General features: G+C 64.7%; 43 protein-coding genes and 4 pseudogenes. 16 read left to right on the plus strand and 31 right to left on the minus strand.

Features of this window, described 5'->3' with window-relative positions; translation table 11 throughout:
• Positions 1 to 124 precede the first annotated feature (124 nt).
• A pseudogene (locus G9373_RS29905) lies at positions 125 to 920 on the minus strand (acetyl-CoA C-acyltransferase); the annotation flags it as partial.
• A 508-nt stretch (positions 921 to 1,428) separates the two neighbouring features.
• Between G9373_RS29905 and G9373_RS29910 the strand changes: the two are divergent.
• The 5 genes and pseudogenes from G9373_RS29910 to G9373_RS29930 all read left to right on the plus strand — a co-directional run bounded on the left by G9373_RS29910 (position 1,429) and on the right by G9373_RS29930 (position 6,605).
• Positions 1,429 to 1,809 (plus strand): CPBP family intramembrane glutamic endopeptidase, encoded by a 381-nt coding sequence (locus G9373_RS29910; RefSeq protein WP_133984102.1) that lies wholly within the window; start codon positions 1,429 to 1,431, stop codon positions 1,807 to 1,809.
• Positions 1,810 to 2,086: 277 nt separating this feature from the next.
• Positions 2,087 to 2,428, plus strand: a complete 342-nt coding sequence (locus G9373_RS29915) for a YciI family protein (RefSeq protein WP_120661007.1) — start codon at positions 2,087 to 2,089, stop codon at positions 2,426 to 2,428.
• Positions 2,429 to 2,900: 472 nt separating this feature from the next.
• A pseudogene (locus G9373_RS46825) lies at positions 2,901 to 3,109 on the plus strand (MmgE/PrpD family protein); the annotation flags it as partial.
• 57 nt (positions 3,110 to 3,166) lie between these two features.
• The gene (locus tag G9373_RS29925; protein ID WP_007299396.1) at positions 3,167 to 4,039 is read left to right on the plus strand and encodes an LLM class F420-dependent oxidoreductase; all 873 of its coding nucleotides are present in this window, start codon (positions 3,167 to 3,169) and stop codon (positions 4,037 to 4,039) included.
• Positions 4,040 to 4,364: 325 nt separating this feature from the next.
• Positions 4,365 to 6,605: an NADP-dependent isocitrate dehydrogenase gene (locus G9373_RS29930; protein WP_120661008.1), complete on the plus strand. Its 2,241-nt coding sequence runs from the start codon at positions 4,365 to 4,367 to the stop codon at positions 6,603 to 6,605.
• A gap of 80 nt (positions 6,606 to 6,685) precedes the next feature.
• Here the strand turns inward: G9373_RS29930 and G9373_RS29935 are convergent, their stop codons facing one another.
• Positions 6,686 to 7,318: a hypothetical protein gene (locus tag G9373_RS29935; RefSeq protein ID WP_120661472.1), complete on the minus strand. Its 633-nt coding sequence runs from the start codon at positions 7,316 to 7,318 to the stop codon at positions 6,686 to 6,688.
• 382 nt (positions 7,319 to 7,700) lie between these two features.
• On the opposite strand from G9373_RS29935, the gene G9373_RS29940 reads away from it, so the two are divergent.
• Both G9373_RS29940 and dapA read left to right on the plus strand, forming a co-directional pair.
• Positions 7,701 to 7,853 (plus strand): hypothetical protein, encoded by a 153-nt coding sequence (locus G9373_RS29940; protein WP_164709591.1) that lies wholly within the window; start codon positions 7,701 to 7,703, stop codon positions 7,851 to 7,853.
• Between the two features lie 54 nt (positions 7,854 to 7,907).
• On the plus strand, positions 7,908 to 8,813 hold the full coding sequence (gene dapA / locus G9373_RS29945; RefSeq protein WP_167118308.1) for a 4-hydroxy-tetrahydrodipicolinate synthase: 906 nt from the start codon (positions 7,908 to 7,910) through the stop codon (positions 8,811 to 8,813).
• A gap of 90 nt (positions 8,814 to 8,903) precedes the next feature.
• On the opposite strand, the gene G9373_RS29950 is transcribed toward dapA, so the two are convergent.
• From G9373_RS29950 to G9373_RS29975, 4 genes are all read right to left on the minus strand, one after another.
• On the minus strand, positions 8,904 to 9,539 hold the full coding sequence (locus G9373_RS29950; RefSeq protein WP_120661010.1) for a GyrI-like domain-containing protein: 636 nt from the start codon (positions 9,537 to 9,539) through the stop codon (positions 8,904 to 8,906).
• A 167-nt stretch (positions 9,540 to 9,706) separates the two neighbouring features.
• A complete protein-coding gene (locus tag G9373_RS29960; protein WP_167118311.1) occupies positions 9,707 to 10,114 on the minus strand; it encodes a YciI family protein in 408 nt (135 codons plus the stop codon).
• Between the two features lie 180 nt (positions 10,115 to 10,294).
• Positions 10,295 to 10,999 carry a hypothetical protein gene (locus G9373_RS29965; protein ID WP_043790449.1) on the minus strand — a complete coding sequence of 235 codons (705 nt, stop codon included), beginning with the start codon at positions 10,997 to 10,999 and terminating at the stop codon, positions 10,295 to 10,297.
• A 649-nt stretch (positions 11,000 to 11,648) separates the two neighbouring features.
• Entirely contained in the window at positions 11,649 to 12,044 is a 396-nt protein-coding gene (locus tag G9373_RS29975; RefSeq protein ID WP_167118314.1) for a hypothetical protein, read from the minus strand.
• 379 nt (positions 12,045 to 12,423) lie between these two features.
• Between G9373_RS29975 and G9373_RS29980 the strand changes: the two genes are divergently transcribed.
• Entirely contained in the window at positions 12,424 to 12,726 is a 303-nt protein-coding gene (locus G9373_RS29980; RefSeq protein ID WP_005263763.1) for a hypothetical protein, read from the plus strand.
• 289 nt (positions 12,727 to 13,015) lie between these two features.
• Here G9373_RS29980 and G9373_RS29985 read toward each other — a convergent pair whose 3' ends face one another.
• The 4 genes and pseudogenes from G9373_RS29985 to G9373_RS48285 form a co-directional block, all read right to left on the minus strand.
• Positions 13,016 to 13,477, minus strand: a complete 462-nt coding sequence (locus tag G9373_RS29985) for a CinA family protein (protein ID WP_037206929.1) — start codon at positions 13,475 to 13,477, stop codon at positions 13,016 to 13,018.
• Positions 13,478 to 14,106: 629 nt separating this feature from the next.
• Positions 14,107 to 14,433 (minus strand): hypothetical protein, encoded by a 327-nt coding sequence (locus G9373_RS29990; protein ID WP_005568123.1) that lies wholly within the window; start codon positions 14,431 to 14,433, stop codon positions 14,107 to 14,109.
• 113 nt (positions 14,434 to 14,546) lie between these two features.
• Positions 14,547 to 14,993 carry an Hsp20/alpha crystallin family protein gene (locus G9373_RS29995; RefSeq protein WP_005568125.1) on the minus strand — a complete coding sequence of 149 codons (447 nt, stop codon included), beginning with the start codon at positions 14,991 to 14,993 and terminating at the stop codon, positions 14,547 to 14,549.
• 519 nt (positions 14,994 to 15,512) lie between these two features.
• Positions 15,513 to 15,839, minus strand: a pseudogene (locus G9373_RS48285) (GAF domain-containing protein); the annotation flags it as partial.
• 621 nt (positions 15,840 to 16,460) lie between these two features.
• Between G9373_RS48285 and G9373_RS30000 the strand changes: the two are divergent.
• The 3 genes from G9373_RS30000 (at position 16,461) to G9373_RS30010 (ending at position 18,667) form a co-directional block, all read left to right on the plus strand.
• Positions 16,461 to 16,994: an STAS domain-containing protein gene (locus G9373_RS30000; RefSeq protein WP_167118317.1), complete on the plus strand. Its 534-nt coding sequence runs from the start codon at positions 16,461 to 16,463 to the stop codon at positions 16,992 to 16,994.
• 37 nt (positions 16,995 to 17,031) lie between these two features.
• A complete protein-coding gene (locus G9373_RS30005; protein WP_240960820.1) occupies positions 17,032 to 17,208 on the plus strand; it encodes a hypothetical protein in 177 nt (58 codons plus the stop codon).
• Between the two features lie 451 nt (positions 17,209 to 17,659).
• The gene (locus tag G9373_RS30010) at positions 17,660 to 18,667 is read left to right on the plus strand and encodes an FUSC family protein (protein ID WP_167118320.1); all 1,008 of its coding nucleotides are present in this window, start codon (positions 17,660 to 17,662) and stop codon (positions 18,665 to 18,667) included.
• A gap of 91 nt (positions 18,668 to 18,758) precedes the next feature.
• Here the strand turns inward: G9373_RS30010 and G9373_RS30015 are convergent.
• The 12 genes and pseudogenes from G9373_RS30015 to G9373_RS30070 form a co-directional block, all read right to left on the minus strand.
• Positions 18,759 to 19,329 (minus strand): annotated as a pseudogene (locus G9373_RS30015) (transposase); the annotation flags it as partial.
• 243 nt (positions 19,330 to 19,572) lie between these two features.
• Positions 19,573 to 20,856, minus strand: coding sequence for a substrate-binding protein (locus G9373_RS30020; protein WP_346842866.1), 1,284 nt, complete (start codon positions 20,854 to 20,856; stop codon positions 19,573 to 19,575).
• Between the two features lie 159 nt (positions 20,857 to 21,015).
• Positions 21,016 to 21,501 (minus strand): winged helix-turn-helix domain-containing protein, encoded by a 486-nt coding sequence (locus G9373_RS30025; RefSeq protein ID WP_259465738.1) that lies wholly within the window; start codon positions 21,499 to 21,501, stop codon positions 21,016 to 21,018.
• A 21-nt stretch (positions 21,502 to 21,522) separates the two neighbouring features.
• A complete protein-coding gene (locus G9373_RS30030) occupies positions 21,523 to 22,620 on the minus strand; it encodes a phenylacetaldoxime dehydratase family protein (protein WP_167118322.1) in 1,098 nt (365 codons plus the stop codon).
• Between the two features lie 230 nt (positions 22,621 to 22,850).
• The gene (locus G9373_RS30035; RefSeq protein ID WP_133984089.1) at positions 22,851 to 23,639 is read right to left on the minus strand and encodes an ABC transporter ATP-binding protein; all 789 of its coding nucleotides are present in this window, start codon (positions 23,637 to 23,639) and stop codon (positions 22,851 to 22,853) included.
• On the minus strand, positions 23,636 to 24,670 hold the full coding sequence (locus G9373_RS30040; RefSeq protein WP_133984087.1) for an iron chelate uptake ABC transporter family permease subunit: 1,035 nt from the start codon (positions 24,668 to 24,670) through the stop codon (positions 23,636 to 23,638). Before G9373_RS30040 ends, G9373_RS30035 begins: the two co-directional genes overlap by 4 nt.
• A 2-nt stretch (positions 24,671 to 24,672) precedes the next feature.
• Positions 24,673 to 25,722, minus strand: a complete 1,050-nt coding sequence (locus G9373_RS30045) for an ABC transporter substrate-binding protein (RefSeq protein WP_120661017.1) — start codon at positions 25,720 to 25,722, stop codon at positions 24,673 to 24,675.
• Positions 25,723 to 26,356: 634 nt separating this feature from the next.
• Positions 26,357 to 26,770, minus strand: a complete 414-nt coding sequence (locus G9373_RS30050) for a nitrile hydratase accessory protein (protein WP_120661018.1) — start codon at positions 26,768 to 26,770, stop codon at positions 26,357 to 26,359.
• A complete protein-coding gene (gene nthA / locus G9373_RS30055; RefSeq protein WP_120661019.1) occupies positions 26,767 to 27,378 on the minus strand; it encodes a nitrile hydratase subunit alpha in 612 nt (203 codons plus the stop codon). Before nthA ends, G9373_RS30050 begins: the two co-directional genes overlap by 4 nt.
• 2 nt (positions 27,379 to 27,380) lie before the next feature.
• A complete protein-coding gene (gene nthB / locus G9373_RS30060; RefSeq protein WP_120661020.1) occupies positions 27,381 to 28,079 on the minus strand; it encodes a nitrile hydratase subunit beta in 699 nt (232 codons plus the stop codon).
• Positions 28,076 to 29,629 (minus strand): amidase, encoded by a 1,554-nt coding sequence (locus G9373_RS30065; RefSeq protein ID WP_120661021.1) that lies wholly within the window; start codon positions 29,627 to 29,629, stop codon positions 28,076 to 28,078. The genes nthB and G9373_RS30065 overlap by 4 nt, the downstream gene beginning before the upstream one ends.
• A 19-nt stretch (positions 29,630 to 29,648) precedes the next feature.
• The gene (locus tag G9373_RS30070; protein WP_120661022.1) at positions 29,649 to 30,104 is read right to left on the minus strand and encodes a phenylacetaldoxime dehydratase family protein; all 456 of its coding nucleotides are present in this window, start codon (positions 30,102 to 30,104) and stop codon (positions 29,649 to 29,651) included.
• Positions 30,105 to 30,901: 797 nt separating this feature from the next.
• Here G9373_RS30070 and G9373_RS30080 point away from each other — a divergent pair.
• Together G9373_RS30080 and G9373_RS30085 are read left to right on the plus strand one after the other, a co-directional pair.
• Positions 30,902 to 31,816, plus strand: coding sequence for a helix-turn-helix domain-containing protein (locus G9373_RS30080; RefSeq protein WP_259465739.1), 915 nt, complete (start codon positions 30,902 to 30,904; stop codon positions 31,814 to 31,816).
• A gap of 438 nt (positions 31,817 to 32,254) precedes the next feature.
• Positions 32,255 to 33,349: a HoxN/HupN/NixA family nickel/cobalt transporter gene (locus G9373_RS30085; protein ID WP_120661024.1), complete on the plus strand. Its 1,095-nt coding sequence runs from the start codon at positions 32,255 to 32,257 to the stop codon at positions 33,347 to 33,349.
• Between the two features lie 283 nt (positions 33,350 to 33,632).
• Here G9373_RS30085 and G9373_RS48290 read toward each other — a convergent pair whose 3' ends face one another.
• From G9373_RS48290 to G9373_RS46840, 7 genes are all read right to left on the minus strand, one after another.
• Complete coding sequence (locus G9373_RS48290; RefSeq protein ID WP_183102258.1) at positions 33,633 to 33,959, minus strand: hypothetical protein; 327 nt, start codon at positions 33,957 to 33,959, stop codon at positions 33,633 to 33,635.
• A gap of 98 nt (positions 33,960 to 34,057) precedes the next feature.
• Positions 34,058 to 34,603 carry a hypothetical protein gene (locus G9373_RS48295; protein WP_147437019.1) on the minus strand — a complete coding sequence of 182 codons (546 nt, stop codon included), beginning with the start codon at positions 34,601 to 34,603 and terminating at the stop codon, positions 34,058 to 34,060.
• A gap of 149 nt (positions 34,604 to 34,752) precedes the next feature.
• Positions 34,753 to 34,959 carry a hypothetical protein gene (locus tag G9373_RS48300; protein ID WP_167118305.1) on the minus strand — a complete coding sequence of 69 codons (207 nt, stop codon included), beginning with the start codon at positions 34,957 to 34,959 and terminating at the stop codon, positions 34,753 to 34,755.
• Positions 34,960 to 35,126: 167 nt separating this feature from the next.
• Positions 35,127 to 35,486 carry an OB-fold domain-containing protein gene (locus G9373_RS30105; protein WP_120661026.1) on the minus strand — a complete coding sequence of 120 codons (360 nt, stop codon included), beginning with the start codon at positions 35,484 to 35,486 and terminating at the stop codon, positions 35,127 to 35,129.
• Between the two features lie 928 nt (positions 35,487 to 36,414).
• On the minus strand, positions 36,415 to 38,064 hold the full coding sequence (locus G9373_RS30110) for an AMP-binding protein (RefSeq protein WP_120661027.1): 1,650 nt from the start codon (positions 38,062 to 38,064) through the stop codon (positions 36,415 to 36,417).
• 909 nt (positions 38,065 to 38,973) lie between these two features.
• Positions 38,974 to 40,467, minus strand: a complete 1,494-nt coding sequence (locus G9373_RS30115; protein WP_167118325.1) for an aldehyde dehydrogenase family protein — start codon at positions 40,465 to 40,467, stop codon at positions 38,974 to 38,976.
• 166 nt (positions 40,468 to 40,633) lie between these two features.
• Complete coding sequence (locus G9373_RS46840; protein ID WP_259465740.1) at positions 40,634 to 41,953, minus strand: helix-turn-helix domain-containing protein; 1,320 nt, start codon at positions 41,951 to 41,953, stop codon at positions 40,634 to 40,636.
• Positions 41,954 to 42,507: 554 nt separating this feature from the next.
• On the opposite strand from G9373_RS46840, the gene G9373_RS30125 reads away from it, so the two are divergent.
• Positions 42,508 to 43,599 (plus strand): helix-turn-helix domain-containing protein, encoded by a 1,092-nt coding sequence (locus tag G9373_RS30125; RefSeq protein WP_240960814.1) that lies wholly within the window; start codon positions 42,508 to 42,510, stop codon positions 43,597 to 43,599.
• Here the strand turns inward: G9373_RS30125 and G9373_RS30130 are convergent.
• Positions 43,557 to 44,810, minus strand: a complete 1,254-nt coding sequence (locus G9373_RS30130) for an acyl-CoA dehydrogenase family protein (protein WP_133984067.1) — start codon at positions 44,808 to 44,810, stop codon at positions 43,557 to 43,559. The two genes, G9373_RS30125 and G9373_RS30130, sit on opposite strands and share 43 nt — an antisense overlap.
• Before the next feature lie 533 nt (positions 44,811 to 45,343).
• A complete protein-coding gene (locus G9373_RS45955) occupies positions 45,344 to 45,613 on the minus strand; it encodes an MFS transporter (RefSeq protein ID WP_206032772.1) in 270 nt (89 codons plus the stop codon).
• Positions 45,614 to 46,155: 542 nt separating this feature from the next.
• Here G9373_RS45955 and G9373_RS30135 point away from each other — a divergent pair.
• Both G9373_RS30135 and G9373_RS30140 read left to right on the plus strand, forming a co-directional pair.
• Positions 46,156 to 47,697 (plus strand): alpha/beta hydrolase, encoded by a 1,542-nt coding sequence (locus G9373_RS30135; RefSeq protein WP_206032773.1) that lies wholly within the window; start codon positions 46,156 to 46,158, stop codon positions 47,695 to 47,697.
• Positions 47,697 to 49,088 carry a beta-lactamase family protein gene (locus G9373_RS30140; protein ID WP_240960815.1) on the plus strand — a complete coding sequence of 464 codons (1,392 nt, stop codon included), beginning with the start codon at positions 47,697 to 47,699 and terminating at the stop codon, positions 49,086 to 49,088. The genes G9373_RS30135 and G9373_RS30140 overlap by 1 nt, the downstream gene beginning before the upstream one ends.
• Positions 49,089 to 49,119: the final 31 nt, after the last annotated feature.

Here is a 49,119-nt window from a genome sequence, read left to right on the forward strand (position 1 = left end):
CACCTCACCGACAAACGCATCCAACTGTTCCCCGACCCGGTCGAGAGCGGCTGTATCCATGCCCGCATGCTCTCGAGAAGGCCACGAAAACTCGAGCCGACACGCCGAGCTAACAAAGTACTACTAGTGAGATGCCGGAGCCGTTGACGTTGACGTTGGATTGGTCCTCGTGTCCCAGCCCTTGGAGGACAGCGAGGACCTGGACGGCGAAGGCCTCATTGATCTCGATGAGGTCGATATCGTCGAGCTCAGCCCATGCTTGCGGAACAATTTTTGGACGGCGGGGACCGGGCCGATGCCCATCTCCGCCGGGTCGCAACCACAGTCGCCCACCCATGTAGGAAGCCGAGCGGCTCGAGCCCGAGTCTGTCGAGTTGGTCTTCGGCGACGACGAGGCATGCGGCGGCGGCGTCGTTCTGCTGACAGGCGTTGCCAGCGGTGACGGTGCCATCGGGTATGACGGTGCGGAGCCGCGCGAGCTTTTCGGGAGTGGTGTCACCGCGGATGCCCTCGTCGTGGTCGAAGACGATCGTTTCGCCTTTTCGTTGCGGAACTTTGACGGGGACAACCTCGTTGTCGAACCGACCCTCGGCCCAGGCGGCCGCGGCCCGATGTTGGCTCTGCACCGCGAAAGCGTCGGCGGCCTCGCGGGAGATGGCGTACTTGGCCGCCAGGTTTTCGGCGGTCTCGATCATCCCGGAGATGTAACCGAACCTCTCGACGGGCTGCGCCCGTTCGCGACCACGGTCGAGCCGATCGTGGAGTTTGACCTAGCCTTGCCTTGAGCCCCAGCGCATGTCGGTCGTGTAGAACTCCACATTGCTCATACTCTCGACGCCACCGGCCATGACGACATCGGCTGCCCCGCTCTGAATCATCATCGCGGCGGTGGCGATCGACTGCAGTCCACCTCCGCACCGCTATCTGGGCGCGCTGCCCGGCGTGGACCTGACCCGGTGCTGCGGCGGGTCGTTGGGGTTGAACTCGCCGGTGCCCCGAGGATGCGCGGCGAAGCCGGATACGGTCGGAGTAACTCAGGGGCAGGGCTTATGGGGCAGTGGCAGTTGGTCAGCACGCGCGGCCGGAGGTATCTCGGCGACGAACCGTCCGCCGGTTCGCGCTGGCCGGCCTGCTGTTGCTGGGTGTGGTCCTTTTCGCGTGGAACGCGCCCACCCACGTGGGGTGGGCGCTCGGCGGCCTGGCAGGGTGCCCGCTCCTCTACGGGGTCCTCGCGGTGGGAGTCCTGCGGCCGACCGCGACGTCGACGGTGCGCTCGGAGCTAGGGATCTCACTGAATGGTTGGGACTGGGGCGTCCTCGCCCGAACTCGCGCCGGCGGAAACTCATCAAGATCGCGGTCTGGTGTCTGCTCATTCCGGGGGTACTTGCGTTCTTTCAGTTCGCATTCATCAACAGGTGGGTCGGGGAGGTGTTTCCGGTCACCGATCCCGGGATCCGAGCGGCGCGCGTGGGCCGGGCGGATCTGGTTCTGTCGAGCGGGGTGTACGGGATTTTCGTCTACGCCTTCATCCGCGCTGGCATGCTCGAAGAACTTGCAGCGCGGCTGCTGCCGTTGATCGTGCAACGCTGGCGGCCCGGCGCCCACTTCCTCGTTGCGGCCATCGCCGTCGCCTCCACGGCGTGGTTCTCCTGGGGCCACGTCGAATACGGCACCGCGAACGTCCTTACGGCACTGGTCGGTGGTGTCGTCTACATGGGCCTGGCCCTTTCCACCCGCTCGTTGTGGCCGGCGATCATGGCGCACGGCATCTATGACCTGTTCGTCTTCTGGGTGAGGATTCGGATGTGACGGCCGGGGCCCTGGTCTGCGAGGGCCACCACTCCCGGACGGGTTGTGCCATGCTGCGGGCACAGTGTCGAAGTCGTGAGGGGTGACATGACTGTTCATACGTTGGTGCGTTCCACAGGCAGGCGTGGTTGGACGGTGCGGTGCGATGTGTGTGGTGAGCGCGGTCGTGGAGACGGCGTGTTCCGCCCGTCGGGGTGGGCGGGCGAGTCTTGTGCGCGCCGGCCCGTGTCGGCGAGGATGGGTCCGATCCCTGACGTGCGAAGAAGGAGTCGGCGCGATGACGAAGTACCTGATCTCGTTCCCGAGTGGTGCCATGGATTTTCCCGACGAGGATCTGCAGGCAGCGTCGGATGCGTCGCATGCGGTGGTGGAGGAGGCGAAGGACGCCGGCGTCTGGGTATTCGGCGGTGGAATCGACGAGAGCGTTCCGCCTGTCCTGGTCGATGGGGATGGCACGGTGACGGAGGGCACGTACCCGCAGACGAAGCAGCTCGAAGGCGGCTACACGATATTGGAGTTGCCCTCCCGCGAGTCGGCACTGGAATGGGCTGCGAAGATCGCGGTTGCCTGCCGGTGTGCGCAGGAGGTGCGCACGTTTCATTACGATCCCGCCAGCTGACGGGGTTCGACCTCCCAGCAATCGCATTCGGCTTCGGCTAGATCCCCTTCCCGCCCCACCATCCACCGGGGCAAGACCCGCACCGCCGCCACGTGCACCGCGACCGGCTCGCTCGGGGCGTTCAATCCGTTCACGTCGACTTCCGGGGCCAGGTCCATCACTCGCCGTGAGCCGTGTAGCGCTCCTATTGCTCGTGGCCGAACTCGATCGGCCGGCTGTGGATTCCTGCGGGGGTGAGCGATCTGGTCGTCACGCTCGGGGAGCGTCGCGGCCACATCCGGTTCCTCTCGACGGGTCTCCCTTGTCCGCGAGCACCCGATGCGGGCGCGTTCTCGGGCGTCGTCGTCCGGATCGAAGTCGACCGCAAGCGCAAACATGCTGAACTCTCGGCGGAACGCTCATCGAATTCGCCTGCAGGTGAGCGCCATTCGGGGGGATGCTACCGAGCAGGAGATCCTCGACCTCGACTTTCCTCGCCGTCGCGCGGCACCCAGGACGCGTCGGCCGGGATCTGATTCACGGGCCGGCCGCTGGATGGGAGATCCAGATTGCCCTCATTCGTGCAACTGGCTGCGCGAGTACAGGATCGACCACGTCGCACACCTCGGACCGTCCGCAGTCACTGGAATCGCAACCCTACTCGGACTCGACACCGAGACCATCGATCAGGCTGTCGGGAGGCCAAGGTGGTACTGACGATCCCTGGGTGGTCGTCGGCGACAAGCCTAACGTGGAGCTATGGAACTTGGACTGCACATCGCCGACTTCACCTTTCCGGACGGCCCGTCGACCCTCGCGCACGACTTGTCTCGCATTGCCGTCACCGCCGAGGACGTGGGTTTCGCCAAGATCAGCGTCATGGATCATCTCTGGCAGATCGAACCGGTTGGACCGATCGACACCGAGATGCTCGAGGCCTACACCACTCTCGGTTATCTCGCTGCCGTCACGAAGAAGGTGGACTTGCTGGCCTGGGTCACCGCGACTGTCTACCGCGAGCCGGGCCTTCTTGCCAAGGCCGTGACCACGCTCGACGTCCTGTCCAAGGGTCGTGCCTACCTGGGAATCGGCGCCGCCTGGAACGAGGACGAGAGTGTGGGACTCGGGCTCCACTTCCCGCCCACGGCCGAACGCTTCGAACGGTTGGAGGAAACACTGCAGATCTGCCTGCAGATGTGGAGCGAGAACGACGGACCGTTCGAGGGGACGCACTACCAGCTCGGCCGCACGATGAACGTGCCGCAGTCGCTCCGGCGCCCACACCCGCCAATTCTGATCGGCGGTGGGGGTGAGAAGAAGACGCTTCGGCTGGTCGCGCAGTACGCGCAGGCCTGCAACCTGTTCGGCGGACCCGAGGTCGAGCACAAGCTGGAGGTGTTGAAGAGCCACTGCGACGCTCTCGGAACCGACTACGACGCCATCGAGAAGACCGTGATGTTCCCACTCGACCCGGGTGCGGGTGGACAGAACGTGGACAGCCTTCTGGGTCAACTCGAGGACTTGTCGAAGCTGGGAGTCACTCACGTTCACGGATGGGTACCACAAGTCGCGTCGATCACGCCCCTCGAGATCTTGGGCGAGCGCGTGGTTCCGGTGATCGCGGACTGGTGATCTCTCCGACGCACGGATCGCCTGATCGGTCGCCCGCGGTAGCGCCCGCCAGGCCTCGGTGGAGTGCATGGTGGCGAAGCTTCGGCGAGGCCGATGGTGGACGGAAACTGGACGGCGAGGGGCGCAGCCTGGTCCCGGTGAACGCGACCGATGCGCACGTGAACCGCGGAGTGTTCGCATGGTGAACCAAAGTGGTCGAAGTGAATCAAAATCGGGCGCTTGAATATGCTCTGATGATGTCGCACCTAACCTGGACTCGACGCGAGACCGATAGCCTCACGAGGAGCCTATCGACCTCGGAACGAACTGACGCGGGAGAACAATCATGAGCGCCGATAAGCATCCAACCATCATCTACACGCTGACCGACGAGGCGCCGTTACTCGCCACCTACGCGTTCCTGCCGATCGTGCGCACCTTCGCCGGTGCCGCGGGCATCGAGGTCGAGTCCAGCGACATTTCGGTACCGGCGCGGATCCTGGCCGAGTTCCCCGACCGCCTCACCGAAGAGCAGCGCGTCCCGGACAACTTGGCCGAGCTGGGTCGGCTGACGCAACTGCCCGAGACCAACATCATCAAGCTGCCGAACATCAGCGCGTCTGTGCCGCAGCTCCTGGCCGCCATCAAGGAACTGCAGGGCAAGGGCTACCGGATTCCGGACTTTCCGGAAGCCCCCAAGACCGACGAGGAACGCGATATCCGGCAGCGCTACGGCAGGATCCTCGGCAGTGCGGTCAACCCGGTCCTGCGTGAGGGCAACTCCGACCGTCGCGCACCCCGGGCGGTGAAGGAGTACGTCCGCAAGCACCCGCACAGCATGGGTGAGTGGTCGATGGCCTCGCGCAGTCACGTCGCGCACATGCGGCACGGCGACTTCTACCACGGCGAGAAGTCGATGACACTGGACCGGCAGCGCACGGTCCGGATGGAGTTGGTGACCGACGGCGGCGAGACGATCGTCCTCAAGGAGGGGCTGACCCTGGGCGAGGGCGACATCATGGACAGCATGTTCATGAGCAAGAAGGCCTTGCTCGACTTCTACGAGGAGCAGATGGAGGATGCGCGCAAGACGGGCGTGATGTTCTCCCTCCACGTCAAGGCGACGATGATGAAGGTCTCGCACCCCATCGTCTTCGGCCACGCGGTGAAGACCTTCTACAAGGACGCCTTCGCCAAGCACCAGAAGCTGTTCGACGAACTGGGCGTCAACGTCAACAACGGCCTCGTCGACCTCTACGACAAGATCGAGACGCTGCCGAGCACGCAGCGCGAGGAGATCATTCAGGACCTGCACGACTGCCATGAGCACCGTCCCGAGTTGGCCATGGTCGACTCCGCCCGCGGCATCTCGAACTTCCATTCGCCCAGCGACGTCATAGTGGACGCCTCGATGCCCGCGATGATCCGCTCTGGCGGCATGATGTACGGCGCCGACGGGCGACTCAAGGACGCCAAGGCGGTGATGCCGGAATCCACTTTCGCGCGCATCTACCAGGAGATCATCAACTTCTGTAAGACCAACGGCGCGTTCGACCCGACGACCATGGGCACTGTCCCCAACGTCGGGCTCATGGCGCAGAAGGCCGAGGAGTACGGCTCGCACGACAAGACCTTCGAGATTCCGGAGGACGGCGACGCCAACTTCGTGGATGTCGAGACCGGTGAGGTGCTGCTCACCCAGCACGTCGAGGCTGGTGACATCTGGCGCATGTGCACCGTCAAGGACGCGCCGATCCGCGACTGGGTCAAGCTCGCGGTCACCCGGGCACGCAACTCCGGCATGCCGGTGCTGTTCTGGCTGGACCCGTACCGCCCGCACGAGAACGAGCTGATCAAGAAGGTCGAGCTGTACCTGCAGGATCATGACACCGAGGGCCTCGACATCCAGATCATGTCGCAGGTGCGCTCGATGCGTTACACGCTGGAGCGGCTGATCCGCGGCATGGACACCATCGCCGCGACCGGCAACATCCTGCGTGACTACCTCACCGACCTGTTCCCGATCCTGGAACTCGGCACCAGCGCCAAGATGCTGTCGATCGTGCCGCTGATGGCCGGCGGTGGCATGTACGAGACGGGCGCCGGTGGGTCGGCGCCCAAGCACGTCAAGCAGCTGGTGGAGGAGAATCACCTGCGATGGGATTCGCTCGGTGAGTTCCTGGCATTGGCCGTCAGCCTGGAAGATCTCGGCATCAAGACCGGCAACGAGCACGCCAAGATCCTGGCCAAGACGCTCGACGCGGCGACCGGCAAGCTGCTGGACGAGAACAAGAACCCGTCGCGCAAGACCGGCGAGCTCGACAACCGGGGCAGCCAGTTCTACCTCGCGTTGTACTGGGCACAGGAACTCGCCGCGCAGACCGAGGACAAGGAATTGGCGGAACGTTTCGCCACCCTTGCCGAGACGTTGACCGAAAACGAGGAGACCATCGTGCGGGAGCTCATCGAGGTTCAGGGCTCACCGGTCGACATCGGCGGCTACTACCAGCCGGACAGCGAGAAGGCCGACGCCGTGATGAGGCCGAGCAAGACTTTGAACACCACGCTGGCGGCCGCGCAACAGTGAGCCCGAACCACTGAACTGCCGGTTCGTGAACTGTGCACGGGTCGAACACTGGTGCGGGGAAGGGTCCTGGCCCTTGTGGGTCAGGGCCGCCCCTCCAGCGCCCCTGTGACCGCCAGGTCGTCGAGCAGCCCCAAAAATGCACGGGCACAGGGGAGGTCGGCAGTGGCCCCCGCCACGGTGGGCCAGTCGACCTGCTCGCGCAAAGCGCGGGCGACCGGCAGCATCGGCACGAAATCACACCGATGGGAACCGAGACGACGGAGTTTGTCGATCATCAGATCGGTTCCGCTGAGGACAGGCGCCCAGATCTGCCCGATCCGCATCGTCTCGGCCCGTGCGAGGAGTCCCTCCCCGGTCCCAGTGGTACCGGCCGGATACAGCAGGGTGACCCGGAGATCACCGCCGACGACCTGCCGTGACCCGAGGCGGGAGGAAGCGATGGACCGCATCCCACCCGCAGCCAACGCGGTCCGTGCCTCGGTCAGGTGTTCGTCCGAGGCGATGATGGTCACCTGGTGCTCGGCTGGCGGTCCGCCGCGGGCGTAGACGGCGCAGTCCCCGCCGACCGCGAACGGCACGTCAGCGGCCGAGAGGATGTTCACTGCCCGACCCAGCGTCCGCATCAGCTGGGCTTCGCGGGCCGCGACTATTCGAACGGTGGGGTAATCCTCCGTCCGCGGAGAGCAATGGCGCGGCAGGTGCTCGGTGGTCATGACCGGTGGGTACCCGGCGTGTGCGGACCTCAACCGTGCGATGGGCGATCTCGCTTCACGGAGTGCGGCCACAGGCGGTTGATCGAGGGACCTTCGTCAGGGGCGCCGAGTACGGGTCTGCCAGCGTGTCTTCGCCCGTGGCGACTCTTGCAGCAGAAACCGACCGATGGGCATTGTTTTGGCGGTCTCATCGAAATGGTGGACTCCGGTGTAGTCGACTGACCGCCGTCGGTCTGCGCAGCCGCGATAGACGTGCTGGCGGCGTCAATGTCTCATTGGCTCTGTACAATTCGGAGATACCCGATGGTGCTGGAATCGGGACGGCCCGCGGGAGGCAGGAATGGGGTCACACAGCGCGGGTTTTCCTGGAGACTGATGAGTTATGACCGATCAGCTGCATGCCGACCTCACAGAACGTCTCGGCCGGGCGGTCGCCCGTGCCGCCATGGATGGTGATCCCCTGTTCGGTACCGTCGAGATCACCATCGCCGAGCTTGCTGAGCTGCTCGAAAGCCGAACCCCTCCCGGCGAGTGACCGGGGGATGTCTGGTCAGGGTTGTCGCCGGTTCGTCGCGCATACACTAGGGCGATGACCGATTCGTCAGCGCCGGTGGCTCCGTTCGGGCGCGTTCTCACAGCGATGGCTACGGCGTTCACCGTGGATGGCGAGATCGATGAGGAGGCGACTGCTCGGATCGCCGTACATCTGGTCGATCATGGGCACGACGGGCTTGTCGTCTCGGGGACGACCGGTGAGGCGGCCACGACTACCACCGCCGAGGACGGTCGGATCTTGCGAGTGGTCAAGGATGCGGTGGGCAACCGCGCGAAGATCGTTGCCGGGGTGGGAACGAATGACACGCGGCACACACTCGAATTGGCGAGGCAGGCTGTCACGCTCGGAGCTGACGGGTTGCTGCTCGTGACGCCGTATTACAACAAGCCGAGCCAGGGGGGTGTACTGCAGCACTTCCGGTACGTCGTGGAGGCAGTCGATGCTCCAGTCATGGTCTACGACATTCCCGGCCGGGCCGGTACCAAGCTGGCGCCGTCGACGTTCGAGACGATGGCGGAGTGGCCGTCCGTGGTGGCGGTGAAGGATGCCGCCGGAGATCCCACTCAGGCGATCATGTTGCGCGAATTGGGCTATGCGGTCTACTCGGGAGACGACAGCCTCACTCTGGGTTTCCTGGCGTATGGGGCGTGCGGGGTTGTCTCTGTTCTCGGTCACGTGGCAGGCGACGAGATCCGCACCATGATTGACGCCTTCTTGTCGGGGGATGTGGAAACCGCACGGGAGATCAATGCCCGCCTGCAGCCGGCCTTGCATGCGGTCATGGGTGTCCCCAATTACGGCGCGACGACGGTCAAGGGAGCACTGCAGTTGCTCGGAGTGCTGCAGAACAGAACTGTGCGGTCCCCGCTACTTGCCCTCGACGACGGCGAGTACGAGGCGTTGCGGACGGGGCTGCTCGCTTCGGGGTTGCTGCACTGACCGAGCTGAGCATGCACTCAAAGCTGTCGACGCCGACGTTCCCGCCACACATGCTGCTACCTGGCCCCAGCGCACGGGTCGCCATGGTTGTCAGGTGCCGGAGGCGGCACCGGTGGTGATTGGTTGCCTGAGGATCGTGCGTTGCTTCTCGGGCGTGATCCTGCGGAAGTCGTTGAGGTAGATCTCGTGGTGCTTGCCGGACACACACAGTCTGTTGCCGGGGATGAACTCGTCGTGCAGTTGTGCGAGCACGCCTGCTTCGTCGTCGAAAGAGCCGGCGTGCAGTGTCTGCACGCACCGCCCTTCGCTCAGCGCCTCGAGTCGGACGTCGTCCAGACGTATCGGGCGGTTCTTGGCACCGGCCTGTTCGACTGCGGTGGTGAACATGGCGTGTTCGACCCAGTTCGGGGTCATGATCATCATCGTCCAGTCCCATCGCGACTTGTCCCGCACCGTTGTGAAGGAGTCCATGTCGTCTGCCCACCACAAGCCCTCCAGCGGAGGAACGACATAGTCGCGGCCGAGGTCACGCTTGCTGGCGAACTTCAATTTGTACGCGAGGGGGTAGAGCGCTTCGACGGCGTCGCTGAATGCGGGTGAGGTGTTGGGGTCGCCGTGACCGTCGATCATGAGATACTGCATGTCGGGCACATCGACGATCCTGAACTCGCCTCGTGGGGCCTGGTAGGCGGCGAGGGTTTTCTTGAAGTCGGTCTTGTCCGTCATCGGGCACCTGGACTCGCGTAGCGAGCCACACCTTTCTGCCTCCACGAGGCTCGACGATTATGAGAACTGTGGGGTGCGGTTCCGTCTCGGCCGCCACGAGGTGGAGTCCGCGGCGGCCGAGGATCCGCGAGCACCTTCGGGGTACGGGCCGGAGGAGGATCTCGAGGTCAGTCAGTGAGGGTGGGCGGCGCAGTGAGGAACGGGCGCACTTCGAGCCACTCATGGATCGGTTTCCCTCCCGCCCCCGGAGCGGCGGAGAGCTCACCTGCCAGCTCGATGGCGCGGTCGTAGCTGTCGACGTCGATCATCATCCAGCCGGCGATGAGGTCCTTGGTCTCGGCAAAGGGGCCGTCGGTGACCGGTGGGCGACCCTCGCCGTCGTAGCGGACGAACACCCCGTCGGGGGCGAGCGCTTGACCGTCGACGAACTCGCCGGTGCCTTCGAGTCGGTCTGCGAAGTCTTGCATGTACTGGACGTGGGCCGAGATCTCTTCCGGCGTCCACTGGTCCATCGGCACGTCGTTGACCGCAGCAGGGGCGCCGCGGTAGTGCTTGAGCAGAAGATACTTGGCCATTGTGGTTCTCCTCGGTGATGGTGCGGCCCATTGTGGTCGCGTTCATTGTGGAAACGGAGCCAGTCAGGATTTCTCGACACGCCGCCGAAGAATTTTTTGGGGTCTCGTCCGAACCGGGTGCGGGGACTGGTAGTTGCGGTGTCCGGGCGCGTTGTGCACAGCGCTGCGCGACGCAGCACCTCACAGTGTCGGCCGATCGAGCGGACGTCGCAGGGGATCGAGCGCGCCGGCGTCCCGTAGCCGGCCGTATACGCGAACAACCGTGTCGACGTCGCCCGGTGCTGCAATGTGCAGAAGCCGGCCGCTGCTCAGCGTGTCCTGACGGACCGCCTCCGGGCCGTCGGGCACCAGGACTGCGCGGGCCGCGGACAGATAGCCGAACCGGCCGACGACCGGATCGCCGACGGTGAAGCCGGCGTCGTCTTCGAGGGCATCGAGAATGTCGTCGTCGCTCACGTCACCGAAATCCGGTTCCCACACCGACGCAAGCGTTGCGAGCAGTTCGGATTCGGGGACGACGGCGCCGTCGGGCGCATCGACCGTCATCACCAGCGACTGCAGGAGAAACTGCGGGGCACCACCCGCCACGCCGGACAGTTCCACTGCCCACCCGTCCGCACCCGCGTGCATCAGTCGCAATCCGGTCCCCGTCAGGTCCGACCACGCTTCCGCGCCCTGAGCGTCCAGGAGTACCGCTGTCAACTCGTCCGGCGCACAGGCGGTGTCCGGGCCCGACGCGTGAACCTGCCGCCACTCGCCTCGCGCCGGTGGCGCAGCCGCCGGCAGCAGTTCCGTGACGTGCTCCAACGTCTGCCGCCACTGTCCTGCCAGCGTTTCGACCGGCTCCCGCCGCGGTCCCCAGAAGGCCCGCACGACGCGTCGCATTCGAATATGTCCTCCCTCGCGATACCTACGGTCGTCCGTGCGTCCCCGGGCGGGATCAGGGTCCGCAACGAACCGTGGTGCACCTGATTCTGTCATCAGATGCGTCCTGCCCACTGGAAAGGAAGCATCGATTCCCGGATGCTGGTGACCATTTCGGCGATCCCCTCAGCTGTGGCAGGCTTCAGGGTGAGGTGACACCCAACATGCAGTAACCGGCGGCAATGTAGAGGCCGCGGTGACCGGGAACCGGGCCGATGGACGGCAGGCTGTCGGGCGTGGCCGGTCGCAAACTGGTACGGGCTCAGTGCTCCGATGATCGGCAACTGGATGCCCAGGGGAGTGAGAAGCGCGTTTGTCGCGGCACCGAGCGCGATGACCGCGTGGTCGTTGTCCAAGGAGTGGTCCGGCGTTGTATCGACCACTTCGCGCCTGCGGGAGTGACGGTCTCCACGGCAGTGTGCTGGAGGACGGTGACGCCCATGTCGGTGACCTTCTCGAGCAGACCTTGGAGCAGGGATTACCGGTTGACGTGTCGGTCGATCGAGGTGTGGGCGGCGACCTGCACCCCGGGCCGACGGCAGTACCACGTTGACGTGCTTCGTCACCGGACAGGTATTCGATGCTGCCCGGGAAGCCCAGTCCTTTCGCCTCACTTCGGCGTGATGGTCTCGGGTACGGAGCTGCTCTCGCCGCGGCCGACGATGAGCGCGATGCATGCTGAGGCGGCCGAGGCTGGGCCCAGACCCGCGCGTACCCAATTCCAGCGATACCAGTCGGTCAGGGTTGTGTGCACCGCCTCGGGTGGGAAAGCAGGGTCGAACATGGCGAGGTTCGCGTCCACGAAGTAGATCGGGAGGACCAACAGGGTCCCGACCATGCCTACGGTCGCCAGAGTCCAGGCGCGGCGCCCGGGTCGATGACTCTCGACGGCGGAGTAAGTGGTGATGGCGACCATCACTGTCGAGGCGCGGTCGAAGGGGAACACCGCCGCTCCGGTGACGGGGCCGTAGACCGCGAAGTGGTGCAGGAATTCCGCTGGTTCCATGGCAGCCAGGTCGGGACGATCACGGTTTGGCTGAGCAGGGCGCCGTCGGCGAAGGCCGCGGTGGTGGCTACCGCGGCGGTGTCGATGGTACCGTCCGCGCGCCCGGAAGGCGCTGGTCCGCGAGGAGGAATGATCCACTGAGGGGTCAGGGCCATTGGGCGACTCCACATCTCGTGCCCTCGATGGTTCTGGTCGGCGCTGGTGGTTGACGATTGGTTTTGATGAACGACTGGTTCTAAAACGCGGCGAATGCCCGTGCGAGTACGCCGTCACGGTGCCCGTGCGAGTACGCCGTCACGGTCGGCGGCGGGAATCACGGATCGGGGGAATCGCCGTGGTTCGCGCAGTAGACTGACGGTCCCCGACGAGGAGGGTCCGATTGCTGATCTTCGGCGAGCCGTACGAGGCGAGTAACGGCATGGTGATCATTACTGTGTCGCGGACAGGCTGGGGTCATCGGGCTGAGCGCCCGGTTGGCATCTACACAGTCGGTGCGGAGGGTGTTACCTGGACGCCTGCCGTCGATGCGAGCTGGCACGCGTTGATCGGGGTCTGCACGGGTTTCGCGGCGGCCGTAATCGGTACGATCGCGGTTTTGCGGCGTCCTCCATGGCCGGAGATGACCGAGCGGGTGATGACCGCGCTTGCGCAGGCGCGGATTGCTGAAAGCCGACATCGGTAGGACATCGATCCACTCGCCGCACTCCTCCGCGCTGATTGCGATGCAGGTGGGCTGGTGCCGCGCATTGGTGGTCGCGCGTCGGACGGGGGTAAGGATCTTCCGTCCCAACCAAGTCGAACGCTCCGGCCGGGGTCCACGGCGACGAATTCACTTATTCTGAATGCAGATTCGCCAGGTGCAAGGATGTCGGGTGCCTCGATGCGGCATCCCAGGCCCGCGCCTCGGCGGAGCTGGATCCGGTCTTACGCAGAGGGCATCCGGACCGAAACCACATGGGCGCCCGCATCTATCAGCGCAGTGCGTCCTCGAGCAGGAACAGGGCATGGGCGGTAGTCGCCTCCACCACGTCGCCGGGATCTCCATCGAAGTGCCGCAGCTCGGTGCGAGCGGAACCGTCGGCGAAGACCCCGAACCACACTGTCCCCGGTGGTTGTCCGTCCTGAGATTGGGGCCCGCCGGCACCGGTGACCGCCACCGCGAGATCCGCGCCGAGCAACTCGGCTACTGATGTCACCATCGCGCGGGCACTGGGTTCGCTGACTACCGGGCCGTCGGGAACCTGCAGCAATCCATGTTTCACCGAGCTGGCATAGGCCACGATGCTGCCTCGATACCACTCTGACGACGACGGCGCGGCACCGAGAACGGCGGAAATTCTCCCGCCAGTCAAGGATTCCGCTGTGGCAATGGTGAGTTGCCGATCGCGCGCAGCCACAGAGATCCGCTCCGCACGCTCGTCACACCTACTCATACGCCGCGCACCGCACCCCGGCCGATGCGGTGAGGTCCACAGACACTCGCCCTTGCCGCCGCGAGCACAATCACCAACAACATCACATTGATCATCTGGCCTCCATCTCGTGCTTCGAGTAGAACTTGTTGCCGACTCTTCCGGACCTGTAATTCCTGCGAGCGGTGCACCGCTCGCCTTCGACAGATGAACCGGCGCCGGTAATTCTCGGCGGCGCCGCCGGCTACGGGCTGAACCGGGGAGCCTGGTCGTCGTCGCTTCCGGACACGACGACCTGGGTACCGAAATACTCCACGAGGAGTGGGCGTAATCCCAGATCGCAATCGCCCCACACGCGAGTGCCAATTCGGGAGAACCACACCCGACGATGAGCGAGCGCGGGGGTGCGGACTGGGACTCCACGAGCTTGTGTCGACGACGACTCGTGGAGTCTCGGCTCGGCGCGACGTGCAGAAAGGAATTCGGGCCAGCGCGTTCACGGACTGGACTCGAGGTACCCCCTCAAAGCCGCGACAGCCACCGAGGGGTGCTACCAATCCGGTCAACACACCGCGCGTGCTTACTCTTACCCACCGACCAGGAGCGCAGGGCCTCACTGGGTGTCGACCTCCGGGGCGGGCATGTACAGGTCAGAGGTTGGGAAGAGCCGCGGCGAGGAAGACGAGGCCGGCGGCGATTCCGAAAGCCCCGGTGAGGATGCCGAGGAGGGCTTCCAGTCCCTTGGGCTCGTTCCCTTCGACGGCGGGGTGCCGGTAGGCGGCGATTCCGGCCGCGATGGCGCCGGCACCGAGCAGGATGCCGAACCTGAACATCCAGAACATCACGATCGACAGCGAGCCCAGCATGAACGAGAGGTCGGTGCAGTATTCACCGAGAAGACGGGGCGGCCTGGGCCAGGATGAGCGTGGCACGGATTTGTGGGGATCGTGTCGGAACCCGGTCGTGGTGGCCGTCATCTTTCAGGTCCTCAGAGTGTATGCAGTGGGGATCGGATATGTTGTCCTGCACCAGGTCCGGTCCAGCGGTGGCGGTGCACCGCTGAACCGAACCGGCGTGCGTGGTGCGCGGGTCAGGCTTCGATGGGGGTGCGGTCACCGCACGCAACGGGTGAGCCGCCGCGGGTGATCTCGATGCGCCGCGGCTTCGCTCGTTCGGTGACCGGCAGAATCACGCTGAGAACACCGTTGTCGTAACTGGCCGAAATACGGTCGACGTCGATGTTCTCTCCGAGCGACACCTGGCGCCGGTAGCGGCCGCTGAATCGCTCCGATGTCAACCACTGCACACCATCGTCTGGCTGGCTTCGATGGGCGGTCAGGGTCAATACCCCGGCATCGACATCGATGTCGATCGAGCCGGGGTCCATACCGGGCAGATCGGCGTGCAGGACGTAGTGGTCGTCGACTTTGTACAGATCCATCGGCATGAACCGCGGACGACGCGACGATCCGGTATGAGCGCCCAGCAACGACTGGGTCATCGAGTCGATGTCGGTGAAGGGATCGAAACGCAGCACAGCAACACACCTCCCATGATCAGTTAAGTGGTCCGCCACCTCGGCGAAGCCTCCATCACTGTGGGAAAGCAATTTAGCACTCGGTCGCTCCGAGTGCCAGAACTGATGGTGGTGTTTCGTTCTCCTCCTCTTAGTCGCACCCCCGCTACTCGGTGGTTACCAACGAGGAGGGGTCGTCGGCGGGGTGGCGGGACGGCCGTTTCGAAATGGGGGTCATGCTTCGGCGAGGGGAGGGGCGTCCCTCGGCCGCGGTGGGTTTATCGAGCCAAGCTCGCGGCCGCGTCGGTGCCGTCCGGCCTCGTCAAATTGGGGCCACGCGGTGCCCGGATCGAGGCCGGGTGCTTCGATCCGGCCTCGACAGTATCGACGGTGTAAACCGTGGGCTCTAGGTGTACTGACCCTTGATGGATCGGCGGCACGTTCCTCGCCGACCGGTATGTCGCGCGGTCGAACCTGGCCCTCTCGGGAGCGTGACCGATTCTTATCGTCGGTCGATCACCTGCTGAGCGATCGCACTCACGCGGCGTGGGTGGCGAGAACTTCGCCCGCGGCCTCCTCTTCGGAGCCGAACGCGTGCGCAGAGAAAGCAGATAGGTTGAGTGCACCATCTTTCCGTCGGCGGTATACAGCTGAAAGGACATCGAACTGAGAATCCCCACATCGACTGCGGCCGCCGCGAACTGCGGCCAACGCGGTTCCGAACGAAGATCGTCGCTTCGCACCACGAGATTGTTGAGCGCCGCCACCACGCACACGGTCCCTTTCCGAGTTGATGCTGTGCATGGTCAAATTTCTTTAATAGTGGGGAGGTGTGGGCGCGACGGTCTCGAACCTCTTGCCGGAGGCTGAGATCCCGGGCACCGGAATCGCTGGTCTTCGGCGGGGAGGGAAGCGTCCGGTGACGCGCGGGAGCCGGCCGGGCAACAACTACACCCTCCGGTGCCAGGCGAGACCTTCTCCTGGAGCAGATTTGGGCTGGAGTGAGGGCTCTCACCTGGTTCCTCACGCAGACGGTGCGCCCCACGCGAGTTGCCTACCGAAGGGGGTGTTGCGCCCCGGGTTCAGCCGAGACTCTCGGTGACCCGATCGGCTCTTCTGGCGGGGTTAGCGTGTGCGGCTTCGAGGGGGTGGGATCATCCCGTGAGTCCGACGGTGGGCGTGGCGGTGGGTTTGCTTCCTGGGAGATGCGCGTTACCGTGGAGCAGAGGTTGAGTTCACAGCCCGGCAGACAGTGTCCGTCACCGGCTACGATTCTCGGCCTTTTTCTTTTTGGGGTCTTTCGGGCCGGTCCCACCCCCCACCCCGGAGGAACCTCATGACCTATTTCCGTGCCGTTGTCGACTTTCCGGAACAGGTGCAGGCCTGGTTAGCGGACACCTGCCGATGGAACACCACCGCCGCCGGGGCCACCGAGTTCCGGATCGAGATCGACGAGCCCCCCCGGCGGCCCGGTCGCTCGGCGAATCGGTGCTGACCGGTCACAATGTTGTCGTCGACCTGCTACATGTTCCTTTTCTCGGGTGCCCCGGGTTCGCCGCATTGCACCACACCGTCACCGATCTGTCGGCGCAGCGGTGCCGCCTGACCGTTGCCGCATCCGCCGATGTGCGCTCGATTCTGGACCGGATCGGCATCGGTGCAGCGGTGCCCTGCTTCGGCACCGTCGCCAACGCAGTCCACGCCGCCCGCTCACCCAAGACCTCCGCCGGCAGCGAGGATCCGACCTTCACGATCCTCGACCGCTCGGGCCAGCGAACTGCTCTCGCGGAGTCCACGCCGTGGGTCCCGGTTGTCCCGGAGGGCAGAGCGTTGCCCGATGACAGCGCCGTGTCGATGCACTGTGTCTGCCGCCGGATGGTCATCGGCCCGGTGACTGTCGCCGGCGGTACCGCCGGCGGCGGGCAACCGACTTTGCGTCAGCCCAAGGGTCCGGACCCGTTGTGTGGCAACCGGTGCGCGGGACCACCAGGGCGGCGATGGCAGCGGAAGCGACGGAGTTGACAGCGCTGAGCCGGATGGTGGCCTTCGGATTGCGGTGGTGCGCCATAGCAGTGGCCCTGCCGGGGTCATCACGGCCGATTTCGGGATGGACAATGTGGCGTTTCTCCGGAAGCTGGTCGCATACCTCGAGATCGCTGCGCCGGCACCCCTGCGGCCGGATCTGGTCGATCGGACGTCGCTCGTCGCCCGTCGACGGCTCTGGCTGGGCACCTGACCAAGCAAGAGTAGACCGATTGGGATTTTATGTTGGTTGTGTTGTGCGCCGAGCATTGTGTCCAGTCTCCGGCGCAAGGACTCGCCGCGGACCAGACCCACCGACCGTCATCGCGGAGATGTGGCGCATCGTGGGGTCCTGCCGGGAGGTCGAGTCGTCGTTCCTCTCCCCGGAGAGGGCGCGTGGCCGGGACCGGGCGCGGCACGAAACGCACGCCCAACGAGTCTTCCAGGCCACCCGTAATCACAAGTGGCACGTCTGCCGCGCAGGACCGAACCGAAATGAGTGACACCGAGCCGATGACTTCTGAACCTGCTGAGTGTTCGACATGAGATGGTTTCTTTCCGCGCAGACCGATATTCAGACGAAGCGACCAAGTGCGGGCGGCTGGGCTAGGTGGTTGCGCAGTGTCCTGCAGCCGCCGGGCTTGGTGTCGGCCGTCAAGTGCACTGTGGCAGTGCTTATCGCGTGGTGGGTGGCCGATCGAGTGCTGCAGAGTCCCGAGGCCTTCCTCGCGCCCTACGCCGCCCTGTTCATCATCGGCACCACGGTCCGCAGCTCGGTCACCGCTGCCGCACGTCAGGTCACGGTCGTAGTGCTCGGTGTGCTTGTGGCCGCGCTGGCGGCACGAACCTTGCCCGAACTCGCCGCCATCGCAGGTGCGGTCGCAGTCGGTACGATCCTCGGCCGCAGCCGGTGGTTGGCACCGGACGGAATGTGGGTGGCGATCACCGCGCTGCTGGTGTTGCTGTACGGCACGGCAACAAATCCCACCCTGGTGTTTCATCGTGTCCTCGATGTCACAGTGGGTGTGCTGGTCGGTGTGGCGGTCAACGCTCTAGTCCTGCCTCCCGACAGGCTCTCCACGGCGCGTGATCTGATTCTGCAACGTGCCGAGGAACTCTCCGCCCTGCTCGCCGATCTTGCCCACGGACTACGGTCCGGGCGCCACGATAGTGATCGAGGGCGGCAACGGCTGTGGGATCTGCACAAGTCGACCGGCGCCGGCGCTGCTCTGAGCGAGGGTCGGGAAAGCTTGCGAGGCAACATGCGCAGCGTCGGCTGGGCCAGAGTCGGCGGATGTCGGGTGTACCAGCCGATAGCTACGATTCTCGACGACACATTGCTGCAGGTGTCAGTGCTGGAGATCGCAGTCGAGGCACTCACCGCCTCGGACGATCGGTTGGAAGATCCCGATCAGCTTCGGTGCGAAGCAGCGGGGCTGATCGAAGCGTTTTCCGCCGCATTCGACAAACTCACGTGGGACCCTGCCCACCATCGAGAGCCCTATCTTCACGTCGTGCATACCGCTCTGCCTGATGCCCGCTCGCGCCTCGAGTCCTTCAGGGAGACAGTCCAACGGCATCAACCCTCATCCGGTGCGTTGCAGGCCATCTCGTTGGCGGCGGATGGATTGTGGGCCGCACTGACCGTGCTGGACAATTTCGACGAGCGCTGAGAGCGTCATGAGTATCCAGGTGCAGATCTGTCACTTCAACCGCAGCGGCGGATCAGCGGATGGGAGTCGCTGACGGTCGTCTCACCGAAGCCGCCTCGTAGTCCGAGTCGAATGCCGCTTGAAGTGCCGGTTGGTCGAAATTTTGTCCGCGCAGCCGTACGTCGTGAGCAGCGGTCCGCGCCGCTCCACCGGAATAGACGAGGCTCTGCCGCAGCAGTAGCTTCGACAACCGATGCCGGCACCGCATCAAGTCCCCCCCGGGCGTCCTCACGGGTACGGACGAGATCGCGGGCCGCTTCTTGTTCCACCGAGGGCACGCTCACTTCGACGATCTCACCCAACTGCAGGAGTCGAGCCAGATGCAGGGCGTCACGGGCATCGGTCTCGATCCGGTCCCCGGCAGGGCGTTGCAGCTTCGACGGGGCCACCACCACGCACTCCACAGCGGCCGCGGTCAGTGCCCGACACAGCCCGAACCCTGTCGGGCCGGCCTCGTACACCACCTTCACCGGGCTCGGGAGCGTTCGTAGCCAGGCAAGGACCTCGCCGTAGTCGGGACTCAGCCGCCTTCTGAACACTTCGCCAGTATCTTCGTCGATCCCGCATGCCACGACCGACAATGCGTGCACATCCAAGCCGACACTCGTACGCTGAACTCTCACCGCGGGCCTCCTGGCCTGCAAATGTGGCTCTACCAGCAGTGATCTTTCACCTGGCAACCCACGAGGCTTTGCAGAACGAGGCCCTCGGCCCCACAACGCAGGCACTCATACCAACTTGTTGAATTGCTGCAGGGAATCGCGGTCTGCAGTCATGATCTCCTAGGCACCGACCGGGATCGCTCGCTTCGTACCTCTCTCTGTCGTCGACGGCCGAGGGAGAATAGTGCGGGTATAAATACGCCTTTAGCCGGCGCGTGGGTGCAGGCGTCCGCCGCGGGACTCCGCCAGCAGGATCGGCCGGTGCATGGTTCTAGGGGAGGCCGTATCGAATTCGGTGTGCGCGAGGAGCTGTCGGCGTATCGAGGCCCGGTCGTCGGGGGAGGCGATCGTTGCGGCGCGAGCGTACGCCAGGATCGCATTGTAGGTCGTTTCCGACAGTGAACTCAGGGGCGGCAGGATCCCTTTTGCACTTGCGCGATAACGCGTCTCGAGGTCGGTGTTGTCCCCGAACCCTTGGAAGTAGCCGAACGCGGCCCATACCCCGTCGGCATCGGAGTTGCCGATGAGTTGTTGGGTGGCCTCATCGAGTACGAGTGCGAATGTGCGAGTGGTGGAACGCAATCCGTGCTGGGAGCATTGCCGTTCGAAGAACACCTCGTCGTGTCCGACAAGTGAGGACAGGATCAACTCGGCACCCGAGCGCCCGATAGTGTCGACGACTCGAGTAAAGTCCGTGGTCCCCAGAATATGGTAGGTCTCGCCGAGGACCGAGCCACCGGCTTCGGCGACCACTCGCCGTGCGGCCCAATGCGCCCCGTATGACCACGAATAGCGCTGTCCCACGAAAAACCAGTTACGGCAACCTGTCTCGGCCATCAAGACAGGCACCCCCGCGCGGACCTGCGCGAGCGGTCGTTCCCCGAGTCGGACGACACCGGGGCTCGGCCGGCCGCCTTCGTTGAGGACCGTGTGGACCAGCATCACGCCCGTACCGTGCAATGCAGATGCGGCAGCGTTGAACGTCGCGGAGGTCACGCACGCGAACACCACGCGGCAACCGCTGCGCATCAACCGCATCGCAGCAGCGGCACCGGTGGCCGAATCGGATGCGTCGTCACCCACGACCAGGTCCACAAGGACCCCACCGATACCGCCGTCGGCGTTGACTTCCTCGATCGCAAGGGTTGCCAGCGACTCGGTTGCCTGGGCGAAGACCGCCGCCGAGCCCGACTTGCTCACGAGCAGTCCGATCCGGTGCCGATCAGCACGCGGCGGTTCCGGTGGTACATACCCGCGCTTGTGCGCGAGCCAAGTCAAGCCATCTTGATCCAGACTCGACTCGACAACGATCCGGGATCCGACTCCGTCAGGAATAAACCGAACCGCGAGTCGCCCGCGCCATGGCTGATGGTGGACAATCAGAACCGAACGATCGCGCTTGACACCGGCGACATGGCCTAACAAGGTGATCGGCGATCCCGCAAGGCCCATCTGTGCTCCGTCGCCGACCGGCAACGAGATCGACATCGCCGCCCCGACCACGAGGTGATCACATTCGAGCTCGAGCAGCTGTCCCGCCTCGAACCTTTCAAAAGCCCTCGCAGGCGGTTCGGGGACGGCGATCTGGGCGGTCACAGAGAAACCGGCCACGTGCTTTCCCACCTGAGATAGAGGTCGCAGGTCGGCTCATGCCCGGCGACGTACGGAGCCGCCGTCCGGATCGACCGCCGGCGACATCGGAGAGTCACTGGTCTTCGCTCCCAGGGCGCGTTCGAGCAGACCACGAAGGAACTGCAGAGCATCGTTGGCCGGCCCCATCGGGTCGATCGAATACAGGCGATGCCGTCCCTGGCGCCGCTCGAGCACGACACCGGATAAGCGCAGCGCTCTCAAATGCGTAGACACCGTGGTGCGTCCCACTGTCGAAATCTGGTCGCTGATGAAGCCGGCGCTGCACTCCCCATGCGAGGCGAGCGTGTCCAAGATCTGACGCCGAACCTGATCGGCCAGCACTGCAAACGCCAACTCTTCGTTTCGCTGAGTAGTCACTGCCCTCTGGACCACGCTTCCCTGCAACCCAAAAGCTAATATGTCAACAGAGGTCAACATATCGTACGTGTTCCGGAAAGCAAAGCCTTGCCGCGGTGTCGACCGTTTACCGCCGATCGACACCGCATCCAGCGTTCCAGCGACTCAGGAGGATGAACGACCGGAGGCGCGTCCAGCGGTCTTAGCCCTTTCAACTGGTTGGGCGTCGCGCAGCATGCCGGTCTGGGGGTGGCAGTTGATGTACTCGTACAGCTGGTCGTGGGCGTCGAACACCGAGACCTCGTGATAGAGCCGCAGTTTTGACAGGCCGGCGGCGACGCGGAAGAAGGTGGTGAAGATGCGCAGGTGGGTGGGATGGGATTCTGCCCAGCGCTCGAGTTTGTCGAGCGAACTCCAGTGGCCGATGTTGTAGCTCAGATCGAGGAAGTTCCCGTCCAGGTCGATGTTGCGCACGAACCTATTGCTGTAGCAGCCTAACGAGTCGCCGTTGTCGCGAAGAAAATCCATGCCCTGCTGCAAAGTTGGGAGAATTTCGTCGAGATACAGGGAACGTTCCTCGGATTCGGCATCCTTCCAATCCTGTCCGGAGCGAATCAGGGCGATGTTGTCGTGGCCCTTGACCACCACGCGGCCACCTGCGGCAGGATCGCCGCTGATCACCCGCAGTTCGCCCGAGGGCTGCATCCAGTCGGTCTGGGAAATCGGGAAACGTTCACGCATTGAACCCCAGTACCCATGTTCGTTGATCTCGCCGCTGGTCCCGTCCATGACGGCACCGACACCGGGGAGGCGGTCCTGGAAGGCGTACAGCGTTTCGAACTGCTCGGCCCGCGGGGCCACGATCTCACGGAAATAGCCAAGGCCCTCGGACAGCCGTTCGTCCGATTGCCACCAGTCGGCCACGGCCGGTCTTTGGAGCCAACGGTTATGGGAAGCAATGTCTTTCCAGTATCCCACGATCATCAGATTCTCGTAGCCCTGATTGTCCGCATGATGGGTCAGGTCGTAGTGCAGTGGGCCGTCGTCCAGATCGAAGCTGGCCACGATCTCGCGCATGGCCGCGAGTGCGGCCGGGCGCTGTTCGTCGTCGCGGAACTGCACGCCAAAGTAGGCCATGACTACCTGCTGCAAGCTCTCGTCAGCACGTCCTACCCACATGGGAAATGGAGGTTGGTAGTCGTCGGGCACACGCCGGGTCAACGTCCGTGGGCATGTGAGGTGGCTGCTGATTGCAGATTCCATGAGGACTCCTGATTCATCGAGTTGGGGCTTGCCGAAAACGTTCGGCAACTCGGATAGATCAGAAGCTACCGTCCTGTACGCGTGTGCATTTGACTGCGCGCGACAGATGGTTCGACGATAAGCGACAGTCAACGAGGGAGCCCGTGGGCCCGGCCGCGAGCGCGCCGAGGGAGCGAGACCCGAACTACTCAGGTGTTCAGCGTCCCGTTCGTAGGGAACGGGAAACGGCGTCAGCGGAGCGAGAGGTGCCGCGAAGACCGCGGCCGGTACGTGACGGTGGGGTAGCCGGTGACGGAATCGACGGCGACCCCCGCCCGCACCCGGTACACCTGCTCGACGAGGGCCTCGGTGATCACGTCGGCGGGACGGCCCGCGGCGACGATGCGGCCGCCGTCCAGCACCACCACGCGATCGCAGAACATCGCGGCCAGATTGAGATCGTGCAGGGCGATGTAGCTGGTGAGGGGCAATTCGGCGACCAGGGACAGGATGTCGAGCTGATGCTGGATGTCCAGGTGGTTGGTCGGTTCGTCCAGCAGCAGTTCGTCCGGCTCCTGCGCGAGGGCCCGCGCGATCTGGGTGCGCTGCCGTTCACCACCGGACAGTGTGTGCCACAGGCGGTGCGATCTCGACGTCATGCCGGTGTGCGCGAGGGCGCGCTCGACGGCCGCGGCGTCCGCCGACTCGTCGCCGCCGAACACTCTGCGGTGGGGGATGCGGCCGAGCCGGACCACGTCGAGGACGGTGATGTCGACCTCGGTGTCGGAATGCTGGTCGACCATCGCCACCCGGCGGGCGATCTGCCGTCGCCGGAGGTTCCTGATGTCGGTGTCGTCGAGGAGGACCCTGCCGGTGTGGGGCTCGCCGATCCCGCTGAGCAGTCGAAGCAGCGAGGACTTGCCCGACCCGTTGGGGCCGAGAAGTCCGATGGTCTCGCCGGCTGCGGGGTCGACGGACACCCCGTCGAGCACGAGGTGTCCGCCGCGGCTCCAGCCGAGGTTCGCGGCGCGCAGGGTCATGGGCTCGTCCTCATGCGGAAGAGAATGACGGCGAAGGCCGGGACGCCGATGAGGGCGGTGACGACGCCGACCGGAACTTCCTGGGGCGCGAACACCGTGCGGGCGATCGCGTCCACCCACACCATGAAGATCGCGCCGACGACGGCGGTGGTGGGCAGCAGTCGGCTGTGCCGGGGGCCGACGAGGAACCGTGCGGCGTGCGGCAGGACCAGCCCCACGAACCCGATCGCGCCTGCCGCGCTGACGAGCGCCGCGGTGACGAGCGCCGTCACGGTGAGCAGCAGCAGGCGGATCCACCGCACGGACACTCCGAGTGAGGCGGCCGCGGTGTTCCCGAACGTGAAGGCATCCAGCGCCGAGGACGTGAGGAGACAGACGCCGATGCCGATCGCGGTGACGGCCCCGCAGAGCGCCACGTCCGCCCAGTCGACCCCGGACAGCGAACCGAGCAGCCAGAACAGCACCCCGCGGGTCTGTTCGGCGTCGGCGGACGAGATCACGATGAACGACGTCAACGCGGAGAAGAGTTGCGTGCCCGCCACTCCCGCGAGCACCACCCGCGACGTGCCGCCGCCTGCACCGGTCGCCAGCAGCATCACCAGGGCAAACGAGATCACCGCCCCCGCGAAGGCACCCGCCGACAACGACACCGCCCCGGCGCCGAGACCGAGGACGACGACGAGCACCGCCCCGGTGGACGCGCCCGACGAGATGCCGAGCACGAACGGGTCGGCGAGAGGATTGCGCAGCAGCGACTGCATGATCGCTCCGCACAACGCCAGCCCCGCGCCGCACACCGCCGCGAGGAGGGTCCGCGGCAGGCGCAACTCCCACACGATGCCGTCCTTGATCCTGCTCACCCCCGAACTGCCCAGACCGAAGTGCTCGAGGACCACCGCGTACACGTCGCCCACCGACAGGCTCGCCGGGCCGAGGGTGATGACGACCGCGATCGACGCCGCGAGCACCAGAACACCGCCGAGGAGGAGCGCGACGAGCAGCGGCCTGGAGTCGAACCGTGTTGCCGCCAAAGTCAGTTCGCCAGTCCCCACTGTTTCAGTGCGGCCGCCGTCTTCTCCACACCGTCGACGGTGCGGATCGACGGATTCATGTCGGCACCGTTCACGACGATGTACCGCTTGTCCCGGACTGCGGTGAGCCGCTGTGTCACCGGGTTCGACTCGAGGAACGCGATCTTGCTGTCGAGAGCGTCGCCGTCGATGCTCCGGCGGCTGAGGTCGGCCAGGACGAGGGCGGTGGGGTCACGGTCGAGCACGCTCTCCCAACTCACCTGCGGCCACTCGTTTGTGGTGTCGGAGAACATGTTCTGCGCTCCCACCGAGTTGGTGATGATGCCCGAGGATCCGCAGCAGCCCGCCATGTACGGGGTCTCGGTGTCGGCGAACCAGTACGCCAGCGACACCCCGGAGGCCTCGACCTCACGCGAGGCGGCGTCGAACCGCTGCCGCAATTCCGCGACGAACTGCTCACCGCGGTCGCGGACGTCGAAGATGGCGGCGAGTTCGCGGATCTCCTCGTAGACCGTGTCGATGCGCAGCGGCTCGGTCCGCGCCCCGTCGGCGTTGACGCTCTCGTCCGCCTTGCCTTCGCAATCGGTCGGCGACAGGTAGCTGGGGACACCCAGTCGGTCGAACTGGTCGCGATCGGCCACACCGCCCGGCCCGAGGGTGCCGCCGAACGACGCCGTCACGAAATCGGGTTCGGTATCGAGTACCACCTCGAACGACGGCTTGTTGTCGGCGAGCCGCGGAACCTTCGCGTTGTCGGCGGCCAGGTTGTCGCGGACGGGGTCGGTCCAGGTGGCGGTTCCCACCAGGCGGTCCGCCAGACCGAGGGACAGCAGGATCTCGGTGGAGCCCTGATTGAGCGACACCGCCCGCCGGGGCTGGGCGTCCACGGTGACCGTGTGCCCGCAGTTCTCCACGGTCATCGGGTAGCCGGGGGAATTCGAGGCGGCGGTCTCCTCGGTGGCGGGGGAGTCGCCGGCCGACGAGCAACCGGAGACGAGCAGCACGGACGCCGCGGAGAGAACGGCAGCAGTCTGCCGGAACGAGATGCGCATGGCGCGAGAACTCCTTCATCAGGGGCCCAGTGGGGTGGGTCGCCAGGCCCGGAGGGCACGCGTTGCGGTGCAGCGGGAAGTCCGCCGAGTGGATCAGACCCACAGTTGGTCATCAAACTCGAGCGATTCGCCAAGCCTGCGTCCGCGGGGTCCACGGTACGGCCGTCGATGGTGATTGATTCGATGCTTCTGACGGGACGGGGTATTGATCCTGGGCTATCTGTACGAGGTCGCTCTGCCGGCGTGATCCTCGGCGTACCAGCTGTCGTGGTGGTGTGTATCCGCCGACGGTGCGACCAGGTCCGATGACCGCATTTCCGCCCGTGCCGCGGCGATTCTGCTGACAATCCCCTTCAAATCGGCCGGCAAGCGGTGGGGCGCAGTAGAAGACCGCGAAGAGCGACGACAGCGTGTTGCAACAAAGCGGCATGTCAGATCTCCGCATCGGGCCCCAGACGGATAAATCCGACCATGGCGATGGACCGCGAAAATCGCCACCAGTGGGATGGAAAGTAGTTGCTTGCCAAGAGGAATCGAGAGGCAGGACTGGTTCGAGGCCGGTTCGGCCCGCGCCGATGTTTGATCGGCGCGGGCCGAACCGTGATTGTCGAGGCTGCTCGACCGGCAGTGTGGGTTAGCTGGTCAGCGCGGGTGCAATCGCGACCGGTTCCCGGTGTGCCTCGTGGTGGTTGGCGTTGCGAGGTGTGGCCAGTACTGTTCTCGTCCGTTCATCGAGAGCGTTGTCCGAGAGTGCACCTTTGTCAGCGAGCACGGCCTCGAGCGCTACGAGCCAGTGTTCGTAGTAGCTCCACGGTTCGGAACCTCGGCCGTTTTCCCATCGCCTGATCGACTCGACCAGCGAGAGCTGGAATTCGGACCAGGCGTAGTGCCCATTGTCGTAGGCAGCCACGGCCATCGCGAAGGCCCGCAACTCCCAGGGCTGCTCGAACGGCTGATCACCCGCGTCGGGCAGACCACAGACCAGGTCCTCGATGCGGCGCCGAGCCGCGTCGAGTTCAGCGGTGTCCTGGTGTAGCGGGGCGCTCATGAGGCTGGGGCGGCGACGGGGCCGACGCCGATCATCGAGTCCCGGGTCACCAATGCCGCGAGCTGCTCGACACTCAGTCCGTCGGTGCCGGCCGGGCGCTGCGGCAGCACCCAGTACCGAAGCTCCGAGCTCGAGTCCCACACCCGGATCTCCACCGAGTCCGGCACCGTGAATCCGAAGTCCTCGGCGAGGAGCTTGCGGGGCTCGCGCACGATGCGCGCCCGGAATGGCGGTGCCTTGTACCAGTTGGGCGGCAGGCCGAGTACCGGCCACGGGTAGCAGGAGCAGAGGGTGCACACGATCACGTTGTGCACGGTGTCGGTGTTCTCGACGACGGTCATGTCCTCGCCCTGCAGGCCACCGATGCCCAGTTCGCTGCAGGCAGCGGTGGCGTCGGCGAGAAGGCGGGACTTGAACTCGGGGTCGGACCATGCCCGTGCCACGACCTTGGCGCCGAGTTGCGGCCCGACCTCGTTCTCGTAGACCTCGGCCAGCCGGTCCACCGCGGCGGTGGTCAGGACGCCCTTCTCGATCAGCACCGCTTCGAGGGCCTTGACCCGGGCGGTGATCTCCTCCTGCGTGCGCAGACGGGTGTCGGTTGCGGCCATGTTCACTCCTTGGTTTCGGTGGTGACGAGGGTCAGGTATGGCTCCCAGACATCGAAGTAGACGACGCTGTTGGGATCACCGGTCTCCTCGCCCCACAGTTCACGGGCGGTAAAGCGCACGGTGTAGAGGTGTTCGGGGGCGTCGGGGCCGCCGTTGCCGGCGCTGTCGGGATAGATGAAGGTGCCGTGCGCGCCGGTGATCACACCGGTGCGGCCACGGACGTAGCGGGCCCGGCGGGTGTGGCCCGTCGGGCTGTCGGCGGCGACGGTGACGGTGTCACCGACCGAGAACACCGCGACCTTGTCCGATTCCCGGGCGGCCGGTGCCCCGCCGGTGACGGCGGCGTCGACGAACGCGAGCAGCTCGGGGTCCTCCCGCTGCGGCAGGGGGGCGTCCGGGTTGTCCAGGTAGAACTGGGTCAGCCGGTCGAGTTCGGCCGGGTCGATGACGCCGGCCTTCTCCCCGGAGTGCTCGGCGACGTGCGCCCAGTGCTCGTAGTAGTTGGACAGCAGGTACTCGGCCGGGTCCATCTGCTCGATGCCGTGCCGGAAACTGTCGATGTTGAACAGTCCGGCACGGAAGCAGCTGGCGAACAGGGAGAACGCGATCTTCTCCCATTCGGCGCGGAAGACCGGTTCGTCGTCCTCTGTCACCACCGGGCCGAGCCCGTCCGTGCCCCCGAGGTCGAATACTCCGTTCATGCGAAACTCCTTGCGGTCGCGGCGGCCGGTGGCGCGGGGAACGCGCCGACCGCCTGTTCATAGGTGTGTGCCACGCGCAGAACCGTGGCGTCGTCGAATCGCTTGCCGACGATCATCAGGCCGGTTGGCAGGCCGCCGACCAGGCCGGCAGGGACCGAGCACGCCGGGTGCCCGGTGACGTCGAAGGGGGCGGTGTTGCCCACCATCGACAGCGCAACGTGCAGGTAGTCGCCCAGACTGGCATCGGCCGGGGGGATCTGTTGGGCGGTGTAGGGGACGGTGGGCATGACCAGTACGTCGTAGCGGGTCAACGCGGCGTCGTAGGCGGCGCGCAACTCTGGCGCGAGTTGGCGGGCCATGGCGTAGTACTTGCCGCCGCCGACCTCGAAGGTGTACCGGCCCGACAACCCGACCAACTTGACGGTCTTGGACAGCTCGTGGCCGCGGTCGAGGCGCTGGGCGGCGAAGTGCGCGACCAATTCCGGGTCGTAGAAGCCGTCGGTGTTCATCCCGTAGGCGTTGCCGTCGAGCATCTGGTACGCGGCGCCCTCGGTGGCGATCACGTTCCACACGTGCATGGCGTCGAGATGCCAGGGAATCGACACCTCCTCTGCCGCGAGTCCGGCGCCGCACAGGACATCGACCGCCGCCCGCACGGCCGCGTCGACGTCCGGATCGGACCCAGGTGTGCCGAAGCCTTCGGTCACGACACCGACCCGCAGCCCGGCGGCCGGGTCGGCGATCGCGGACACGTAGTCCACGGCCTCGATCACGGTGGGCTGTCGGGGGTCGGCCCCGTCGGGGCCGGCCAACACACCCAGCATGAGGGCCGCATCGGCAACGGTGCGGGTGATCGGGCCGAGATGATCGATGGTTCGCTCGATGGGGAACGCTCCGGTGTAGGGCACCAGCCCATGTGTCGGCTTGTGCCCGACGATGCCGCAGAACGCCGCAGGGATCCGGATGGAGCCGCCCTGATCGCCACCGACCGCCAGATCGACTTCGCCGCTGGCGACGAGTGCTCCACTGCCGCTGGAGGACCCGCCGGCATTGCGTGTGGGGTCCCACGGGTTACGGACCGGCCCCGGCTGCGACGTGAAGCTCGCCCCGGAGAAACACAGGTCCTCACACACGGACTTGCCGGCGATCGTCGCTCCGGCATCGAGCAGACGGTGCACCACTGTCGCGTCGTGGCGAGGGACGAAACCCTCCACCGTCCTCGATCCGTTCATCATCGGCACGCCGGCGACGGCGACGTTGTCCTTGACCGCCACCGTCTTGCCGGTCAGCGGGCCTTCCGATGCGCCGGTAAGCACGGTGGTGACGTACCAGGCGCCGAGTTGGTTGCGCTCCGGGGTGGGCGGGACCCACTCTCGCTGCGGCGTCGTCGGGGCGGAACGCCGGTAGAGGCGCTCGACGGCGGTCGAGGCATCGAGGGAGGCCTCGACCGCAGGGGCGAATTCCTCGAGATCCACAGCGGACAGGCCGAACCGGAAATGCTGGTCCAGCGCGGCCAGGCGTGCGGAGTCAGGTGGGGGCAATGTAGACATGAACCGGTGTCTCCTTCGGTTAGACCGCGGCGCCCACGGGGACGTGGTCGAGGATGGTCAAGAACCCAGTGCGGTTGTGGCAGTTGATGTACTCGGCGGTGGCCCGGTCCCGGGGAATCACCGCCGTCTCGCGGTAATAGCCGACCGGCCCGGTCGACAGCCGCGACGCCCAGAATATTTCGACGCTCTCCTGTGCCGCCCACCGGTGATAGTCGTCCGGACAGAACCAGTACGCCTTCAGCGTGGCGTTGGCGTATCCGGAGGTATCGATGAAGTGGCCTCGCTGGAAAACCGTGGGCCGCGGATCGTTGTCGAACAGTCCCACCATGTCGTCGATCGCCGCGTTCGCCTGTTCCAGATTCGCTGCCTGCACCCCGAAGTGGGCGAACAGCACCTCCGTCACGTCCTCAGGAAAGGTGGTCGACCACCTATCGAACCGTGGTGCGTTGTCGATGATGCGGATTTCACGTGGCATCGCTGCGCAACCTCCAGCACAGATCGTCAATCAGTCCAGGAGGTCCCCTGAACCATCCGGGGATTCCGGCGTACTCGAACGGTAGGCGCTTGTGCGGCGAGATGTTTGACGCTCAGCGACAGCTTCCTTTGCACTCTGCGACACCGCTATCGCACGGTCGGAGCCATCACTTGATGTGCCAGAAGAACAGCGGGTGTGAGGCGTGAGGACAATCGCAGTCGACCCCCCGTCTCGCCTGTGGTCTCGCTAGGCTCTATTGGTACCGAGATGGGGATGGAGGAACGAATGTCTGGGCAAAAAGCGTTCGATGCGATCGCGGACCCGGTACGCCGCGAAATTCTCCGCCTTCTCGCCGCCCGTGACGAATGCAGCGTCAGTCAACTCGCCGAGAGTATCGCCGGTTCCGGATCTATTCGGTCGATGCGACCGGGAGCGCGCGTGATGTGCTCGTGGAGATGCACAAATTGTTCCCGGGCTACGTCACCGGCCCCGGAGAGAGCGCCGCAGATTGTGTGTCCCCGGTTCCCGCCGAGTCCGGTCCGCGTGAGTCCGGTTAGCCCACCACGGGTTGAATCGTGTTTCGCCCACGTAAATAAGTCAGCGTGCATTGACATGTTGTTTCCGCCCTCCTAGCGTGGGGTTCACACGAGGAGAAGGAGCTGTTCATGTCAATGTTGCCGCCGTCTGATGGCGACCTCGTGGACAGTACCTGTCCGGATCGGCGTTCTGCGGAAAAGTCCGCGCTGGTGCCTTTCCCTCCGCCGGCGGCGTCGACACCTCGCCGTCGCCGCGAGGTAGTGCGAACCACCGCGCTCGACACCTGGATCGACACGATCCGCGACACGTTCGTGGCACTGGACGTCGCCGCCGAACCCACGCACTTCACCGGTACGGTGCATACCCGTCAATTCGCGCATCTGATGGCGGCCGACGTCACAGCCACATCCCAGACCTTCCGCAGAACGCCGAGGCTCACCAACCTCCACCCACGCGAGTTGATGCAGATCGGCATGGTGGTCGCCGGTGAGGGGCAACTCATCCAGGACGGACGCACCTGCACCCTCGGCCCCGGAGACTTTGCCCTCTACGAGAGTTCGCGACCGTTCACCTGGAACCTGCATCCGGAATGGCACCTGCGCGTGTTTACTTGGCCGCGCGCGGCGGTGTCGCTCACCGAAAGCCAGTCGCAGGAGTTGACAGCACGAACCGTCAGGTCCACATCGCCTGTGGGACAGCTACTGTCGCCGATGCTGTCGAGCCTCCTGGCTGCAGACGGGGAGGTGTCCTCCGGGGGAGCGATCGGACTCGCCGGGGGCCTGGCGGACCTCGCCATCACAGCGGCGCAGGAAGAATGTTGTCAGCCCGAGGACCCGGATGCTGGGGTGCGGGACCTGTACGTGAACATGGTGCGGTATATCGGACAGCACCTCGACGACCCGGATCTGTCCCCGACCAACATCGCCCAGGCGTTCTTCGTCTCCACCAGAACCGTGCACCGAGTGTTCGCGCGCTTCGACGCAACCGCGGCCGCCACGATTCGTGAACACCGACTCGAGGCCTGCCGTCAGGCGATGGTGGCCCCACGCAACACCCCCCGATCCTTGACCGACATCGCAACCCAGTTCGGATTTGCCGATCTGTCAGTCTTCAGCAGAGCCTTCACGGCGACTTACGGCACCAGTCCGAGCCGGTACCGCGAACAACACCGATGATCGAGGACCGATAGTCGATACGCCGAGCGTCGGCACGTCAGCAGTGCCACCGGCGCTCCTGATGAGCGCTGCACGTTGACGACCTCGACGCTCGCAGATCGAGACCTGGGCGATCCGTACACGGTTCGCGGACCACGACACGTGGTGCCGGACGGCGGCCGTCCCGGTCTCTGACCACCCGTGAATCGGACGATGGCACGGAAAGCAAAAGTGACTGTCACTGAGGGTCAAGCGCTACCCATCGACGGCTCCTATCCTTCGAAGACGACCGAAGATCGAAATGGTTCATCGTCTGCGTGAATCACCTGCCGATACACAGTAGTTCGAAGCGCCACAACATATCCGACCGACGGAGCGATTCAGGCTGAACAGCACGCCCGACAGCTGTTTCCACCCCTCGAGGCCAGCGAACTATCGCTGTAGACACAAAGGACAACCATGGCGTCCGTAGCCCACTCGTTCACCACCCGATGGACCAGCGCCGAGCGATCGCGCCTCGCCGCAATCGTCGCGGCCATCGCCGCCTTGCACGTCCTCGGGTGGAGTCTCTACCTGTGGCAGAGCGAAAATCTCGCGGCCGCCAGTGGCTTCGCTGGAGCGGGGACCCTCGCCTACATCCTCGGCATGCGTCATGCCTTCGACGCCGACCACATCGCCGCCATCGACGACACCACACGGCTGATGCTCGTGCGCGGACGACGGCCGGTCGGTGTCGGTTTCTTCTTCGCGATGGGCCACAGCGCCGTCGTGCTGGTACTCGCCGTTCTCGTCGCCTTCGCCGGCGCCAACCTCAGCGACACCAGCCTGGACGGGATACGCGGTGTCGGCGGCACCATATCAATCCTGGTCGCGATCGGCTTCATCGCCCTCGTCGCCGCGCTCAACGCCGTCGTGTTGACCGGGCTGACCCGACTGTGGCGCCAATATCGCGTCGGCACTCTCCGCGCCGAACAGATCGACCTGCAACTGCTGAACCGAGGGCTGGTCAACCGCGTTCTCGGCTCGCGCGCCCGCAACCTGATCAAGTCTTCCTGGCACATGGCGCCACTCGGCTTCCTCTTCGGTCTCGGTCTCGAGACTGCCAGCGAAGTCACCTTGCTGGCGCTGTCGGCGACGACCGCGGTCAACGGCGGTATGTCGTTTGCCGCTGTCCTGACCCTGCCGCTGCTGTTCGCGGCCGGCATGTCGATGATGGACACAGCCGATAGTCTGCTCATGACTCGGGCGTATTCATGGGCCTACCGCAGCCCTGGTCGCCGCCTGTATTACAACCTGGCGACCACCGCGATGACCGTGGTTATCGGACTGTTCGTGGCATCGGTCTACCTTGCCGGAGCACTCACCGACCACTTCGGAGTAACCACCGGCTGGATCGGCTGGTACGGCGCCCTCGCCGATCACTTCGAACTGTTCGGATACGTCATCGTCGGACTCTTCGTTGCATCCTGGCTCGGCGCGATGCTGCTCTGGAAGCTGCACTACCACAAAGCCGAGGCCGAGCGCGCTCCCGATACAGCCATGTCAGCCTTCTGACCAACAGAGTGCAGGACCACCACGAGGTGCCGCTGACCGCACGATGACCACCCATCCGGCCAACCACCCGCGGCGCCTGGCGGACAAACCGCAAAGGAAGGAATCGACCGCAAAACTAGTTCTAGGACAGCGAGTTCCCCGGCCCCGCGGTCCTTCTCCCTATTCGGAGTTAACCACCCGCCGGGACATCTTGGCGTTAGCCGGGGCGCGCCTCGTCGAGTACCGTGAACTGCTTCGGCAGGCGATCGACCACCAATGGCAAATGCCGAGCTCGCGAGGACCTCTATCCCACCGGCGCGGCTGTTGCCTTTCGGTACGTAGATCCCGAGGCGCGGACTTGCCCGGCGCAGGTGTCAGCGAGCCGGTACCAGTTAGGCATCGCATATCCGACCTTCTCGGTGGGCAGATCCTCTGGGTCGGTGCGGCGCCCACCGGCGGGCTGGCGCGGATGCACCTTCACCAGGTTTCCGCGGGCGTAGAACTTCACCAGCGCACTGTCCGCCCGCACCTCGAGCACACTGCCGATCCACTGTCCCGGTATCGAATACAGCGCTCTGGCCACCTCGGCATGACAGTTGCGGTGCACCTTGACCTGCATGAAGATCGGCACGTCGTAGACCGGCGAACCGGCAGCAGCGGCGGCTCGTCCTCTCGTCGAACACCTCGAGCGGGCGGATGGCGGCCGCGGGCGTGGGTCCGCCTCCCGGGCTATGTCGCGGCACCGTGCTTCGGCACCGTGCTTCGGCACGCTGTTTCGCCTCGCCTAGATTTGCGAAGTCCACACCGGCCCAGTAGTTTCTGCGCATATCGAACTACCCTTTCGGTCCAGGGCTGATCTATTGGGGACCGGATCCGGGCCGGGTCGGTGACGAACTGGGCGTAGTCCAACCAGCCCTGCGACAGCCGTGGGTTGACCGCGTCCGCCTCGGTCACCACCGCCTTCATGTTGTCTTCGGATCGGGACCCTGAAAGCACCTCCGAAGAGGTCCACGCCGCTGCGCAGCCGGCGATCACCGCCGCCAGGGTCTGCGAGTACGTCAGCCACACGAACATGTGCCGCGAGTACACGGCGGTGAAGATCAACGCGTGCACCTTGCGGCACCGCCCGGTGTCCGGATCGGTCAGATAGCCGAGGTAGCCGAAGTCGATCTGGCATTCGCTGCCCGGATCGCCGTCGACGATGCGGACGGGGGTGTCCCTGCGGCCGAAACCGCACCGCTCGGTGGCGAATCGGTGCAACGTCCGATACGGCACCACACAGCCCTGCCGGGCCAGCGGGTTTCGATCTTGGTGATCGTCAGTGGCGGATGGTTCCCGCCGTCGGCGACCCACGCGGTGATCTGTCCTCGATCCGCAGCAGCCGGTCCGGGCGGGCCGGTGTCCGTTCGGGCGCACTGCCTCGATCACCGCACCGCCTCGATCACCGCACCGATCAGCCCGTCGTCGAGGGCCTCGACCCGTCGGTGCGCTGCAAGGCCCGCTGCCTGGGCGGCCTGCACGTAGCGGTGGGCCGTTTTGCGGTCCACCCCGCAGTGCGCCGCGTTGGTGCGAAATCCCGGTGGCGGGACCCGGGCACGCCGAGCCAGATCCGGAGCGCCGGGTGGTCCCATAACTGGCAATCCGAGTGTTCCCATGTGGGTGGCAGGAATCAGGTCGAAACGGTGACATGCTCATGGCAGGCGACAACCTGCGGTGTCCACGCAATCGCCGCACCGAAATGGGGATATCCAGTCCACGCCAAGAAACGTGCCGTCGCCGTCGGCGCTGCGCAGGAGAATCACGGCCCCTGGTAGGTCTGAACAGAGAACAGGGGCAGTCGTTCGACCATTGCCGACGGTTGGAACTCGACGCGTGCCGGCTGCCCGGAATGGGTCGGAACATTCCCGGCGATCCACGAGTACACCCAGGGGCCGTCGTCGAGTGCAACGATCGCGATTGTGCGCGAGACGGGATCGTCCTGGGTTCCGTAACGCTCGCGATGCATCACCTTCGACGACACGATGGAGCCGATGCCGCTGGAGGACACCGATTCGAGATCGACGCCGTGGCACGCCGAACACGTGGCAATCAAGGGCGCCAGCAGTGTGCCACAGGCTCTGCATCGTTGGATCACCAGGGAGCCTTCGCGGGGGTTCATCCTGCCCGCCCTCCGCTGAGGCCGTTGCGCACAGTCCTCATTGGCCCGGTATGGACGGGATCGTCGGGAGGCCAGCTGCCAGAATCCGCCACAGTGTATCGAGACGACGGGTTGTTCGAGCGGGCGTTGAGGGGCGGCGCTGATGCTGTTCTGAAGCGGAGCAGTTTTACCGGATGTGACGCTTCAGACGGCGAAGTTGTCGGACTGGGGAGTGTTCTGGTGGTGGGGGACATCGGACGCCTACATTGCGATGGTGATAGTGGGGTGTCCCGCTGGTGAAGACGTGGCAGGACTGCTCGATCAGCCGATCAGTACGTCATTCGGTCGTCGGTTGTTGCGGCATTCCCCCCGTGGATATGCCGCGGCGCGTGGTGAGATTCAGCTGGCATTCTGCACGAAACGCTTTATCTAAGTGTCCCTTTCGTTTGGTCCCGTTTGAATTGCTGGTGGCTGGAGTGGCTGACGCGTTATAGAGATGGCCGTTCACGTGCCTGAGATCATTGCTTCCACCGGTAGAACGGCCGGCAACACAACGGATCGGCGATGAACTACTCGTTGTGCAGGGGCGGAGCATCGACTCACCTCGAGTTGCCCGCCCATCACGAAACCCGGTCGTCAGTGAGCGGCTCTTCCATCACTGGGTCTGTCCATGACAGGGCCGCATCGTGTGTGGCGTGCGACCACCCTAGGTAGGAGCGGGTGAGCGCTGTTGTGAGAAGGAAGTGGCCCAGTGCCCGCTTACCTACACGGGGCATGAGGATGCGGAGTACTGCGAGGAACGCATATACGAGAAGGGTGGGCAATTTCGGGCCTCGAGTTCGCGGATAATTTCAGCGAGATCCCGAAATGCGGGGGTCTCGTCGTATCGATGTTCAAGTGGTCGGTGGCCGGGCGTGGCGTCAGATCTTCGTGGCTATATCTGTGCGCATCACTGTTTACGGAGTAGGAAACGTTGTACTTTTCCGCTGGGTGTCTTGGGGAGGCTCTGCACGAAGTGCACCCGGCGGGGGTAGGCGTGCGCGGCGAACTTTCGTTTGACGAGCGTCTGCAGATCGGCCTCGAGTTCGTCGCCGCCGACCACTCCATGGCGGAGGACCACGAACGCTTCGAGCACCTCGCCACGAAGCTCGTCGGGCAGTCCCACCACGGCTGCTTCGATGACGTCGTCGTGAAGTACCAGTACGCTTTCGACGTCGAACGGTCCGATTCGGTAGCCGGCCATGATGATGACGTCGTCGTCGCGGGCGGAGAAGAAGTAGTTCCCGTCGGCGTCGACCATCCCCGCGTCACCGGTCAGGTACCAACGCCCATCTTCTGTGTAACGCTGTGCAGTCTTTTCCGGGGCGTCGATGTAGCCGGGGAACCACAGCAGCGGGCTGTTGACGGTGTCTACTACCACGCGTCCCATCGTCCCCGCGGCGGCGAATTCGTCGGTGTCGTCAGCGAGCACCGCACAAACGAAACCCGGCAATGGCTTGCCCATCGAACCGGCCGGCACATCGGTGGCGAGCGCATCGTGCCAGGCGTTGGAGATGAACATGCCGTGTTCGGTTTGCCCGTAATGATCGTGTACCTCGACTCCGAGAGCATGCTTCGACCAGCCCACCACGTCGGGGGTGAGTGGTTCGCCCGCGGAGGACGCGCGCCGCAGACTGATTCCGGCGGGTACCGGCGTCGGGTCGGCGCGAAGGCTGCGGTACACGGTGGGCGCGGCCGCGAAGTTCGTCACGCCGAGTCGTTCGATGATCTGCCAGGTCAGCGGTGCGGAGAAGCCGGCGTGCAGCAGGATGCTGCGCGTTCCGGATGCCAGGGGCGCCAGGATCGCGTAGTACAAGCCGTAGGCCCAGCCGGGGTCGGCGGCGTTCCAGAAGACGTCGTCCGGTCGCGCATCCAGCCCGAACTCCAGGTAGGCGTGGAACGATGCCAGGGCGCGCACCGGGACCGGCACGGCCTTCGGGGTGCCCGTGGTTCCGCTGGTAAACAGTTGCACGAGCAGCCCCCGGCCGCCCACGGCGACGGCGTTGCCTCGGGGGTCGTCCGGGGTGTATCCGGCCAGAAGGTCGTCCAGGCGTAACTGCGCCGGATTCTCGGTGCTGTCGGCAGCGATCACCAACCATGGTGCGTCGGCCGGAATGTCCTCGCCGGGTTGGAGTTTGTCGAGCTGGTTGGCGTCGCTGACGACGATCTTCGCGTCGCTCGATTCCAATCGGAACCCGATGGCGGGCGGTGCGAACGCGGTGAACAGAGGAACGTGCACCGCACCTCGGCGCCAGATGCCGAGCAGGACGACCACCAGCTGCGCGGACTTGCTCATCAACGTTGCGACGCGATCGCCCGGCTCGATGCCCAGTTCGGCCAGTGCGGCAGCGAACTGGGCCGACTTCCGCCTCAAGTCACCGTACGTCAGATCAGTTGTCGACAGGTCGCTCTCGACGACGGTGAAGGCCACCGTGTCGTCGGGATGACGGTCACACAGCAGCTCAGCGGCGCACGCCTGAGGCGTGTCGTACTGCGCCAGCAGTTGCCGGATGCGTTCATCGATATCGCTGGAAATGATCTTCTCTCCTTGATAATTCATGCGTTGCGGTCAGGTCCGAGCCCGCTACTTCGGTACTGAGAAGAGCCGGCGCCGTAACCTCGCGGCACCAGGTCGGACTGGGCCACGGCGAGCGCCGTTCCGGGGCCAACCGTGCGTGGACGCAGTTCAGCGCGGCACCTGCGTCCACGCACGTCCCAGGTGAATGTGCAACTCTCGTTCGAGGTCCCGGATACGGGGCAGATCCGCTGGTCCAGGCCCCAGCGCATTCCGAAGCAGTTCGAGATATCTGGGGCGTGTGACTCCGAAGTGTTCGAGCAATTCCGTGGCACTGGAACCGCCGTATGGCGACCACCGTATCGCGAAGTCGATCAGCCAACTGTCCTCGGCTGTCAACGTCTCCGCCTTCAGCAGAATCTCGTATAGCTCGCGGCATCGTGCCAGCGTCCCCGGCCCGAACGCCTCTCCGGTGCGTGAGCGCCGGTGCCGAATGTGTGGCTCTGCTGAGGCAACGCCTGCACGCGGGTTGGTCGGCCCCTGCCACCGGGGCTCCGCCGTATCGGTGGGCACGCTGATCTCATCCGAAACGACGAGGGCGGAAACCGCGGCCGTGGTGTTGTCCATTAGTTTCCTCTCGTCCCACGTTCCCTCCGCAAAGAAGGGAGTCTCGGTAGCTGCGATCGTTCCCCGGGGCGCTACCCCGGAGTGTGTTATCCGTGCAATGACGATTCTTCCAGCGCGCTATCAGCGTGTCTTGACGCACAGCGACAGACGTTTTTGCATCGAGCGACACGTGTGGCTATGAGAACCATGAACTTCCGGCGAACTCCCGACATGCTGCGCAGCCGAGCGTCGAACGGTGGCGCTGCTGCCCCGATCCATCTCCTCGCGTTCGGCTGAGTCCGCCAGGCAGATGCCGTGGTCGAGGACGCGCGGCATCTGCCCGGATGGCTACTTCTTGAGGATCACGGTCTTGGTTTCGGTGTATGCATCGAGGACCGCGGCGCCGTGTTCGCGGCCCCAACCGGACTGCTTGTAACCGCCGAACGGCAGTGCCGGGTCGAGGACGTGGTAGCTGTTGATCCACACGGTGCCGGCCTTGAGTTGTGCGGCGACGTTGTGCGCCTTGGACACATCCGAGGTCCAGACACCGGCGGCGAGCCCGTAGTCGGTGTCGTTCGCGGTGCGGACGATGTCGTCGACCTCGTCGAACGGCGACACGGTGACCACGGGTCCGAAGATCTCCTCCTTGACCACTCGCATGGTCGGTGTGGTGTCGACCAGGACGGTCGGTTCGACGAAGTAGCCGACGTCGCCCTTGCGGCCGCCACCGGTCAATGCGGTGGCCCCCTCCTCCCTGCCGCTGTCGAGGTATCCGAGGACGGTGTCGAGTTGCTTCTGCGACACCAGCGGGCCCATCTGACTTTCGGGATCGAGGCTGTCACCCACCTTCAGGGTGGACGCGATCTTGGCGACCCCTTCGACGACTCGGTCGTAGATTTTCGACTGCACGAACAGCCGGGACCCCGCCTCACAGGCCTCACCCTGATTGAAGAAGATGGCCATAGCTGCCCCCTCGATGGCTGCGTCGACGTCGGCGTCGTCGAAGACGATATTGGGGGATTTGCCGCCGAGTTCGAGGGTCACCCTCTTCAGGTTGCCGCCGGCCGAGGAGATGATCTCGCGTCCCACCGCGGTGGACCCGGTGAAGGAGACCTTGTCGACTCCGGGGTGGGCGGTGAGGGCGGCGCCGACGTTCTTCCCGTCGCCTTGCACAATGTTCACCACACCGTCGGGCACTCCGGCGTCACGAAGCACCTCACCGAGCAAGGCCGCACTGAGCGGGGTCTGCTCGGCAGGCTTGAGAATGACGGTGTTACCGGTGGCGAGCGCGGGACTGAGCTTCCAGGCGGCCAGCAGCAACGGGAAGTTCCAGGCGACGATCGCCGCGACGACACCGACCGGCTCGCGCACGGTGTAGGCGAAGTAGTCGCCGGGCGCTGCCGTGGAGGTGACGGGGATCGTGCTGCCCTCGAGCTTGGTGGGCCAGCCGGCCATGTACCGGAACCAGTCAGCGGACAGCGGCACGTCGACCAGGCGCGCGTAGGTCAGCGGCTTTCCGTTGTCGAGTGCCTCGAGGAGGGCGAACTCTTCGACGCGTTCTTCCAGGAGATCGCCGACCCGCCACAAGATTTTGCTGCGCTGGGCAGGAGTCATACGGCCCCAGGGCCCGTCGAGGGCGCGACGGGCCGCCGCGACCGCACTGTCGACGTCCTCCGCGCCGCCAAATGCAACCTGGGCAAGGGATTCACCGTTGCTCGGGTTGAACGAGGCGAATGTTTCGCCCGACGCTGCCGGAACCTGTTTGCCGTCGATCAGATGCAGGACCGGATTGCTCAGGAAAGCCGAGACCTGGGTCGAGGGTGCAACTGTAGTAATCGTCATTGCGTGCTCCTTGAAGTTGTTCTTGTCCTGATGGATTGAGTCGTGATTGCCGGTATTGCCGGGGTCGGGCGCTTCGCGTCTCCGAGGGCATCTTTTTCCAGGGTCGACGGTCCGGCTGCTCCTAGCTTTGGGTGTGTAGTCGAACGGTAGTTCCGGCAGCGATGCGTCAACTGTGTAAAAAATGGACGGTGTCATCGGTGATTTTCAGCGCGCGTAGCCGGTTGTAGAGGGTGGTGCGGGTGACCCCGAGGGACTGTGCCGCCCGCGTCTTGTTGCCGTCGAAGCGGCGCAGCGCTTCGATGATCGCGTGCCGCTCGGCCTCTTCCCGGCCGGCGAGGGAGGGCACCGGCCGCAAACGATAGGCCGCGGGCAGATCAACGATCTCGATCGCACCGAATGGTCTGTTGGCGAGAGCGTGACGCAGGACCTCACGCAGTTCTGGGATATTTCCCGGCCAGGGTTGGGCCGTCAGCAGGCGGGTCGTTGCGGGAGCCAATCGATGGGTCCGACCCGGCTGAAGAGCGTCGATCACCGACTGTGCCAGCAGCGGAATTTCGGTGCGCCGCTCGCGTAACGGCTTCAGCGCGACAATTCGGCGACAGCGCCGGACCAAGGACTGAACGTGAGCGGGAAGCCACGTCTGCGGATTTCCAGTGAGAACAATCGGCACGCTGTGATGACCGGCGCTGATCGTCCGAGCCAGAAGGTCGACCAGATCCCCGGGCAGGACATGGACATTGTCGATGACAAGTCCGTTTGCGTGCCGGTCTAGCGCGGCCGCAAGCCGCTCGGCCCACGCCGTGGAATCCCCGACGAGGCAGTCGAGTGCGTCGATCACAGTAACCGATGTCCCGTCGAGGAGAGAGCGGGCTACCGTGCTTCTGCCGCTGCCGGGTTCACCTTCGACGTACACGCTGGCGGTCGCTGTGGCCGCCGCTGGCTCGGCGCCCACGAAGTGACCGCGATTCGCAGGCTCTGCACCCGATGCATCTCTCGGTACGGAGCGCGTTCGAAGCCGGAACACTGCGCCGTGCGCTACGTCCTGGAGCCTGTCTATCCGGGCCGTGACCATTGCTCCGGACAACAGGACCACCGACTCGACTGTTGACGCCCCTCGGTGGGCAGTAGAGCGGGCAATCTCGCGCATCGCCTCGAGGTCGAGGTCGAGGTCTTCGACCATCGCCAACGCGGCGGTGCTGGTCAGCATGACGTGGTCATTGAGCGCGACAATGGCCCGCCCGGTCCTGCAGGCCTCTCGGAAGGCCCGGAACAGCCGCGAATCGGCCGGCCGCGACGTGTCGATCAATCGCTGTTCGATGTCATCGACGGCCCGGGCGAGGGTCGGCGGAAACAGGGGGTGGGCATCGTCCGGATGCACCGTGATGTTGAGAACACCCTCGACCCTTCGGGTGAGGGGGTGCAGGATCGGCAGGCCGTAGCAGGTGAAGCCGCTCAGGACGGCCGCAAAGTGCTCGGCGCCGTGCACCCACATCCCGCTTCGAACTTCGGCGGGAGTCCCCAGCCCGTTGGTTCCGACATCGGATTCCTTCCACCTCGAACCTGTCACTGCGCCGGCGCGCTGGAGTGTGCTGTCGATCGTCGGCCGGTCGCACCAGCGTCCGACGATTCGACAGTCCGCATCGGCGAGAAGCAGGCTGTACGTCAGACCCGTCAGGTCACGGGCCACGCCATCGAGCACCGATACGGCCGCGGTCAACAAACGACTCGACGACTCGAAGTCGCCGATCTGCAGGCGCTCGAGGACCATCTCGTGCGTGAGTCCCGCGAGCTCCGATCGCTTCCACGACGCAGCTATCTCCGGACGCAGCAGCTTGTCGTGGACTCCGGACGAGTCCGTCATGGTTCCTCTCCTTCGTTCGACGTGACATCTCGGCCCACCCGAGATGACGCCGGACCTTCAGGCTGTTTTGTGCCTGCGCTTGTCGTCGAACTGCTGCGGGCGTCTCCCTGTCGGCGTCTGTGCCCGATGTCCTGGACGATCCCTCCACTTGACAGGGATGTCCGAGTGCGCAGAATCTGATGGCATACGTGCTCGGCACGCTGGTCGCGCCCGGAACAGGAGGGATACCCGTGCCTTACTGGTCCACCTCTGGCTTGAGTGTGCAGGATCAGGCCAGATATTGGGGTGATGTCGTCTGTGAGGCCTTCACGCCGCTCTCCCCGCGGCGCGGGCGGGTACATATCGATCACAGTGCCACCGCCGAGGGGATACCGGGGTGGGTGCGGTCGGAACCACTGGCAAGTACCAACGGCGCCGAAATCGCCTCCTGCACTCAGCTCCTGACGCACGGAGCGGCGGAGGTCCGGCGAGCACCGCAGGAGGTGCTCTTTGTCAATTTGCAGCTGTCCGGGACCTGCTTCGGCGAGCAGGATGGCCGCCGATGCATCGTCCGTCCGGGCAGCTTCGCCATCTTCGACACCACGCGTCCCTACACGCTCGAGTTCCGGGAGCCGTCGAACGAACCAAACTGGCGAGTCTTGTCTTTCCGGATTCCCCGTGATCATTGGCGCTCGACGGTTCGTGTCGATGACGCAACCTCGTGCGCCATCGACACGAACACCGGTCCCGGCCATGTTGTGGGAGCGATGATGTCAGCCCTGTGGAGCGAACAGTCGAACATTGATGACATCGCGCTGAAGACGCTCGAGCGGTCGTTTACCGACGTTCTCACCGCGGCAACCTCGTCCCGGGTTGGTGCATTCGCGACATCCGACGACGAACGACGTGATGCGGCGTTGCGCCGGATTGTGCGGCACTACATTCGCGCCGCCGTCCCCCTCGGACGGGTCAGTGCTGAGGGAGCCGCACGGGAGGCCGCGATCTCGGTGCGAACCCTGCACCGGTTGTTTCAGGCGGTCGGCACCACATTCTCGGCGTGTGTCCGAGACGAGCGGCTCCGAGGAGCGATGAGCGACCTCGAGGTGGCACCGGATTCGGTGATGCTGAGTGAGATCGCCACCCGCTGGGGATTTTGCGACAGCTCCCATCTGACCCGCACATTCCAGCGTCATCTCGAGTGCACGCCCACCCAGTACCGGGAAACTCACCGGATCGCGGCCGTGTCGGCTCAGATAGCTGCGATGCCTGCTGAGGACTCCATCGGGTCGTAGTCCGCGCTCTTGAGCAACGCGTGCAGCTGGCGGCGCCGTACACCCATGTTGCCTCCGTCGTAGACGGGGAAGCACAGGACGTCCTCCATGATCGCAGCGATCGGTGTCTGGTCGCCGTACGAGTTCACCCCCACCACCCGCATCGTGTCGTAGACCACCTGAACGGACAGCTCGGACGCGAAAACCTTGACCATGTGGCCGAGTTCTTCGTCCGCGCCGTTGGTCTTGTCGTAGAGATCGCAGGCCTTCCAGGTGAAGTATCTGGCCGCCTCGATCCGAGTCTTGATGTCGACGAGCATGTAGCCGACATTCTGGTAGTCGATGATCGGCACCGGACCGGACCGCTTGTCGGTCTTGGCGAACTCGAATGCGTAGTCGAATGCGGCTCGCATCCGGCCGACACAGGCCGCTCCGATGAGGGACGACGTCCAGTTGAAGGTCTTCCGGGCGATTTCGATGCCGTCCCCGGGGGCTCCGATCAGGTTACCTGCGGGTACGCGAACATCGGTGAACGTGATACGGGGAGAGATGGTCGCCCGGTGGCCCATCGTGTCGATGTATGACTCGACCTTGATACCCGGGGTATCGCCCGGGACGACAATCACCGCCAACGACTCTCGAGGGGGCAGGGTGAGGTCGGTGCGGCACAGGACGCTGATCAGCGCGGCGCCGTTTCCATCGAATCCGCATCCGTTGGTGGTGAAGTGCTTGTCACCGTTGATGACCCATTCGTCTCCGTCCAGTCGGGCGAAGGTCTGTACACCGGTGGAGGGGTCGCTGGAGTCGAAGTTCGCGCCGCCGGACGTCTCGGTGAAGGCCCACGCCGCGAGGAGTGGTTCGCTCCCGGCGAAGGGGGGCAAGAACTGGGCCTTCTGTTCCGCGGTTCCGAAGTGAATGATCGGCTGGAGTCCCAAACCGGTGCCGAGGAGCGCAGTCGGAACATTGATATCGACGCGCGTGAGTTCCTCGGCAGCTAAGGCGAAGTCGAGTGAAGGCATGGCTGTTCCGCCGTATTCGACGGGCACCAGCGCCTTCATGAAACCCGCATCCACCATGTCCTGATAGAACGGCTTGATCGCCGCAAACCGGGCCTCTGGGGTCGGCAGAGGCGCTATTACGCCCTCGACGAGACTGAGCCGGTCGTCCGCGAACGATCGTGCCGCCTTCTGTAGACCGGCTTGTTCCGGGCTCAGATCAAAGTTGATGGCCATTGCGATCAGATCCTCCGTTGCTTGAATTATTACGAACGTGTGAGCCCAGCCACACCGGGCCCTCGACAACAATGGTGTCCCGTCGCGGGCTACCACGCTTGGATCCCCGCGCCAACTAACTTGGATGATTGCGCCAGGTAGGCCAAGCCAACTCCCTACGCTGACGGCGCGCTCTGCGCCGACACCTGCCCACCGGCAATGCCCGTCTGGAATCGGATAGTGATCGATGCAGCAACACGGGCGATCCGGTCGCGGACTCGCGGCGTGGGAGGCGTGTTCGGCGCTGCGAGATGCTATTCGCGCTCAGCGACCCGGACAACACCGTCGTTCATTCCCATCGCGGTGGCCAGTTCAGTTCGAAGGCGAAAGCGCCCGCCTCGGGGTTGCGGCCGTGGGACTCTGCCGTGACCGAACGCACGCAGGAGCACTGGGGTGCACCGTTGTTGTTTGCTTTCGCCGCACGTCACCCCTGGCCGCCTCCTCGAGGGCGAGCCGCTGGGGGAGGACCACCGGAACCCACTTCGCCAGGCTTCTCATCTGAACACCCAGCCTGAGGCCGCGGTCGAGGGTCCGGGGCGCATCATCTCTTCTCCTTCAAGGCGCGCGCCGGGATACCGACGACGAGCACTGCGCCAGCGGTCACCACGAGGGAAGCGCTGATCTGCAGTCCCAACGAGAGGCTGCCGGTGTGTTCCCGAATGAGAGTCGGCCTCGGTGATGCCGAGCAGGAAACGCATGACGTAGAACGATGTTTCGTCCCAGGCGAACATCGTCGCGATGGTGACCGCGCCCCAGCTGAGCATGAAAGCGCGATGAGGCATTCCGTGTGTGCCTCACCGATGAGGAGTCCGCAGCGCTCGAGTCCGCCCTGCGCAAGCTCGACTCCCTCGCTCGTGCCATGCGACGTTCGGAGGAATAGCCCGGAACTGGGAAAACACACGCCGCGCGGGGCTCACCTGTTGACCTTCGCAACACCTGGTGCTTTTCTGGTGCTACCGCCCCAGAGGAGAATCAATGGACGACACTGTTGTGATGTGCTGGACGGGCTTCCTTTCATCATGACCACAGCGGGCAACTGGCCCGTCCCTGACGCCAATCGGGGAATCTATCGCACCGACTATCTCGTTTTGCGGCGGTGATCTCGCGCCGCCTGTGGAATGCGTTCTCAACCGAGCTGGCCGACCGCACGATTCGATTCATCGCCGAGCGTCTGCATAAGGATCGCCGGATTTCATCGGTTCTCAAACTTCCGGTATTGCTATGGGTGTGCCAGGATTTATCTGGGTAGATACTCGGGCCGAGCCCGAACACAAGGTTCGGGCGGTCGCCATTCAGGGTGGTCGACATGCGGTTTGTGAACCAGATAACGGCGATTGCGTTTGTCTCGATTCTCGTCAGCTCGGCGTGTAGCAACAATTCCGATCCGTCCAGTTCGCCACCGACGACTGTGGCTCATCCGCCGGCGGAGTTTGTCAAAGGCCCGTGCGCGAAGACGCCGAATCCGGTCCCACTGCTGGAGAATGCTCGCTGCGGGGAATTGTTGGTACCGGTGAACCGCACCAAAGAAGACAGCGGAACTTTGCGCTTGGCAGTAGCGATCGTTCCGTCGGAAACGCAGCCGCCGACCAAGGCTCCGATCGTCTTTCTCATGGGCGGGCCCGGTCAGGATGGGGTCACGGATCCCCCGATCAACCCGGACGTCCCGCTGAACCGTGATCGCGATCTGATCCTGATGGGACAGCGCGGCAACGTGACGTCCAGCTCGCCGTTGCCCTGCCCGGAGATTTTCGAGTTCTTCGCCCAAAGGATCGGAATGGCGTGGAACGCTGAGTCCACACGGGATGCGTACGTAGAAGCGGTGAAGGAGTGCCACGACCGCCTGGCTCCCACCGTTGACCTCTCGGCGTTCAATTCGACCGAGAGCACCGATGACCTGATTGATTTACGCAAGGCACTCGGCCTCGAGAAGTGGAATGTGTTCTCCCACTCGTACGGTACCGACCTTGCGCTGATCTACATGCGTCAAGACGCCGACGCTATCGAGTCGATCGTGTTCGACGGAGTGACGCCTCCATCGGTTGGTGCCCTGGGGTGGACCTGGGCCAGCGCTCGCCAAGCATTCGACAACATGGTCAAGGCGTGCGAGGGCCAGCCAGCATGCAAAGAGCGCTATCCCGACGTGGGGGCAACGTTTATCCGGCTGGTCAATGAGCTTGAAGCGAAGCCCATCACCACGACGGTCAACGTTGAGGGTGTAGGAGACACGAAGGTTGTCGTCGACGGCGGAATGCTGCTGAACTGGTTTGTCCCCGTGGCTACCCATCTACCGAAAGAGTTCCCATCAACGGTCCATGAGCTCGCAAACGGGAATGCGCAGCCCATTGCGTCGCGTTGGGCCGAGGTTTGGGGGCATCCGGAGAGGGGCGTCCTCCATTGGGGCCTCACCCTGAGCATTTGGTGCCGTGAATGGATCCCGTTCGAGACCGCCGAGCAGTCAATGCAACAGGCGGAAAAGGAATTCCCTGAACTGCCGGAGTCCGTTCGGGCCCAAGCGCCGCAGCTGCCGTTCCTGCGCGACGCCTGCGAAGTGTGGGACGTGCCGAAGGCCCCTGACTCGATCCGAGACATCACCGTGAGTGACATCCCTTCGCTTGTGCTGTCGGGAACCTACGACGGGCAGACCGGAGCGGTGTGGGGCGACTACATCGCGAAGGATCTCTCGCACTCCATAGTCGCGGTAGTGCCCGGAGCTGCACACGGTGTGTATGCAGAGCCGCCGTGCGGAGCCGAGATAATCGCGTCGTTTTTCGACAATCCGGCGAAGCCGGACACATCCTGCACGGACACGACGCAACTGCCGGCATACGACATTCTCCCGCCACGCTGATGACGACCGAGGTGTTCGCCGTCGGTGGCCCTGAGTTGTCGCGCCGGGCGGTGCTTGGCGGGGCGGTCGCCGGGTTGGCGGTGCTCGTATTGCCGGCATGTTCGTCGAAGGAGTCGACCACCACAGCTACGAGCGTCCCGACGAACGCGAAGGAAGCGTTCACCGAGCTCGACGCCAAGATCGACAAGGCGATGAAGGACTACGCGATCCCCGGGGTTGCGGTTGGCGTCATTGCCGACGGTGAGGAGTACATCAAGGGGTACGGGGTCACCAATGTCGACCACCCGACACCGGTGGACGGCGACACCCTGTTCCGGATCGGCTCCACGACGAAGACGTTCACCGGAACGACCGTGATACGCCTCGTCGACGAGGGCAAGGTCGATCTGGAGGCACCGATACGCCAGTATCTGCCCGATTTCGCGGTCGCCGATCCAGAAGCCAGCGCCACGGCGACGGTGCGACAACTGCTCAACCACACGTCGGGTTGGCTCGGTGACGATCTCCAGGACTTCGGTCGAGGCGACGACGCGATAACCAAGTTTGTGGCGTCGATGACCCGGCTCCCACAAAAGACCCCGCCGGGCACGGTCTTCGCTTACAACAATGCGGGGCTGGTTGTGGCGGGGCGGATTGTCGAGGTCGTGACCGGATCGGTCTACGAGGACGCCGTCCAGAAGATGCTGCTGGACCCGCTCGAGTTAAGTCACACCCACTTCTTCTCGGACCAGATAATCGGCCGGAATATCGCCGCCTCACACAACGTCGGCGACGGAAAAGCCGTTGTGGATCCGGGTTTCTGGTTCTTCTCGCGCAGTTGCAACCCGACCGGATCGTTGATTTCCAGCGTGCGGGATCAGGTGCGCTACGCGCGCTTCCACCTCGGCGACGGCACTACACCCAAGGGAGATCGGTTGATGAGCAAAGACTCGCTCATCGCCATGCGTTCCAATCCAGGCGTCGGCGGCACGCTTCAGGTCGAACTCACCGGCATGGGAGTGTCATGGATGCTGCGGCCGTCCGCGGAGAACGAGACGATCGTCCAACATGGCGGGACCTGGGCGGGTCAACGATCCGGGTTCTTCATGGTGCCCAGCCGTAACTTCGCCATGACCGTGCTCACCAATTCCGAGGGTGGAGGGAAACTGCTCAACGAACTGTTCGCCGAGGACTGGTCGCTTCGCCGCTTCGCCGGAATCAGTAACCTGCCCGCGACGCCCCAGAAGTTGAGCACGGCCGAGTTGGCGCCGTACGAGGGGGCGTATGCCACTGACGACATCGATCAATCGGGCACCCTAGGAGCGTGGGTCTGTATTGCCAATCGGGATCGTTGCCAGGGTGCGCCGGAGTCGATTGGGCCGGCGGTGGGTGGGCAGATTGGTTCGGGATGAGCGCAGGTTGCGCGGGTGTCCGTACCGAGCT

The organism is Rhodococcus sp. A14 (assembly GCF_011603105.1).
GTDB lineage: Bacteria > Actinomycetota > Actinomycetes > Mycobacteriales > Mycobacteriaceae > Rhodococcus_F > Rhodococcus_F opacus.

Coding starts and splice junctions, on each gene's coding strand:
- G9373_RS29915 (WP_120661007.1), top strand. CDS start 2,087: ATGACGAAGTACCTGATCTCGTTCCCGAGTGGTGCCATGGATTTTCCC.
- G9373_RS29925 (WP_007299396.1), top strand. CDS start 3,167: ATGGAACTTGGACTGCACATCGCCGACTTCACCTTTCCGGACGGCCCG.
- G9373_RS29930 (WP_120661008.1), top strand. CDS start 4,365: ATGAGCGCCGATAAGCATCCAACCATCATCTACACGCTGACCGACGAG.
- G9373_RS29935 (WP_120661472.1), bottom strand. CDS start 7,318: ATGACCACCGAGCACCTGCCGCGCCATTGCTCTCCGCGGACGGAGGAT.
- G9373_RS29940 (WP_164709591.1), top strand. CDS start 7,701: ATGACCGATCAGCTGCATGCCGACCTCACAGAACGTCTCGGCCGGGCG.
- dapA (WP_167118308.1), top strand. CDS start 7,908: ATGACCGATTCGTCAGCGCCGGTGGCTCCGTTCGGGCGCGTTCTCACA.
- G9373_RS29950 (WP_120661010.1), bottom strand. CDS start 9,539: ATGACGGACAAGACCGACTTCAAGAAAACCCTCGCCGCCTACCAGGCC.
- G9373_RS29960 (WP_167118311.1), bottom strand. CDS start 10,114: ATGGCCAAGTATCTTCTGCTCAAGCACTACCGCGGCGCCCCTGCTGCG.
- G9373_RS29965 (WP_043790449.1), bottom strand. CDS start 10,999: ATGCGACGCGTCGTGCGGGCCTTCTGGGGACCGCGGCGGGAGCCGGTC.
- G9373_RS29975 (WP_167118314.1), bottom strand. CDS start 12,044: ATGGAACCAGCGGAATTCCTGCACCACTTCGCGGTCTACGGCCCCGTC.
- G9373_RS29985 (WP_037206929.1), bottom strand. CDS start 13,477: ATGAGTAGGTGTGACGAGCGTGCGGAGCGGATCTCTGTGGCTGCGCGC.
- G9373_RS29990 (WP_005568123.1), bottom strand. CDS start 14,433: ATGACGGCCACCACGACCGGGTTCCGACACGATCCCCACAAATCCGTG.
- G9373_RS30020 (WP_346842866.1), bottom strand. CDS start 20,856: ATGTCGATCTCGTTGCCGGTCGGCGACGGAGCACAGATGGGCCTTGCG.
- G9373_RS30030 (WP_167118322.1), bottom strand. CDS start 22,620: ATGGAATCTGCAATCAGCAGCCACCTCACATGCCCACGGACGTTGACC.
- G9373_RS30035 (WP_133984089.1), bottom strand. CDS start 23,639: ATGACCCTGCGCGCCGCGAACCTCGGCTGGAGCCGCGGCGGACACCTC.
- G9373_RS30045 (WP_120661017.1), bottom strand. CDS start 25,722: ATGCGCATCTCGTTCCGGCAGACTGCTGCCGTTCTCTCCGCGGCGTCC.
- G9373_RS30050 (WP_120661018.1), bottom strand. CDS start 26,770: ATGAGCGCCCCGCTACACCAGGACACCGCTGAACTCGACGCGGCTCGG.
- nthA (WP_120661019.1), bottom strand. CDS start 27,378: ATGGCCGCAACCGACACCCGTCTGCGCACGCAGGAGGAGATCACCGCC.
- nthB (WP_120661020.1), bottom strand. CDS start 28,079: ATGAACGGAGTATTCGACCTCGGGGGCACGGACGGGCTCGGCCCGGTG.
- G9373_RS30065 (WP_120661021.1), bottom strand. CDS start 29,629: ATGTCTACATTGCCCCCACCTGACTCCGCACGCCTGGCCGCGCTGGAC.
- G9373_RS30070 (WP_120661022.1), bottom strand. CDS start 30,104: ATGCCACGTGAAATCCGCATCATCGACAACGCACCACGGTTCGATAGG.
- G9373_RS30085 (WP_120661024.1), top strand. CDS start 32,255: ATGGCGTCCGTAGCCCACTCGTTCACCACCCGATGGACCAGCGCCGAG.
- G9373_RS48300 (WP_167118305.1), bottom strand. CDS start 34,959: ATGGGACCACCCGGCGCTCCGGATCTGGCTCGGCGTGCCCGGGTCCCG.
- G9373_RS30105 (WP_120661026.1), bottom strand. CDS start 35,486: ATGAACCCCCGCGAAGGCTCCCTGGTGATCCAACGATGCAGAGCCTGT.
- G9373_RS30110 (WP_120661027.1), bottom strand. CDS start 38,064: ATGAATTATCAAGGAGAGAAGATCATTTCCAGCGATATCGATGAACGC.
- G9373_RS30115 (WP_167118325.1), bottom strand. CDS start 40,467: ATGACGATTACTACAGTTGCACCCTCGACCCAGGTCTCGGCTTTCCTG.
- G9373_RS30125 (WP_240960814.1), top strand. CDS start 42,508: ATGGCATACGTGCTCGGCACGCTGGTCGCGCCCGGAACAGGAGGGATA.
- G9373_RS30130 (WP_133984067.1), bottom strand. CDS start 44,810: ATGGCCATCAACTTTGATCTGAGCCCGGAACAAGCCGGTCTACAGAAG.
- G9373_RS45955 (WP_206032772.1), bottom strand. CDS start 45,613: ATGCTCAGCTGGGGCGCGGTCACCATCGCGACGATGTTCGCCTGGGAC.
- G9373_RS30135 (WP_206032773.1), top strand. CDS start 46,156: ATGCGGTTTGTGAACCAGATAACGGCGATTGCGTTTGTCTCGATTCTC.
- G9373_RS30140 (WP_240960815.1), top strand. CDS start 47,697: ATGACGACCGAGGTGTTCGCCGTCGGTGGCCCTGAGTTGTCGCGCCGG.